This is a genomic window from Corynebacterium sp. HMSC070E08, assembly GCF_001808895.1.
Classification (GTDB): domain Bacteria; phylum Actinomycetota; class Actinomycetes; order Mycobacteriales; family Mycobacteriaceae; genus Corynebacterium; species Corynebacterium hiratae.
Genome location: NZ_KV794760.1, coordinates 1 through 57,487, shown reverse-complemented (window position 1 = coordinate 57,487; position 57,487 = coordinate 1). Strand labels below are relative to the sequence as shown.

Annotated in this window: 48 protein-coding genes and 3 tRNA genes (1 of these 51 cut by a window edge); 31 read left to right on the top strand and 20 right to left on the bottom strand. The window is 62.9% G+C overall.

Annotated elements, in window-relative coordinates:
* From HMPREF2526_RS06860 to HMPREF2526_RS06840, 5 genes are all read right to left on the bottom strand, one after another.
* Positions 1-1,566, bottom strand: partial view of an ABC transporter family substrate-binding protein gene (locus tag HMPREF2526_RS06860; RefSeq protein ID WP_049155772.1) — the 5' portion only. The gene continues 144 nt to the left of window position 1, outside the view; 1,566 of the gene's 1,710 nt are visible here — the first part of the coding sequence; the start codon lies at positions 1,564-1,566; its stop codon lies beyond the left edge, outside the window.
* 57 nt (positions 1,567-1,623) lie between these two features.
* On the bottom strand, positions 1,624-3,594 hold the full coding sequence (locus tag HMPREF2526_RS06855; protein ID WP_070546621.1) for an ABC transporter ATP-binding protein: 1,971 nt from the start codon (positions 3,592-3,594) through the stop codon (positions 1,624-1,626).
* Positions 3,591-4,676: an ABC transporter permease gene (locus HMPREF2526_RS06850; RefSeq protein ID WP_070546619.1), complete on the bottom strand. Its 1,086-nt coding sequence runs from the start codon at positions 4,674-4,676 to the stop codon at positions 3,591-3,593. Before HMPREF2526_RS06850 ends, HMPREF2526_RS06855 begins: the two co-directional genes overlap by 4 nt.
* Entirely contained in the window at positions 4,677-5,660 is a 984-nt protein-coding gene (locus HMPREF2526_RS06845; protein ID WP_049155780.1) for an ABC transporter permease, read from the bottom strand.
* Positions 5,661-6,030: 370 nt separating this feature from the next.
* Entirely contained in the window at positions 6,031-6,813 is a 783-nt protein-coding gene (locus HMPREF2526_RS06840) for an HNH endonuclease family protein (protein WP_070546618.1), read from the bottom strand.
* A gap of 37 nt (positions 6,814-6,850) precedes the next feature.
* Here HMPREF2526_RS06840 and HMPREF2526_RS13385 point away from each other — a divergent pair, with 37 nt between their 5' ends.
* The 6 genes from HMPREF2526_RS13385 to HMPREF2526_RS06815 all read left to right on the top strand — a co-directional run bounded on the left by HMPREF2526_RS13385 (position 6,851) and on the right by HMPREF2526_RS06815 (position 19,289).
* A complete protein-coding gene (locus HMPREF2526_RS13385) occupies positions 6,851-7,021 on the top strand; it encodes a hypothetical protein (protein ID WP_168163154.1) in 171 nt (56 codons plus the stop codon).
* Positions 7,022-7,026: 5 nt separating this feature from the next.
* The gene (locus tag HMPREF2526_RS06835; RefSeq protein WP_070546616.1) at positions 7,027-15,933 is read left to right on the top strand and encodes a type I polyketide synthase; all 8,907 of its coding nucleotides are present in this window, start codon (positions 7,027-7,029) and stop codon (positions 15,931-15,933) included.
* A gap of 97 nt (positions 15,934-16,030) precedes the next feature.
* Positions 16,031-17,026: a substrate-binding domain-containing protein gene (locus HMPREF2526_RS06830; protein ID WP_070546614.1), complete on the top strand. Its 996-nt coding sequence runs from the start codon at positions 16,031-16,033 to the stop codon at positions 17,024-17,026.
* The gene (locus HMPREF2526_RS06825; protein ID WP_070546612.1) at positions 17,023-18,081 is read left to right on the top strand and encodes an ABC transporter permease; all 1,059 of its coding nucleotides are present in this window, start codon (positions 17,023-17,025) and stop codon (positions 18,079-18,081) included. The genes HMPREF2526_RS06830 and HMPREF2526_RS06825 overlap by 4 nt, the downstream gene beginning before the upstream one ends.
* A gap of 2 nt (positions 18,082-18,083) precedes the next feature.
* Complete coding sequence (locus HMPREF2526_RS06820; RefSeq protein ID WP_046647351.1) at positions 18,084-18,836, top strand: ATP-binding cassette domain-containing protein; 753 nt, start codon at positions 18,084-18,086, stop codon at positions 18,834-18,836.
* Positions 18,837-18,872: 36 nt separating this feature from the next.
* Positions 18,873-19,289, top strand: coding sequence for a holo-ACP synthase AcpS (locus tag HMPREF2526_RS06815; protein ID WP_070546610.1), 417 nt, complete (start codon positions 18,873-18,875; stop codon positions 19,287-19,289).
* Between the two features lie 25 nt (positions 19,290-19,314).
* Here HMPREF2526_RS06815 and HMPREF2526_RS06810 read toward each other — a convergent pair whose 3' ends face one another.
* Positions 19,315-19,953, bottom strand: a complete 639-nt coding sequence (locus HMPREF2526_RS06810; RefSeq protein WP_070546609.1) for a TetR family transcriptional regulator — start codon at positions 19,951-19,953, stop codon at positions 19,315-19,317.
* A gap of 3 nt (positions 19,954-19,956) precedes the next feature.
* Positions 19,957-20,427, bottom strand: a complete 471-nt coding sequence (bcp, locus tag HMPREF2526_RS06805) for a thioredoxin-dependent thiol peroxidase (RefSeq protein ID WP_070509732.1) — start codon at positions 20,425-20,427, stop codon at positions 19,957-19,959.
* A gap of 198 nt (positions 20,428-20,625) precedes the next feature.
* On the opposite strand from bcp, the gene HMPREF2526_RS06800 reads away from it, so the two are divergent.
* From HMPREF2526_RS06800 to HMPREF2526_RS06780, 5 genes are all read left to right on the top strand, one after another.
* Positions 20,626-20,904 carry a DUF3618 domain-containing protein gene (locus HMPREF2526_RS06800; protein WP_070546608.1) on the top strand — a complete coding sequence of 93 codons (279 nt, stop codon included), beginning with the start codon at positions 20,626-20,628 and terminating at the stop codon, positions 20,902-20,904.
* A gap of 268 nt (positions 20,905-21,172) precedes the next feature.
* Positions 21,173-22,321, top strand: coding sequence for an ABC transporter substrate-binding protein (locus HMPREF2526_RS06795; RefSeq protein ID WP_070546606.1), 1,149 nt, complete (start codon positions 21,173-21,175; stop codon positions 22,319-22,321).
* 2 nt (positions 22,322-22,323) lie between these two features.
* Complete coding sequence (locus HMPREF2526_RS06790) at positions 22,324-23,439, top strand: FecCD family ABC transporter permease (protein ID WP_246819874.1); 1,116 nt, start codon at positions 22,324-22,326, stop codon at positions 23,437-23,439.
* On the top strand, positions 23,430-24,191 hold the full coding sequence (locus tag HMPREF2526_RS06785; protein ID WP_070546604.1) for an ABC transporter ATP-binding protein: 762 nt from the start codon (positions 23,430-23,432) through the stop codon (positions 24,189-24,191). The genes HMPREF2526_RS06790 and HMPREF2526_RS06785 overlap by 10 nt, the downstream gene beginning before the upstream one ends.
* Positions 24,192-24,202: 11 nt before the next feature.
* Positions 24,203-24,709 (top strand): 2'-5' RNA ligase, encoded by a 507-nt coding sequence (locus tag HMPREF2526_RS06780; RefSeq protein WP_070546601.1) that lies wholly within the window; start codon positions 24,203-24,205, stop codon positions 24,707-24,709.
* An 87-nt stretch (positions 24,710-24,796) separates the two neighbouring features.
* Here HMPREF2526_RS06780 and HMPREF2526_RS06775 read toward each other — a convergent pair.
* Positions 24,797-24,869 (bottom strand) — tRNA-Lys (locus tag HMPREF2526_RS06775).
* A gap of 286 nt (positions 24,870-25,155) precedes the next feature.
* Here HMPREF2526_RS06775 and HMPREF2526_RS06770 point away from each other — a divergent pair.
* The 4 genes from HMPREF2526_RS06770 to sucD all read left to right on the top strand — a co-directional run bounded on the left by HMPREF2526_RS06770 (position 25,156) and on the right by sucD (position 29,348).
* Entirely contained in the window at positions 25,156-26,385 is a 1,230-nt protein-coding gene (locus tag HMPREF2526_RS06770) for a L,D-transpeptidase (protein WP_049155797.1), read from the top strand.
* A gap of 55 nt (positions 26,386-26,440) precedes the next feature.
* The gene (locus HMPREF2526_RS06765) at positions 26,441-27,085 is read left to right on the top strand and encodes a hypothetical protein (protein ID WP_046647341.1); all 645 of its coding nucleotides are present in this window, start codon (positions 26,441-26,443) and stop codon (positions 27,083-27,085) included.
* A gap of 203 nt (positions 27,086-27,288) precedes the next feature.
* Complete coding sequence (sucC, locus tag HMPREF2526_RS06760) at positions 27,289-28,461, top strand: ADP-forming succinate--CoA ligase subunit beta (protein WP_175973599.1); 1,173 nt, start codon at positions 27,289-27,291, stop codon at positions 28,459-28,461.
* 8 nt (positions 28,462-28,469) lie between these two features.
* Positions 28,470-29,348, top strand: a complete 879-nt coding sequence (gene sucD, locus HMPREF2526_RS06755) for a succinate--CoA ligase subunit alpha (protein ID WP_070509719.1) — start codon at positions 28,470-28,472, stop codon at positions 29,346-29,348.
* Between the two features lie 46 nt (positions 29,349-29,394).
* Here the strand turns inward: sucD and HMPREF2526_RS06750 are convergent, their stop codons facing one another.
* The 4 genes from HMPREF2526_RS06750 to orn all read right to left on the bottom strand — a co-directional run bounded on the left by HMPREF2526_RS06750 (position 29,395) and on the right by orn (position 31,738).
* On the bottom strand, positions 29,395-29,940 hold the full coding sequence (locus HMPREF2526_RS06750; RefSeq protein WP_070509717.1) for a DNA-3-methyladenine glycosylase: 546 nt from the start codon (positions 29,938-29,940) through the stop codon (positions 29,395-29,397).
* Positions 29,941-29,967: 27 nt separating this feature from the next.
* Entirely contained in the window at positions 29,968-30,828 is an 861-nt protein-coding gene (locus HMPREF2526_RS06745) for a siderophore-interacting protein (protein ID WP_070546599.1), read from the bottom strand.
* Between the two features lie 155 nt (positions 30,829-30,983).
* Positions 30,984-31,056 (bottom strand) — tRNA-His (locus HMPREF2526_RS06740).
* 49 nt (positions 31,057-31,105) lie between these two features.
* Positions 31,106-31,738 (bottom strand): oligoribonuclease, encoded by a 633-nt coding sequence (gene orn, locus HMPREF2526_RS06735; RefSeq protein ID WP_046647412.1) that lies wholly within the window; start codon positions 31,736-31,738, stop codon positions 31,106-31,108.
* A gap of 261 nt (positions 31,739-31,999) precedes the next feature.
* On the opposite strand from orn, the gene HMPREF2526_RS06730 reads away from it, so the two are divergent.
* Positions 32,000-33,541, top strand: a complete 1,542-nt coding sequence (locus HMPREF2526_RS06730; RefSeq protein ID WP_070546597.1) for an alanine/glycine:cation symporter family protein — start codon at positions 32,000-32,002, stop codon at positions 33,539-33,541.
* Positions 33,542-33,588: 47 nt separating this feature from the next.
* Here the strand turns inward: HMPREF2526_RS06730 and cmrA are convergent, their stop codons facing one another.
* Complete coding sequence (cmrA, locus tag HMPREF2526_RS06725) at positions 33,589-34,401, bottom strand: mycolate reductase (protein WP_049155810.1); 813 nt, start codon at positions 34,399-34,401, stop codon at positions 33,589-33,591.
* Between the two features lie 129 nt (positions 34,402-34,530).
* Between cmrA and HMPREF2526_RS06720 the strand changes: the two genes are divergently transcribed.
* Positions 34,531-34,716 (top strand): PspC domain-containing protein, encoded by a 186-nt coding sequence (locus HMPREF2526_RS06720; RefSeq protein WP_046647333.1) that lies wholly within the window; start codon positions 34,531-34,533, stop codon positions 34,714-34,716.
* Here the strand turns inward: HMPREF2526_RS06720 and HMPREF2526_RS06715 are convergent, their stop codons facing one another.
* The 3 genes from HMPREF2526_RS06715 to HMPREF2526_RS06705 all read right to left on the bottom strand — a co-directional run bounded on the left by HMPREF2526_RS06715 (position 34,717) and on the right by HMPREF2526_RS06705 (position 36,471).
* On the bottom strand, positions 34,717-35,349 hold the full coding sequence (locus HMPREF2526_RS06715) for an alkaline phosphatase family protein (protein WP_049155814.1): 633 nt from the start codon (positions 35,347-35,349) through the stop codon (positions 34,717-34,719).
* Positions 35,350-35,425: 76 nt separating this feature from the next.
* Positions 35,426-35,499, bottom strand: a tRNA-Arg gene (locus tag HMPREF2526_RS06710).
* A gap of 39 nt (positions 35,500-35,538) precedes the next feature.
* Positions 35,539-36,471, bottom strand: coding sequence for a LysR family transcriptional regulator (locus HMPREF2526_RS06705; protein ID WP_070546595.1), 933 nt, complete (start codon positions 36,469-36,471; stop codon positions 35,539-35,541).
* A gap of 76 nt (positions 36,472-36,547) precedes the next feature.
* On the opposite strand from HMPREF2526_RS06705, the gene HMPREF2526_RS06700 reads away from it, so the two are divergent.
* From HMPREF2526_RS06700 to HMPREF2526_RS06680, 5 genes are all read left to right on the top strand, one after another.
* On the top strand, positions 36,548-38,620 hold the full coding sequence (locus HMPREF2526_RS06700) for a bifunctional copper resistance protein CopD/cytochrome c oxidase assembly protein (protein ID WP_070546593.1): 2,073 nt from the start codon (positions 36,548-36,550) through the stop codon (positions 38,618-38,620).
* A gap of 222 nt (positions 38,621-38,842) precedes the next feature.
* On the top strand, positions 38,843-39,433 hold the full coding sequence (locus HMPREF2526_RS06695; RefSeq protein ID WP_070546590.1) for a single-stranded DNA-binding protein: 591 nt from the start codon (positions 38,843-38,845) through the stop codon (positions 39,431-39,433).
* A gap of 80 nt (positions 39,434-39,513) precedes the next feature.
* On the top strand, positions 39,514-41,184 hold the full coding sequence (gene ettA / locus HMPREF2526_RS06690) for an energy-dependent translational throttle protein EttA (RefSeq protein ID WP_070516054.1): 1,671 nt from the start codon (positions 39,514-39,516) through the stop codon (positions 41,182-41,184).
* Positions 41,185-41,233: 49 nt separating this feature from the next.
* Positions 41,234-41,707, top strand: a complete 474-nt coding sequence (locus HMPREF2526_RS06685; protein ID WP_046647327.1) for an acyl-CoA thioesterase — start codon at positions 41,234-41,236, stop codon at positions 41,705-41,707.
* Entirely contained in the window at positions 41,697-42,353 is a 657-nt protein-coding gene (locus tag HMPREF2526_RS06680; RefSeq protein WP_049155827.1) for a DUF8185 domain-containing protein, read from the top strand. Before HMPREF2526_RS06685 ends, HMPREF2526_RS06680 begins: the two co-directional genes overlap by 11 nt.
* Here the strand turns inward: HMPREF2526_RS06680 and chrA are convergent.
* Positions 42,350-43,516 (bottom strand): chromate efflux transporter, encoded by a 1,167-nt coding sequence (chrA, locus tag HMPREF2526_RS06675; protein WP_070512017.1) that lies wholly within the window; start codon positions 43,514-43,516, stop codon positions 42,350-42,352. The two genes, HMPREF2526_RS06680 and chrA, sit on opposite strands and share 4 nt — an antisense overlap.
* Positions 43,517-43,644: 128 nt before the next feature.
* Between chrA and ald the strand changes: the two genes are divergently transcribed.
* Positions 43,645-44,727: an alanine dehydrogenase gene (gene ald, locus HMPREF2526_RS06670; protein WP_049155868.1), complete on the top strand. Its 1,083-nt coding sequence runs from the start codon at positions 43,645-43,647 to the stop codon at positions 44,725-44,727.
* Here the strand turns inward: ald and HMPREF2526_RS06665 are convergent.
* A complete protein-coding gene (locus tag HMPREF2526_RS06665; protein ID WP_049155831.1) occupies positions 44,724-45,113 on the bottom strand; it encodes a globin in 390 nt (129 codons plus the stop codon). The genes ald and HMPREF2526_RS06665 overlap by 4 nt on opposite strands.
* 2 nt (positions 45,114-45,115) lie before the next feature.
* On the bottom strand, positions 45,116-46,117 hold the full coding sequence (locus HMPREF2526_RS06660; protein WP_049155834.1) for a mechanosensitive ion channel family protein: 1,002 nt from the start codon (positions 46,115-46,117) through the stop codon (positions 45,116-45,118).
* Positions 46,118-46,232: 115 nt separating this feature from the next.
* On the opposite strand from HMPREF2526_RS06660, the gene HMPREF2526_RS06655 reads away from it, so the two are divergent.
* The gene (locus HMPREF2526_RS06655; RefSeq protein ID WP_070546588.1) at positions 46,233-47,393 is read left to right on the top strand and encodes a cystathionine gamma-synthase; all 1,161 of its coding nucleotides are present in this window, start codon (positions 46,233-46,235) and stop codon (positions 47,391-47,393) included.
* A 12-nt stretch (positions 47,394-47,405) separates the two neighbouring features.
* Here the strand turns inward: HMPREF2526_RS06655 and HMPREF2526_RS06650 are convergent, their stop codons facing one another.
* On the bottom strand, positions 47,406-49,295 hold the full coding sequence (locus HMPREF2526_RS06650; RefSeq protein WP_070546585.1) for an FAD/NAD(P)-binding protein: 1,890 nt from the start codon (positions 49,293-49,295) through the stop codon (positions 47,406-47,408).
* 56 nt (positions 49,296-49,351) lie between these two features.
* Here HMPREF2526_RS06650 and HMPREF2526_RS06645 point away from each other — a divergent pair, with 56 nt between their 5' ends.
* The 7 genes from HMPREF2526_RS06645 to HMPREF2526_RS06615 are packed head-to-tail and all read left to right on the top strand — an operon-like array spanning position 49,352 to position 57,297.
* A complete protein-coding gene (locus tag HMPREF2526_RS06645) occupies positions 49,352-51,055 on the top strand; it encodes a TIGR04028 family ABC transporter substrate-binding protein (protein ID WP_148139549.1) in 1,704 nt (567 codons plus the stop codon).
* Positions 51,056-52,036 carry an ABC transporter permease gene (locus tag HMPREF2526_RS06640; RefSeq protein ID WP_070511974.1) on the top strand — a complete coding sequence of 327 codons (981 nt, stop codon included), beginning with the start codon at positions 51,056-51,058 and terminating at the stop codon, positions 52,034-52,036.
* Positions 52,033-52,887, top strand: a complete 855-nt coding sequence (locus tag HMPREF2526_RS06635) for an ABC transporter permease (RefSeq protein WP_046647321.1) — start codon at positions 52,033-52,035, stop codon at positions 52,885-52,887. The genes HMPREF2526_RS06640 and HMPREF2526_RS06635 overlap by 4 nt, the downstream gene beginning before the upstream one ends.
* A 1-nt stretch (position 52,888) precedes the next feature.
* Complete coding sequence (locus HMPREF2526_RS06630; protein WP_070546580.1) at positions 52,889-54,586, top strand: dipeptide ABC transporter ATP-binding protein; 1,698 nt, start codon at positions 52,889-52,891, stop codon at positions 54,584-54,586.
* A 27-nt stretch (positions 54,587-54,613) separates the two neighbouring features.
* Positions 54,614-55,801: an alkylhydroperoxidase domain protein gene (locus tag HMPREF2526_RS06625; protein WP_070511980.1), complete on the top strand. Its 1,188-nt coding sequence runs from the start codon at positions 54,614-54,616 to the stop codon at positions 55,799-55,801.
* A gap of 18 nt (positions 55,802-55,819) precedes the next feature.
* Positions 55,820-56,494, top strand: coding sequence for an SDR family oxidoreductase (locus HMPREF2526_RS06620; protein WP_070511984.1), 675 nt, complete (start codon positions 55,820-55,822; stop codon positions 56,492-56,494).
* Positions 56,495-56,550: 56 nt separating this feature from the next.
* Entirely contained in the window at positions 56,551-57,297 is a 747-nt protein-coding gene (locus HMPREF2526_RS06615) for a GntR family transcriptional regulator (RefSeq protein ID WP_070546577.1), read from the top strand.
* The last annotated feature ends 190 nt before the right edge of the window (positions 57,298-57,487 follow it).

Here is a 57,487-nt window from a genome sequence, read left to right as displayed (position 1 = left end):
CTTGTTGGCTTCCTTGATCTGCTCGTTTGGATCGGCGATCTGGGAGAGCTCGTCGATCTTCTTGTCCATCTCCGGGGTACCCGTGCCGGAGCGGTTGAGCTGGGAGCCGGAGCGGTAAATCTGGCCGAAGTAGGCCACACCGAACGGATCGCCGGAGGAGAAGCCCATGGGGAAGACATCAAAGTCATAGGAGGAGGTGATCTTGGAGAAGTCCGCGGACGGGCGCTCCTCCACCTTCAGGTCCACGCCGATGTCCTTCATCATCTTCTGGGTGGCGGTGGCCAGGGCCTTGCTGATGGAAGAATCACCCAACAGCGTGTAGCGCATGGACAGCTTCTTGCCGTCCTTCTCGCGGATGCCGTCGCCGCCTTCCTTCCAGCCGGCCTCGTCGAGCAGGGACTTGGCCTTCTCGGCATCGAACTTCACCACAGACCCGAAGTTGTCCTCGTAGCCCTCCTGGGTCTGGTACAGGTTGAAGGATCCCGGCAACTCCTCGGTGTAGCCGTTGAGGCCGTTGAAGCGGATGCCGGACAGCGTGGAGCGGTCGATACCGGTCATGATGGCCTCGCGGACCTTGGCATCGGAAAGAATCTCGTTCTTGGAGTTGAGAACGATGAGCGAGTTGGACGGGGCCATGGCGGTGCGGATCTCAATGCCCTGCATGTCCTTGACTGCAGCCAGGCGCTCCTTGTTGCCCACGCCGGTGGCGTCAATCTCGCCGGCCTTGAACGCGTTGATGGAGGCCTGATCCTCCATCTGACGGTAGGTCACCTTGTCCAGGAAAGGCTTATCGCCCCACCACTTCTCGTTCGGGACGAAGGTAGCGCTGCCGCTCTGGAAGTCAACGTTTTCAACCTTGAACGGGCCCGCGCCCCACTCTGGGTGGACCTCACCGAGGTAGGCTTCGTTGAACTTCTTGGCGGAGTCAATTTGCGGCGGGAGCAGGATGTTGAACAGACCCTGCCACCAGGGGTATGCCTGCTTGAAGGTGATGACGGCCTGCTTGTCGTTCTCACCTGGCTCGACGGACTCGATGAGCTCGTAGCCATCGGTGGAGGAGACGTTGGCCTCCTCGTCCTCACCGTTGTTGAACTTCCAGGTGTTCTCGAAGGCCTTCCAGTCAATCGGGGTGCCGTCGTTGTACTGGGCCTTCTCGTGGATGGTGTAGGTGACGACGGTCTTGCCGTCCTTCTCCTCGTCCTTGACGTCCGTGATGTAGTCATTGTTGACGTGGAACTCGCCGGATCCGTCGAAAAGACCGATCTGCGGGTTGTAGAACTTCCAGACGTCGCTGGTGTAGCGGGTACCGTCGGCCTGGAAGGGGTTCTGCTGCTGGGAGATCTCGGTGATGGCCAGGCGCAGCTCGCCGCCCTGCTTGAGCTCGGAGCGGTCCTTGGCGTTGTAGGATCCGTCCAGCTTGACGTCCAGCTTCTCGCCGGCTGCGGAGTTGCTGGAGTCCTTGGAGCCATCGGAGCTGCCGGAGCCGCCGTCGGAGGCGCAGCCGGTGAGAATGAGGGCAGAGGCGGTGACCACTGCGAGGGCGGTCCTGCGGAGCTTCATGTTCATTTTTGTGTCCTTTCGAGAGGAAACATGGAGACGGGGAGTATTTAGTTATAAGTCTTGCTAAGCCGGGGTTTCGGCGGGCTGGTAAATCTCGCGCACCCGGTCACGTTCCACGGCTGGGTCCGGCACCGGGATGGCGGAGAGCAGCGCGCGGGTATAAGCGTGTTGGGGGTTGTCGAAGACCTCGTCGGTGGGGCCGTATTCCACGAAATCGCCCTTGTACATCACCGCGACCTTGTCGGAGAGGTGGCGCACAACGGACAGGTCGTGGGCGACGAAGACCAGGGAGATCCCGAGGCGGTTCTTCAGATCGTGCAGCAGGTTGATGATGCCAGCCTGGATGGACACGTCGAGGGCGGAGACGGGCTCATCGAGCACCACGATGGAGGGGTTGGTGGCGAGCGCGCGGGCCAAGCCGATGCGCTGGCGCTGCCCGCCGGAGAAGTGTCCGGGGAAGCGGTCCACCTGGTGGGATTCGAGGCCGACGAGCTTCATCAGCTCAGCTACGCGCTGGCCGACGTCCCCCTCGTACCCCAGCGACTCCAGCGGCTCGGCGATGATCTCGCGGATGGTCATGCGCGGGTTGAGCGAACTCATCGGGTCCTGGAAGACGATCTGGATGTCCTTGCGCAGAGAGCGGCGTGCAGACGCGCTCAAACCAGAAGTATTGGTGCCATTAACCACGATGGTGGAGCCCTCTGGCGGGTTGAGGTCCATGATCTCCAGCAAGGTCGTGGTCTTGCCTGAGCCGGACTCGCCCACGATGGCGAAGCACTCGCCCTGGTGGACATCGAAGCTGACGTTCTTGACCGCGTGCACGGTGCCGACGCGGCGCTTGAGAATCGCTCCCTTGATAAGCGGGAAGTCCTTGACCAGGTTCTTGACCTCCAAGGTGACTGGCCGCTTCTCATAGGGTGTGTCACCCAGCGAGTCCGGAGAGATCGTGGGCAGCGGGTACATGCGTTCACCACCGATCGTGCCGTCCTTAATCTCATCGGAGCGCAGGCAGGAGGCGAAGTGGTTGGGGGCGTCGTCCAGCGCGCGCAGCTCCGGCTCCACGGTGCGGCACTCTGACTGCACTACGGGGCAACGGTCGGCGAAGGGGCATTCGGCTGCGACCTCGATGAGGCGCGGCGGAGTACCGGCGATAGGCGTGAGAGGCTCATCGGTGGCCTTGTCCACGCGCGGCGTGGAACCGAGAAGCCCGACGGTATAGGGCATCTTGGGGTTGTTGAAGATGGTGTCGACATCGCCGAGCTCCACCGGGCGTCCGGCGTACATGACGAGAACGTCGTCGGCGGTGCCGGCGACCACGCCCATGTCGTGGGTAATCATGATGACGGCCGCACCGGTTTCGCGCTGCGCAACCTTGAGCACCTCCAGGATTTGGGCCTGGATGGTGACGTCGAGGGCCGTGGTGGGCTCGTCAGCAATGATGACGCGCGGGTTATTCGCCATGGCGATGGCGATGACCACGCGCTGACGCATACCACCGGAGAACTCGTGCGGGAAGGACTTCACGCGCTTGTCCGCCTCCGGGATACCGACGAGTTCGAGCAGGCGAATGGCTTCCTTCTCGGCGTCCTTCTTGGAGATATCGCGGTGGGTTTGGAGTGCCTCGATGAGCTGGTCGCCGATGGAGAAAACCGGCGTCAGTGAGGAGAGTGGATCCTGGAAGATCATGGCGATGTCCTTGCCGCGGATCTTCGACATCTCCTTGTCGGACTTGCCGATGAGCTCGGTGCCGGCATAGACCACGGAGCCTTCCACCTTGGCGTAGTCGGGTAGCAGACCCATAACCGCGAGGGAGGTCACAGACTTACCGGAGCCGGACTCACCCACAATGGCCAGGGTACGGCCCGGCATGAGATCGAAGTCAACGCCACGTACGGCGTGGACGGAGCCAGCTTCCGAGGGGAAGGTGACGGACAGGTTGCGGACGGACAGGACCGGGTCGGCGGACCCGGCGGGACCGGTGGCGCGGCTGGCCGGGACGGCGTTGGCGGTATGCGCAGTATTCTGCGGGGTCATGCTCGGCCTCCAGAGTTCGAGTTGGGGTCAATGGCGTCGCGCAGACCGTCGGCGATGAACGCCATGGAGACGGTCAGCAGCGTGAGGATGCCTGCAGGGAAGTAGAAGAGCCAGGGTGAGGCCTCGACGGCGTTGGCGCCGCCGGCCAAGAGGGTGCCCAAGGAGACGTCGGGAAGCTTCACGCCCAAGCCCAAGAAGGACAGCGCGGTTTCCGACATGATGGTGGACACCACGCCCAGGGCCGCTTGGATGATGAGCAGCGAGCCGATGTTGGGCACCACGTGGCGGAAGATGGTGCGCAGGCGCGAAACACCCATGTAGTCCGCGGCGCGGACGTAGTCGTTCTCTCGCACACTCAGCGCCATAGCCCAGATAACACGTGCCGGGTACATCCAGCCGAAGGCAATAAGCACGACGATGAGCAGCTTCCAATCGCCGCCGGAATCGGAGACCACCAAGGCGATGAGCAGGAAGGTCGGGATGGCCAGCAGGAAGTGGATGACGGCCAGGATGACCTTTTCCACTGCGCCGCCGTACATGGCCGCGGCTGCGCCGATGAAGGCGGAGATCAGTGTGGAGGCTAGCGACACGATGAGCGCAATGATGAGCGAGCGGCCTAGGCCGTGGACGGTCTGCGCGAAGAGGTCGTTACCGGAGTCAGTCGTGCCGAACCAGTGCTCAGAGGAAGGACCGGTGGAGAGGTTGAAGAAGTCCGGCTCATCGAAAGCCCACGGGGTGAGGAAACTTCCGAAAATGGACAAGAGCGCGAGCAGCACGAAGATGACGAGTCCGATAGCAGCCGCCTTGTTGCGGAAGAAGCGGCGAACGTACAGCTTGAGCTTTGAGGTGCCGCGGAAATCGCTGCTGGAGTATTGCTTGCGCTGTGCGTCATCGACATCAACGCCAGAACCAAGCGCGGACTGTGCGCTGGGTTCGGTCTGCGGTGAAAAGTCAGCGGTGGCGGTATGCGGGCGCACGCCGAGGTTGTCAGCAGCGGAGTCGATGGCGAGATCGTTGCGGCGGTGGCGCTGCGGCTGGCGCGCTTCCGAGCGCGGCGACGTGGATTTCTTTTCTGGAGACATTTAGCTCACCCTTACTCGCGGATCGAGGGCTACGACGACGAGGTCAGCCAGAATTGCGGAGAAGGCAATCATGACGGCACCGAAGGCGGCGACGGCGGTGGTGCCGTTGACGTCGTTGCGGCTGATGGTTTCGATGAAGTACTGGCCCATGCCCTTCCATGCGAAGATGGTTTCCGTCATGATGGCGCCGGTGAAGATGCCGGGAACGGAGAAAGCCACGGAGGTCGCAACCGGGATGATGGAGGTGCGCAGGGCGTGCTTGCGAATAGCCTGCGCACGGGTCAGGCCCTTGGCGCGGGCGGTGCGCACATAATCGGCGTTCAGGTTATCCAGCAGCAAGGTGCGCTGCATCATGTGATACCCGGCGTAACTGATGATGATGAGGGAAATGGACGGCAGGATGAGGTGCTGCGCCATATCCAGAAGTTTGGGGAAGAAGCCCTCGACGCCGAGGCTGGACGCGCCCGTCACATAAACCACGCGGTGGCCGGTGACGCGGTTGATCCACAGGCCACCGGCAACAACCAGAATGGAGGCGACGACCACGTGGGTGTTCATCGTGATGATGGAAACACCCTGCCAGAAGCGGTCAGCCGCTTTGTATTGGCGGGAAGCGGTGTAGACACCGAGGCCAACGCCGATGATGACGGAGAGGATTGTGGCGACGAGCAGCAGCTGCGCCGAGACGAGCGCGCGGTGAGCGATTTGCGCGCTGACCGGGTCGCCGAGAGGGGAGGTACCCCAGTCCCAGTGGAAGAGAATGTTAGAGAGCCAGCCCCACCAGCGCTCAATAAGCGGGGTCTCAGGATTGAGTCCGAGCGGAGTGAGGATGCGGCCGATTTCTTCCGGCTCGAGTGGTGGGTTGCGGCCGACATAATTTGATCGGGGATCAAGGAAGGTTGCGGCCAGGAGATACGCGATATTAGTCGCGAGGAAGATGACTACCAGCCAGCTGGCGGTCTTCTTGATGATGTACTTGAACATCACTATTCCTTCGCAGGGTTTGTCTCGGCAGATTCGGTGAGTATGGCGGCCGATAAGAGTTAACGGCACTCATGTGACCTAGACCTCAGGCTAGGTGCTGTGTCACATATTAAAAGAAATGTGAGACAGGAGAGGAATAATGATTGTTTTTGTTTCATGGGGGTACTCCCCGCGTGTGAAAACTTTGTATTAATTACATATTAATTGGCCTATAGAAATCTGCAAGCAGGGGAGTGTCGGTGCAGGGACTGAGAGCTTCTTTGGGCTCACAAATCGTGCCTGATTGCCTGGGTGGGAGTGAATAATATGCGCATAGTTTGGGGGTAGTGTGCAGGGGGATTGTGCTGAATAGATAAGGGGTAAGGAACGCTCAGCAAGCATGCAGGAGCCGGCTTAGCGCATCTTTTTCTGCCTCCGTGACCCAGATTTCATAGACTGCTTTTACCTCGACGATGCGACGCGCATACTCACAGCGAAAACCTTTGTTGGGCGGCAGCCACGTGGCGGCATCGCCAGCGCCTTTCTGCTGGTTGAGAGGACCATCGACGGCAAGGAGATTGCGGGGATCATTGGCAAAGTTGCGGCGCTTCTCGGGTGACCATTGCTGGGCGCCTTTCTGCCAGGCGTCGGCCAGCGCCACAACGTGATCGATCTGCACTGCACTCGAGGTCTGCACCCCGCGCTGAAACTCAATGTCCTGGCCCGAATAAGGATCATGCAAGGTGCCGGCGAGCGCCACACAGTCGTGGGTGCCTTCCTTGAGCACGAGGCTCTCCGGATCCAAGTCCCTGCGGAGGATATCGTTGCGGGTATCGCAGCCGTTGTGGCCAAACTCCACCGAGACGTCATCGGACCAAGCCTGGCCGAATTCCTCACGCTCATAGTCGGTCATGGGAGCGCGGCCCTTGACCTTCAGAGAATCTAGGGCGGCGAGCGCTTCGGCTATGCCCGGCGCAATGTCTGGCGGGGGCGTGGCTTCGTCGGAGTGTTCTTCTGTGGGGGCTTCTTGTGTGGGCGCCGCTGTTGTTGTGGAAGCACTCGGCCCCGCCGCTGGGGGAGCAGCCGGGGAGGGAAGGAGCAGGCCGATCGCCACGAGCACAGCCACCGCGGCGTTGAGCAGCGCGGCGATGAAGAACGGGGTACGAGAGGCCATGACGCATTGATCCTAGTAGGTAGAATCGGCACACGGTATGAGTATCGATATGTTCTTTGACGACTACCTCGCCGAGCGCGGCCTTACGCGCTCGGCGGAGGTCATCCCGGATCACGCCTGCCAGGTCTTTTGCGGTATGCCGGAGCCGACATCGCATCCTTCCCTCGATGAGGCCGCGCAGCTTGTTGCGCGCACTTTGGGGGAGTAGCGCAGGTGTCTGATTTCCACGTCTCTGTGCCTTTGTCCGCGCGCCTAGACGCCGAGCTTTTCGCACTCTTTTTCTCCGGGCAAGGCTATGCCTGGCTGCCGACGCTGCGCAGTGCCCTCGCTGCCGGCGTGCGACCGCAACTGGCTGAGTACCTCGCCGAGGCAGAAGAACTCCTCGCTCCGCTGGAGGACGAGCTTGTGCCCGCCGCGCCACGCGGTTTTGACCCTCTGGCCTGGGCGGACGAGGAGCCTGCGTGGGCGCACGCGCTTGCCGACGCCTCGCTTTCCACCCCCGGCATTCTCACCGCTCAGCTGGCCGTACTCGAATGCTTGCGCGCGCACGGAGTAGAACTCGACGACGCCGTCACCAGCATTGGTCACTCCCAAGGCGTACTCGCCGCAGCGGTGGTGGAGAAGCGCATGAGACCAGCGGAGGCCCTGGCGCTGGCACGCCTCATCGGTGCAGCCATGACGACTACCGCGCGCAGCGCTGGGCTCATACGCACCCCGCAGGGCGCGCCCATGGCGGCGGTGACGGGCGCGACGAGACAGCAACTGCGCGAAGTCGGAGCACACATCGGGCTCGACAACGGCCGTGGGCGCTTCGTCATCGTCGGAACACCGGCTGAGCTTTCCCGGGTGAAGGCCGTGCTGCAGGAGAGCTCGGCCCTTACAGAAGGAGCGGAAAAAGAGTCAGCCGCCGTCGTTGTCACCGACCTTGAGGTTTCAGCCGCATTCCACCATCCCACCATGCAGTGTGCGGTGGATCAGGTAGAAAGCTGGGCGGGGCGAATTGGCTTGGAGCCAGAGTCCACCGCGCAGCTCGCGCGCGCAGTGCTCACGGACTACGTGGACTGGCCCGAGCGCATTGACTCGGCGCTCGAAGCCGGGGCTCGCTGGATATTAGAAGTGGGGCCTTCCCGCGGGGTGGAGCCGTTGACGCGGGACATTGTTGCTGGACGCAGCGTGGGCACGCTTGCCATAGGGGCAGCGGAGGGACTGGCCCAGCTCGTGGAGCCGGGCCGCGCACCGTCTCTGCCCCGCGCGTGGTCCGAGTGGACACCGCGCGTTGAAAACGGGCGTCTGGCGACTGCCTTTACACGGGCCACCGGCTACTCACCAGTCATGCTCCCCGGGATGACCCCCACCACGGTGGACCCAGGCATCGTAGCCGCAGCCGCCAATGCCGGGCACTGGGCGGAGCTGGCCGGCGGGGGACAGCACACCGATGGCATCCTGAAGGAGAACCTGCATACCCTGGGCCGGATGCTGCAGCCCGGGGTGAATGCCCAGTTCAACGCGCTGTACCTCGCGGCTTCCCAGTGGCGTCGCCAGATCGAGGGGCCGAACTCGATTCTGCGAGCACGCGCAGCAGGAGCACCCATCAACGGAGTGGTGATTTCCGCTGGCATTCCGCCCGTGGAGGAGGCCGTGGAGCTGGTGGAGAAGCTCCACGCCAAGAACATCCCCTGGGTCGCCTTCAAACCGGGAACTTCGGCGCAGGTGGAGGAGGTACTCCGTATTGCCGATGCTCTCCCCGAGACCACCATCATCATGCAACTGGAAGGTAGCGCGGCCGGTGGCCACCACTCCTTAGAAGGTCTCGATGAGGTCCTCGTTGCTACTTACGCGCGGATCCGTGAGCGCGACAATATTCTCCTCGCCGTTGGCGGGGGAATCGGCACCCCGGCGCGTGGCGCGGAGTACCTGCTTGGTACGTGGGCGCAGCGCTTCGGCCTGCCCGCAGCCCCCGTCGATGCCATCATGGTGGGCACCGCTGCCATGGCGGCGAGAGAATCCACCGCATCCGAGCCGGTAAAACAGGCGCTCGTTGCCGCGCACAGTAGGGGTGTTGTGTCGGGCCGCTCGGACCTGGGTGCGGACATCCATGAGCTGGACAATTCCTTTGCCCGCGCCGGGCGCCTCCTCGATGAGGTGGCCGGCGATGCCGCGGCCGTGGAAGCACACCGCGCGGAGATCATTGAAGCCATCGGGCGCACGTGCAAGCCCTACTTCGGCGACCTCGATGAGATGTCCTATTCCGAGTGGCTGCAGCGCTACCTCGAGCTGTCCTACCTGGATGGCTGGGTCGATGAATCCTGGTTAAGCCGATTCACGCGCATGGCGGCTCGCGCCGAATCCCGACTTCACCCGACCGATCACGGCGAGATTGCGCTATGCGTTGAGGTTGACCGCGAGAACCCGGCTGAGGCAATTGCTCAGCTAACCGAAATCTACGGTGACGCCGCGCTGCACCCGACCGATGCCGCGTGGTTCATTCAGCTCGTGGATGGACCGGGCAAACCCGCAAACTTTGTGCCGGTCATTGATTCCGACGTACGCCGCCGCTGGCGCCGCGACACCTTGTGGCAGGCTCACGATGAGCATTACGAGGCCGACGAGGTCTGCATCATCCCCGGCACGGCGGCTGTTGAGGGAATCGAGCAGGCCAACGAACCGGTGGCACAGATACTAGGCCGCTTCGAGCAGGCGGCGCTTGCGCTTCTCGACGACTCCAGCGAGGAGCCTGTCTTAAGTAATGAAGAGCTCATCCGCCGAGCCCCGGGCCTAAATTGGGCGGGGCGCGAGCAGCCCAACCCCCTGCGTCTTGGGCTTGATGGGGCCGAGCTGGACACTGCGGTCGACGACACCATGTGGTTGACCGTTCCTTTTCACTCCGGAGCTGAGCTGCGCGTTCGCATCACTCCGCCGCGCGTTCCGGGTGCCTCACCACTCGTTAAGGTCGAGGATGCTGAATCCGCCATGCGGGATCTGCTGCGCCAGGCCCTCGGCGGTGACCTACCTGAGGTTGATTCGGGGGCCGCAACAATCAGCGCTCACCTCAGCGCCACCGACATTGCCCACTATGGTGCGGTGACGAGCGGGGAAATGAGCGCTGCTGTCTCGCCCGATATCCTCGTTGGCCGCGCCTGGCCGGCGCTCTTCGCCGTCCTGGCCAGTGCCCACACAGAGTCCGGGGAGCCGGTGGTGGAGGGCTTCCTTGACCTCGTCCACCTTGAGCATTCGCTGAGCCTCAAGTCAGACACCTGGGAGCTGCTTCGCAGCAGCGCCGCCCTGGGCTGCGAGCCCTTGGCACTGAACTACACCGCAGCACTGAAAGACGTTCGCGATACGCCCTCGGGGCGCCTCATCGACGTGAGCGTTGCTGTCGCCGCCGCGGTAGGCGGCGGCGAGCGCGAATTTGCGCAGTTGCACGAGCGCTTCCTTATTACCGGGCGGCGCGGTGATGCCCCGCTCGAGACCGCGGGCGCCACAGCTCAAGGCTCGCAAGAAAACAGCGCAGAGCCGTCCTTCCGTGAGACACCGCGCTCCTTCCGCCACCGCACCAGCGCTGTGGCACCGGAATCCTTGCGCCCCTTCGCCGTGGTCACGGGGGATAGGAACCCCATCCACCTGTCATCGAACGCAGCGGCATTGGCGGGGCACCGTGAAGGCCCCATCGTCCACGGCATGTGGACCTCGGCGCTGGCGCAAGCAGCCGCGGCTTTCGACGGCGCTCGCGTTCTCGAGTGGTCCGCTACCTGGCTTGCACCCGTGCTGCCGGGCAGTGAGGTGGAGTTCGAGGTGGAACGGGTGGGCGTCGACAAGCGCGGCGGCTACGGCGAGGTCCGCAGCGTGACCGCCACCAGCCAGGGCGTTCCGGTGCTGCAAGCGCGAGCGACGATGAGCAGTCCCACCACCTTCTACGCCTTCCCCGGCCAAGGCATTCAATCCCCGGGGATGGGGATGAAGGACTATGCGGAGTCCGCAGCGGCGCGCGCCGTGTGGGAGCGTGCGGACCAGCACACGCGGCAAGGCTTGGGCTTTTCCATCCTGGAGATCGTCCGCCACAACCCCGACACCGTGGTGGTGGATGGTGAGACCTTCACCCACCCGGAAGGCGTGCTTTATCTGACGCAGTTCACGCAGGTGGCCATGGCGACGCTCGGCTGCGCACAGATCGCGGCACTCAAGGAATCCGGGGTCCTCGAGCACGGTGCTTTCTTCGCGGGCCACTCGGTGGGCGAGTACAACGCCCTAGCCGCTTATGCCGAGGTCCTGTCCTTGGAGGCGGTCCTGGACATTGTTTATGTCCGCGGCCTGACCATGCACCGTCTGGTCGAGCGCGATTCCGCAGGCCAGTCGCTCTATGGTTTGGCGGCGCTGCGCCCGCACAAGATGGGGATGAGCGCGAGCGAGGCCTTCGCCCATGTCGCCCGTGTGGCCGCAGAGACCGGCGAGTTCCTTGAGGTGGTCAACCACAATATTGCCGGGCGCCAATACGCGGTCGCCGGGACGAAGGCGGGGCTGGATGCGCTGGCGAGCGACGCCGAGCGGCGCGCCCCTGGGCAACGTGCCGTCATCCCCATCCCGGGGATTGACGTGCCCTTCCACTCCTCCCGCTTAGTGGGCGGCGTGGCGGATTTCCGCGCGCACCTCGACGCACTCATCCCTGAAGAGACCAACCTCGACGTGCTGGTGGGGCGCTATATTCCTAACCTCGTAGCGCGGCCCTTCGCGCTGAGCCGCGAGTTCGTGGAGTCCATCGCAGAAGTGGTGGACTCGGAGCCTATCGCAGAGATCCTGGCGGACTTCGATGGTGCCATGGCGAGCCCGGCGCGTCTTGGTCGAACCCTGCTTATCGAGCTTTTGGCCTGGCAGTTTGCCTCCCCGGTGCGCTGGATAGAGACCCAGGACCTGCTCCTTGGTCAGCTCGGCGTGGAGCGTTTCATCGAGGTTGGCGTTGGCACCGCGCCCACGCTGACCAACATGTTGGGCCAAACCCTGCGGCTTCCCCAGTATGCGGGCAGCACAAACATCGAGGTGCTCAACTACGAGCGCGACCGCGGGCGAGTCTTTGCCGAAGACGCCGAGCCGGTACCCGAGTCAGCAGCGCAGGGTTCTGCAAACACCGTCGAAGCACAGATGGAAGAGCCTGAGTCGAGGCAGCCATCCGAGAGCGCACACCAGCAAGAAACAGTGCACGCCCCGCGCGAGGAGGCCCCAGCCGCCGTCGAGGATCTTCCGCTCAGCGTGCACCAGGCTCTTGAGATGCTCATTGCGCTGTGGACGAAGGTCCGCCCCGATCAGATGGCCGCGACCGATTCCATCGAAACCCTCGTGGAAGGAGTGTCCTCCCGCCGCAACCAGCTGCTCGTTGACCTCGGCGTGGAGTTTGGTATCAGCGCCATCGAGAATGCCGCGGACGCACCCATCCCGCAGCTGGCGGAGAGCGTGGCGCAGCGCGCGCCGGGCTACGCAACGTTTGGGGAGGTCCTCGCGGAGCACGTCGCGCAGGCTCTCACCCGGCTGACCGGGCCCGCGGGCAAGAAACCGAGCTACGTGGCCGAGCGCGTGAGCAGTACCTGGGGATTGGGCCCGGGCTGGGCCGATCGCGCTATTACACAGCTGGTCCTGGGCACGCGCGAAGGATCCTCGCTGCGCGGCGGAGAGCTGGCTAGTCTGCCCATGACCGGCGTGGCATCGGCGGCTGAGCTCGATGCGCTCATCGACGCCGCCGTGCGCGCCGCCGGCGAGCGCGAAGGAGTCTCGCTGCACAAGGCCGTAGCAGCAACGCCACACGAGACCGTGGACCCGGAGGCGGTGCGCACTTATACCGAGCGCCTTGAAGCGGCGCTGGAGGACTCCGCCCGCGCGGCACTCGCCGCCTTGGGGCGCGAGGAGGCCCCGACTGAGCAGGTTGAGGACACCGTGCACACGGAGCTGGAGCAGCTCGTTGCAGCGGAGCTCGGCCCGGACTGGCAGCAGCGCGTCGCCCCCGCTTTTGATGCTCGCAAGGCAGTGCTTCTCGATGACCGCTGGGCCAGCGCCCGCGAGGACATCGCCCGCGCGGCGGCTGCCGGGGAAGCAGAACCCGAGCTGGACGTGCTGGGCGCCGGCGAGGAGGTTGCGCTCCTGGCCGAGCACTTCGGCTATGAGGACCTAGCCCGCGATGCCCGCACCCCGGCCGACGGGTTGCTCTTCGACGGGCAGGTGGCTGTGGTGACGGGTGGCTCGCCAGGTTCGATTGCCGCCGAGCTCATCGGCGAGCTGCTCGCGGAAGGAGCGACCGTGATTGCGACGACCTCCCAGCTAAGCCACGAGCGCTTGGAGATTTATAAGGAGCTCTATCGCAGCCGTGCCGTCGGCGCGGCAGCACTGTGGGTGGTTCCAGCGAACCTTAATTCCTTCGCGGACGTGGATGCGCTCGTGGAATGGATTGCGGCGGAGCACACCGCCACCGTAGGTGGCGAGTCCGTGCAACTGAAGCCGGCCTACGTGCCGGACCTGCTCTTGCCCTTCGCCGCGCCGCGCGTTACCGGTACCCTCCAGGATGCCGGTGCGGGGGCGGAGTCCCAGATGCGTCTGCTGCTGTGGTCGGTAGAAAAACTCATTGCGGCGCTCTCCGCCGTGGGCGCGGATACCCACGTGGGCCACCGGTTACACGTGGTGCTGCCGGGCTCACCCAACCGCGGGCGCTTCGGCGGCGATGGCGCATATGGCGAGGCTAAGGCCGCCCTCGATGCCTTGGTCAACCGCTGGTCTTCCGAGCAATCCAGCTGGGGAGCGCGCACCTCGCTGGTACACGCCCACATCGGGTGGGTGCGCGGCACCGGCCTGATGGGCGGCAACGATCCGCTGGTTGCGCAGGTGGAGGCCCGCGGCGTGCGGACCTTCTCGGCGAAGGAGATGGCGGTGCAGCTTCTCGACGCCACCGCCTCCCCCGACATCCGCGCCCAGGCGGCGTCCTCACCGCTGAGCGTTGACCTCACTGGCGGGCTGGCCGAGGCCGAGCTAGACCTAGCCGCGCTTGCCCGGGATTCACAGTCAGAGGATGCAGATGCATCGAGCGCAGCTGCTAGATCGGGCGAAGAGAAGGCTCCGCGAACGGCGAAGGCCCTGCCGAATGTGTTGAAGCCTGCAAAGTGGACCAGCCCCGACTTCAGTGGGGTAACGCAGACTCTCGAGGACATGGTGGTCATCGTCGGCGCGGGCGAGCTGGGCCCGCTGGGCTCATCGCGCACTCGCTATGAGGCGGAGGTCGGCGGAGACCTGTCCGCCGCCGGAGTGCTGGAGCTGGCGTGGAGCCGCGGGCTCATCAGGTGGGATGAGCGCACGGCCGGCTGGCTGACAGTCGAAGGGGAGGAGATAGCGGAGGAAGACGTCTACGCGCGCTTCCACGACGAGGTCCTCGCCGGGATTGGCGTGCGCCGCTTCCACGATGACTTCGGCCCGCACCTGCCTATGGTGGATAACCTCGCGCCCGAGCTGACCACCATCTACTTGGAGAAGCCGCTGAGCTTCACCGTGGGGGATGAGGCGACAGCGCGCAGTTTCGTCGATAGCTGCGAGGGAGCCACGCTGCGCCGCGTCGATGGCGCGACAGGTGAGGTCGAATGGCAGGTCACCCGGCCCGCCGGCTCCGCGGTGCGGGTTCCGCGGCGCGTGGCCATGACCCGCTTTGTCGGCGGCCAGATACCGCAGGGCTTCGACCCACAGGTCTACGGCATCCCCGCGGACATGGTGGATAACCTCGACCGCCTCGCCCTGTGGAACTTGGTGTGCACCGTGGATGCCTTCCTCTCCGCAGGCTTTAGCCCGGCCGAGCTCTTGGCCCACGTCCACCCGGCGCGTGTGAGCTCCACCCAGGGAACCGGCATGGCGGGCCAGGAGGCGTTGCGCTCGCTGTACGTCGATAAGCTGTTGGGCCAGCCGCGCCCCAATGACATCCTGCAGGAAGCGCTGCCCAACGTCATTGCCGCGCACGTGATGCAGTCCTATGTCGGCGGCTATGGCCAGATGGTGCACCCCGTGGCCGCCTGTGCCACGGCGGCGGTGTCGGTGGAGGAGGGCGTCGACAAGCTGCGCCTGCACAAGGCCGATTTCGTGGTGGCCGGAGGCGTTGACGCCCTGTCCATCGAGGGGATTACCGGCTTTGGTGACATGGCGGCCACGGCCGATAGTGCCGAGATGGCGGCGAAGGGGATTGAGCACCGCTTCTTCTCCCGCGCTAACGACCGCCGCCGCGCCGGCTTCGTGGAATCCGAAGGCGGTGGAACCATCCTGCTTGCGCGGGGAACCTTTGCGGCACAGATGGGGCTGCCGGTCCTCGGCGTGGTGGGCTTTGCCGAGTCCTTCGCCGACGGCGCGCACACCTCCATCCCCGCGCCGGGCATGGGTGCACTCTCAGCAGCGCGGGGCGGCACAAACTCCCGCCTGGCCCGCTCGCTGAAGGCCCTCGGCGTGGGCGCGGACGATATTGCGGTGGTGTCGAAGCACGATACGTCCACCAACGCCAACGACCCCAACGAATCTGACCTGCACGAGCGCATCGCCGCAGCCCTCGGCCGCAGCCCCGGCAACCCGCTGTATGTGGTTTCGCAGAAGAGCCTGACCGGGCACGCCAAGGGCGGTGCCGCAGCCTTCCAGCTCGTCGGTCTGACTCAGGCGCTGCGTAGTGGAGTCCTCCCACCGAACCGTTCGCTCGACTGCGTCGACCCCGCGCTGCGCCGCCACCCGCACCTGGTGTGGCTGCGCCAACCGTTGGACCTGCGCCGCACCCCGCCGAAGGCCGGCTTGGTGACCTCGCTGGGCTTCGGTCACGTATCCGCCCTCATTGCGCTCGTGCACCCCGGTGCGTTTTATGCCGCGCTGGTGCGTGAGCGGGGTGAGGTCGAGGCCGAAGCCTGGCGCTCAGCCGCTACCGATCGCGAGCGGCGTGGTCTGCGGCGCCTGGAAAAAGCCATGCGCGATGGAACAGCGCTGTACGAGCGGCCGGTGAACCGAAACCTGGGGGAGGGCACAGCCGCCGAGGTAGCAGAACGCGAAGCCGCAGTGCTGCTGAGCGAGTCCGCGCGCTTGCGCGGAGGCACCCTGGATCCGGAGGGAGGAAACACAACACAACGGGGGTAGCGGGCGCTAGAGTATCCCCAGCGTGCACCCTCTGGAACGATAAAGAAGCAGGTCAGACGGGTTGGAGAAGTCCCCCAATCTGGGGCACCATGCAAGGGTGAATAAAGCTAAGAAGCCACTACTAGGCCTTATTTCGGTAGCCGCTGCCACCCTTCTTGCCGCCTGCTCCGCCACCGGTGGTGCTCCCCGTCCCGAAGCTGACGGTGAGCTAGCCGGTGGCGTCGACACCGAGCGTCTTGTCGTCGCCATGATTTCCCACGGCGCGCCGGGAGATACGTACTGGGACCTCGTGCGCAAAGGTGCGGAGGATGCCGCCCGCAAGGACAACATCGAGCTGCGCTACTCCTCCGACCCGGAAGCGCCCAACCAGGCTAACTTGGTGCAGTCCGCCATCGATTCCGGCGTGGACGGCATCGCCGTGACCATGCCTAACTCTGGGGCGATTGGCCCTGTGGCCAAGAAAGCTGCGGATTCCGGCATCCCCACCGTGGGGCTTAACGCCGGCATGGATGATTACCAGAAGTACGGCATGAGCGCCTTCTTCGGCCAAGAGGAAAAGGTCGCCGGCACCAAGGCCGGTGAGCGCCTCAAGGACGATGGCGCCAAGCACGTTCTGTGCGTCATCCACGAGCAAGGCAACTCTTCTCAGGAGTCGCGCTGCGCCGGCGTGAAGGACGGCCTGGACAACGGCAAGGTGGAGATCCTCTACGTCAACGGCAAGGATCTGACCTCCGCGCAGTCCACCATTAACGCGAAGCTGAGCCAGGATCCTTCCATCGATTGGATCATGGCGCTGCAGGCCTCCGTGGCTATGCGCTCCGCCGACGCGGTTGCCGACGCCTCCTCCAAGGCCAAGGTCTCCACGTTCGACACCAACGCCGAGCTTGTCGGAGCCATCGCGGACAACCGCATCGAGTGGGCCGTCGATCAGCAGCCCTATATGCAGGGCTACCTCGCCGTGGACTCGCTGTGGTTGGCACACCGCAACGGTTCCACGATGGGCGGCGGCCGCCCCGTGTACACCGGTCCCTCCTTCGTGGATTCCACCAACGTGGACATCATCTCCGAATCCGCTAAGGCAGGTCTGCGATGAGCGACAGCGCTACTGCATCAGACGAGGCGCTATCTAGCCCCTCCGATACCCGCCTGACCCGCCGCAGCGGCTTCGCGCGGCTCATCCGCCGCCCAGAGCTAGCCAGCTTGCTCGGCGCGGTGGTCATCTTCGTCCTCTTCATGATCGTGGCGCCCGCCTTCCGCTCAGTGGAGGCCTTCTCCACGGTGCTCTACGCCAGCTCCACGCTGGGCATTGTGGCCCTAGCGGTGGGCCTGCTCATGATTGGTAATGAGTTTGATCTATCCTCCGGCGTAGCGGTGACCTCCGCGGCGCTCGTGGCCACCATGCTCAACTACAACTTCCACCTAAACTCGTGGGTGGGCGTGGGGCTGTCCCTCATCACCGCACTGGCCATCGGTGCGCTCAACGGCTTCCTCGTGGTGCGCACCAAGATCGATTCCTTCCTTATTACGCTGGCGGCATTCCTCATGCTGCAGGGCCTCAACCTGGCGATTACCAAGCTGGTCACCGGCCAGGTTGCCACCCCGACTATCTCGGACATGGAAGGCTTCGGCTCTGCTCGCGTCATTTTTTCCGGCACCATCCACATCGGCAGCTTGAGTATCCGCGCCACCGTTATCTGGTGGATCCTCTTCGTCGCCATCGCCTCGTGGGTGCTCTACAAGACGCGCTGGGGTAACTGGATCTTCGCCGTTGGTGGCGACGATGAAGCCGCCCGCGCCGTCGGCGTTCCCGTGCGCCGCGTCAAGGTGGCGCTGTTCATGCTCGTCGGCTTCGCGGCGTGGTTCGTGGGCATGCACACCCTCTTTGCCTTCGACTCCATCCAGGCCGGCCAGGGCATTGGTAACGAGTTCCTCTACATCATCGCCGCGGTCATCGGCGGTTGTTCCATGACCGGCGGGCGCGGTACTGCGGTGGGCACCGCCATCGGCGCGCTTATCTTCGGCATGACCAACCAGGGCATCGTGTACGCCGGCTGGAACCCCGACTGGTTCAAGTTCTTCCTCGGCGCCATGCTGCTCTTCGCCGTGCTCACGAACACCTCGGTGGCTAACTTTACGAGGAAGCGATAACCATGATTGAGCTGCACGATATTTCCCAAACCTTCGGCAACTTCCACGCCCTGCGCGGTATCAACCTCAGCGTCAAGGAAGGCGCAGTGACCTGCGTGCTGGGTGATAACGGCGCGGGCAAGTCCACGCTGATCAAGATCCTCGCCGGCCTCAACCAGCCCACGGGCGGCACCATCACCGTCGATGGGGAAGAGGTGAACTTCGCCAGCCCCCGCGATTCCCTTGATGCCGGAATTGCCACCGTGTACCAGGATTTGGCGCTGGTGCCCTCGCTATCGGTGTGGCGCAACTTTTTCTTGGGCCAGGAACTCACCGGGGCGCTGGGGAGCTTGCGCGAGGAAGAGATGAAGCGCATTACGCATGACCAGCTGGCCGAAATGGGCATTGAGCTTGGCGACGTCTCCGTGGAACTCTCTGCCCTCTCCGGTGGCCAGCGCCAAGTAGTCGCCATTGCTCGCGCCATCTACTTCGGCGCGCGCTACATCATCTTGGACGAGCCGACCGCCGCTCTTGGTGTGAAGCAGTCGGGCATGGTGCTGCGCTTTATCGACGCCGCCCGCGAACGCGGCATGGGCGTGGTGTTCATTACGCACAACCCGCAGCACGCCTACCTTGTGGGCGATCATTTCATCGTGCTCACGGTGGGGCAGATGTCGCTGGATGCCTCCAAGGAAGAGGTCACGCTGCCGGAGCTGACCCAGTGGATGGCCGGCGGCGACGAGCTGGAGGAGCTCAAACAGGAGCTGGCGCGCTAGGCCACAGTAGGCGCAACTAAGCTGGCCTGCATGACTATGAGTGGCGTGAGCCTGGGCACGGATCTGGTGCACATCCCCTCCTTTGCCCAGCAGCTGGAGCTCCCCGGAACGCGCTTTGCGCGGGTCTTCAGCTCCTCCGAGTTGCGTGTGGCACAGGCCCGTGGACTGAGAGGTGCTGCCCGCGCGCAGCACCTCGCAGGGCGCTGGGCGGCGAAGGAGGCCTTCATCAAGGCGTGGTCGCAAGCGCTTTACGGGCATCCGCCGGTCCTAGCGGAGGAGGCCGTGGACTGGGCCGAGATTGAGGTCCGCCCCGATGCGTGGGGCCGCGTAACACTCGAGCTGCGGGGCGAGATTGCCCGCCTCACGCGAGAATCCCTGGGGGATTTTTCTACGGCGCTGTCCATCAGCCACGATGGTGATTACGCCACCGCTGTCGTGCACCTTTCGCGCTAAACGCGCCTGGCTTCGCTGGGTTTGGCTAGGCGCTCGTGGCGATGGCGAAGAGATAAGCGATGAGCATGCGCTTAACTTCTTCCACCACGCCATCGAAGCTCTCCTCCGAGCGCATGGTGCTGTAGTTAAGCAGCGAGACCACGGTGTGGACGAGGAAGGCCGCAATCTCCACCCGGGCGGACTCGTCCATGCCTTGGGCAAGTGGTTCGATGATCTCGGCGATGGGTTTGAGCAGAGAAAGCTCCGTATCAGCGGCCGTGGCGCGGGTGGCCGGCGTGGACTGCACGGCATGCCACACCGCGCGGCGCGAGCGGTCCTCGCGCCAGACCCGCGCCATGCGATCAATGAACTCCTCGAGAAAGTCCGGCCACTGCAGGGCCGGCACGCGCTGGGAAAAACGCTCAACCTCCGCCAGCATTTCGGCGGTGTCTTGGCGGTCGAGCTCGCAGATCAGCACGTACTTGTTGGCGAAGTATTGATACAGCGTGCCAATCGGCACTTCCGCACGGCGCGAGACCTCGTCGAAAGTGAAAGACTCGAAGCCATGGTCCACGAGCGTCTGACGCGCGCAGGACAAAATCCGGTCATACTTGGCCCGGCTGCGTGCCTGCGCTGGGCGACGCCTCGGGACTAGAATCTCCGGTGACTTCGAGCTGGATTCCACGGTTTAGTTGAGCCCCTTGAGCACGCGGGCGACGTGGCCGGTGGCTTTGACGTTGTACATGGCTTGGCCAATGGTGCCGTCTTCCTCGACGAGGAACGTGGAGCGGATAACACCCTGGACTACCTTGCCGTAGTTCTTCTTCTCACCGAAAGCGCCGTACGCAGTCATGACCTCCTTGTCGGGGTCAGAGAGCAGCGGGAAGTTCAGCTCGTGGTCCTCCCGGAACTTAGCTAGGGCCTCGGGCTTGTCGGGAGAGATGCCCACCACGGCGATGTTCATGCCATTGAGCTGCTCCAAGCTATCGCGGAAGTCGCAAGCTTCCTTCGTGCAGCCAGGGGTGTTGGCGCGCGGATAGAAGTAGACCACCACGCGCTGGCCGGCATAGTCACTCAGACTTACGGTGTTGCCGGCATCATCGCTCAAGGAAAAAGCGGGAGCCTTGTCTCCTACGGATAGTCGTTGTGCTTCAGTCATGCTGTCTACCTTACCGTGCTCGACCATGGGGCTCTTTCGCGAATCTAAGTCTGCTCGGTGCAGCATGGGTGAGACAAAGCATGGCCAACTCTGCAGGGGAGCTGGTGGTCAATGTAGAATGTCGACGTTAGAACCACAACGGTTAGAAAGACACTAACCACAACAACACCGAACGAAGTCAAAATTCAGGAGATTCACGTGGCACGCAACATTGATGATATCCGGCGCGACATCGAGCGCACCCGCCGTCAGCTGGCTAGCACCTTGGATGAGCTCGCTGATCGCAGCAAGCCGCAGAACTTCGTTGAGGACGCGAAGGGGGCGGCCACCCAGAAGCTGCAGGAGCGCAATGTGCAGATGGCGCTCGCCGGCGTTGGTGCGGCCGTCGTAGGCCTCATCGCTTTTTCCGTCTTCCGCTCTAAGCGCCGTAAGTCCGACATCAAGGAGCTGCAGCGCCTGCTCGCTGAGCGTCGCTAGAGCCGGTTAGCGCCGTTGGGCGCGACTGCATACCTAGAGGCCCTGCCTTGGGAAATACCCCGGGGTGGGGCATTTTTGTGCTCCGTATGCGTTACTGGAAGCATTGCTTACCCTGCGCGAACTTTGGGTAGCCTTACCTCTCTGTGTAGTATGAACCTCCGAACAGACCATAAGACCAAAGTTTGAAGGAGAAATCGTGCTTCACGTATCGACGCCTGCAGGCCAGGCATCCCGTCCGCGCGTCGGGCGAGTAGTAGGGGCGTGCGCCATGGTGGCGGCGCTGGCCAGCGTGCTGGCGGGCTGTGCCTCCGACAATGCCGATGCCGGCAGCGAGCAGGCCACGGGAGCGCAGGGGACTGCCGCTGTGAGTTTCACAGACCTTGCCGGCCGCCGGGTGGAGCTGGACCACGCGCCGGAACGCGTCATCCTGGGAGAAGGCCGCAGCGTCTTTGCCACCGGCATCCTCAACAAGGAAGACCCGCTGGACAAGGTCGTGGCCATCGGATCGGACCTTAAGCAGAATGTGCCCGACTACTACCGCGAGCTGGAAAAGACCGCGCCCAAGGTCAACGAGCTGCCGGAAATCGGCGGCTTCACCAAGGGTGACGTGACCGTGGAGGAACTTATCAGCCTCGACCCGGACCTCATCGTGCTCTCCAAGGATCAGTACGAGGCCTCCCAGACCGCTGGGCTCACTGACAAGCTGGACCAGGCCGGCCTGACCTATGCCGTCACAGACTTCCGCGCCAAGCCCTTGGAGAACACCGTCCCCACCATGGAAATATTCGCCGATATCTTTGGCCACGAGGACCGCGCGGAGGAGTTCATCGCGGACTGGCAAAAGAACGTGGACCTGGTGACCGAGCGCGCCACCAAGGCGCAGGGCAAGCCCTCTACCTTCGTGTGGCGCGCAGCAGGTATTTCCGACTGCTGTGGCTCGTGGAACGACTCCAACATTTCTGAGCTGGTCAACGTCGCCGGCGGGAAGAACGTGGCAGACGGCATCATCGAAGGTGAGTCCGGCGCGCTGACCCCGGAGAAGGTCATCGATGCTGATCCCGACATGATCATTGCTACCGGCGGCGACTGGTCCGCCAAGGCTGATAACGCAAAAGGGCACACCGGATTCGCTGCCGTCGGCTATGGCATCAGCGATAAGGATGCCCACGACAGCGCTGCCACGTTGGCCGGCGTCCAACCTGGTTTTGAGGACCTCTCCGCCGTCAAGGGGCACAACCTCCACGGCCTGTGGCACCAGTTCTACAACTCGCCCTTCAACTACCTAGCACTCCTCCAGATCGCCGCGTGGCTCCACCCGGAGGATTACGCAGACGTCAACGTGCAGCAAGAATGGGCAGAAGCCCAAGAGAAATACTCGCCCGTCCCAGGCGACGGAACCTTCTTCAGCACCAATTAGTCATGAGCATTCTCACATCAACCGGGCGCTCGGCAAGCCCTGAACGGACCACGCGCGCAGAAACCGCAGTTCTTCCCGTGGAGGCCCTGGCATGCGAGCACTCCCGTGTAACACGCCGCCGCATCGCCATCGTCGCCGGGCTAATCGTCGTGGCTCTCGCCGCCTTCGTCGTCAGCGTTATCGTCGGCGCCATCGACCTCACCCCGGGTCAGGTGCTGCGGGGGATGGTGGATCCGGGAGGTGTTGACAAGCAAACGCGTACAGTCCTGTGGAGCCTGCGCCTGCCTATGGCTGTCATGGCGCTGCTTATCGGCGCCAGCCTGTCACTGGCTGGCGCACAGATGCAAACCATCCTGGATAATCCGCTGGCGGAACCCTTTACTCTCGGTATTTCCGCGGCGGCTGCCTTCGGCGGAGCCAGTGCCATCGTGTTGCGTTGGCAGCTTTTGGCCCAGCCGCAGTTCAACCTCGCGCTCATCGCGTGGCTGTCGGCGGCGCTGGCCACGGCCATCATCGTCGTCGCCGCCGTTATTCGCGGTGCGAAGTCCGAGACGATGGTGCTGCTCGGCATCGGCCTCGTCTTCTTCTTCCAGGCCATGCTGGCGCTCATTCAATACCGCTCTTCCAGCGAGGCTCTCCAGCAGATCGTCTTTTGGTCCATGGGTTCGCTCACCCGCGCTAGCTGGCAGGCCAACGCCGTGCTGGCCGGCGTGCTTGCGGTGGCGTTGCCCATCCTGGGAGCGCTGTCGTGGCGGCTAACGGCGCTGCGGCTTGGTGACGCCCGCGCCACCGCCCTCGGTATCAACACCTCCCGCCTACGCGTGATTGTTCTCGTCGTGGTCTCGCTCGTCGCGGCCACCACCGTGGCTTTCGCCGGCATCATCGGATTTATCGGGCTGGTGGGACCACACATTGCGCGCATGTTGGTGGGTGAGGACCAGCGTTACTTCGTGCCGGCCTCCATGGCCGCGGGCGCGGCGGTGATGTGCGCCGCCCACGCGCTAAGCCTCCTGATTAAGCCCGGGCTGGCCATCCCCATTGGCATCGTCACCTCGCTTCTGGGCGTGCCGTTCTTCATCGCCATCGTCATGACCCGAAGGAGGGCATTGTGGACGTAGAACTCACCATCACCGATCTATCTGCCGGCTATGGCTCGCGCACGGTGGTGGACGGGCTGAGCCTTCCCACCCTGTGCGGCGGGCAGGTCGTGGGGCTGCTGGGGCCGAACGCGTCCGGCAAGACCACCACCATCAAGACGCTCGCCGGCGTGCACCGCGCGCGGGGCGGCACGGTGGACTTTCGCGTCGACGGCCAGAGCCCGCGCGGACAGCGGCGCCGCCAGCTTATCGGCTATGTGCCGCAGGGCCTGCCGCACACCGCGGCGCTGCGCGCGTTTGAAGCGGTGCTGATTGCGGCGCGGCGCGAAGCGTGCGAGGACCCAATCACCCGCACCGCCGAGGTCCTGCACTCCATGGGGCTCGACGACATTGCGCAGCGCTACCTCAACGAGCTCTCCGGCGGCCAACGCCAGCTCGTCGCCGTGGCGCAGATGCTGGTGGGGACCCCTGGGCTCATGCTTCTCGACGAACCCACCTCCGCCCTCGACCTCAACCGGCAGCTCTTCGTCTTGGGCCGCGTGCGGGCAAAAGCTCGGGAGGAAGGAAGCCTCGCGTTGGTGGCGATTCATGACATCAACCTGGCCGCCCGGATGTGCGACCAGCTCGTCGTGCTCCATGGTGGCAAGGCCTGCGCCCATGGCGCGCCGGGGGAGGTGCTCACGGAGGAGCTCTTGCGCGAGGTCTACGGCGTAGAGACGGATGTGCTGGACCACCGCGGGCAACCCGTCGTGGCGCTGCGGGAGGTTAGTTAGACTCGGGCCGTGTGAGCCGAAATTCGCCCGAAAACCTCCTGTTGTACCTCACCCCAGAGGATGAAAATACCCTCCGGGACGTCTATGCTGCCCTGGCTCAGCGTGGCTTTCCGGTGCAGCACCAGCGCCCGCACATTACGGTAACGTTTGCGCCGGCGCTCGAGACCGCAGTCGTCGACAAGGCCCGCACTCTGTTGCCGCCGCTACTGCCGGCGCTGTTTCATCGCGTCGGGACGGTGGTATTCGGGAGGAAAAGCAAGCAGACCGTGGCCTGGCTTCTGGAGACCACCGATGAGCTAGAGATTGCGGCGCGCCAGATAAGTGCCGCGAACCCCGAGGGGCGCGGCCCAAGGTGGACCCCGCATCTGACGGTGGGGCTGCGCCTGCCTCGGACGCTGGTGCCTGACTATATGCGTGCCCTCGATGAGATTGCCGGGCCGGAGCATAAAGAATTCACTGCCGAATATGCCGCCTGGTGGCGGCCCAAGACGCAGCGCTTGGAGGTCTTCGGGTCTTAAAGGCCTAACCCCCTTAACCCCTTAACGCGGTCGTCGGCTTAAGGGACGAAGAAACCCCCTTCATCTAGGATGAAGGGGGTTAAACTGTGCGCCATCAGGGAATCGAACCCCGAACCCACTGATTAAGAGTCAGTTGCTCTGCCAATTGAGCTAATGGCGCTGGTGTTTACCTAGCTGGCTCTGATTTCCTCAGTGCCTGCCGTGCAACGAGATGTAACTTTAACACCCTCTTCCTGAAAAGGTAAAATCGCCAGGTGAATAAAGGTTTTTGAGCTCCTTAGGTAGCGGCTACTTTTCTCTTCTTTGAAAGCGTGGAATGTGGGAGTGGGGAAGACCGGTAACGAAACGGTTAAGGGCGGTGGCGCTAACTAGTGAGAAGGCCGTGCAGGCAGTTAGGCTTAGTGCACTCTTGTCCTTGTTCGTCCTTTTATGAGCTAGGGGTTTGTGTGCACTCTCTATTCCCTTCTGCACGTCCCGCAGTGCTTCTCTCGAGTCTCATTGCGACTGCCTCCCTTCTGACCGCCTGCACCATTGGCGGGGTCGAGAACTCCAGCCCGGCCGATAGCCACTCTGAGGCAGACGCCCAAGTGAGTGCGGCGGCGGATGCGTCGGCGTCGGCAGCCGCTAAGGCGAAGCAACTACAGTTCTCTGTCAAAGACGGTGCTAGTGATGTCGATCCTTCCGAACCGGTCGAGGTCACTTCTCCTGCGGGCCTGAAGTCGGTGACGATGACCAACGAGGCTGGCAAAGTGGTGGAGGACGAGCTGTCGAGTGATTCGACCACGTGGAAGAGTGCCGAAGTTTTGGGCTACAACCGCACCTACACCATCGATGCCACAGACAAGGATGGCACCCACAAGACCATCACCTTCACTACCCCGCAGGCCGCGGCGGTGTCTGAGGTGGCGTTGAGCCCGCTGCCGGACTCCGAAGTAGGAGTGGGCCAGGTTATCGGCGTGCGTTTCGGCAACTACGTCACCGACCGCAAGGCGGCCGAGAAGGCCATCACGGTCAAGACCGAGCCTGCCGTTGAGGGGGCGTTCTACTGGGTAAATAACCAGGAGGTGCGCTGGCGCCCGCAGAACTACTGGGAGCCGGGCACGAAAGTGACTGTCGACGTCGACCTGTACGGTCGCAACCTCGGCGGCGGTGTTTACGGCGGCGAGGATGCCTCCACCAACTTCACTATCGGTGACCGCGTCATCACGCTGGTCGATAACAACACGAAGATGATGTCGGTGTTCAAGAATGGCGAGGTGCTGCGCCGCATTCCGGTGTCGATGGGCAGGGATGGCCAGTGGGACACCCCGAATGGCGCCTACATCATCGGTGACCAGTACCCGTCCCTCACTATGGACTCGACTACCTTTGGCCTGGCTCTCGACGCCGGCGGTTATAAGACCGACGTTCAGTGGGCGACCCAGATGTCTTACTCCGGAATCTATGTCCACGCGGCGCCCTGGGCTGTGGGTGCGATGGGCAGTTACAACCAGTCCCACGGCTGCATCAACGTGACTACTGAGGCTGCTCAGTGGTTCCAAAACACGGTCAAGCGCGGCGATATCGTGAGGGTTTCCAACACCGGCGGTGGCGTGTTGAGCCCGCTCGACGGCCTGGGGGATTGGAACATGGACTGGGAGACGTGGTCTGCGGGGAACGCTACCGCTAACCAGTAGCCCGGTTGATTGCCGGGGTAGTCTTGCGGAAAAACTGCCAAGGAAAGGGCCCCGGATGAACTGGTATAAGCGAGCTGCGATAGTGCTACTAGCGCCGTTGGCGTTGGTGGCGTGCTCCTCGGAAGGCGGTAGCACGCATGAGGAAAGCGAAAGTGCAAGCCCGTTTGTATCAAGCGTTAGCGCTGCCGCTCCAGCTGAGGAAGGTACGTGCGCGACTGAATTCGATGTCCCGGCGCTGTTGGAGGCGATGCCGGAGGAATTCGCTGGCCTGGCGCACGACCCCACATATGACGCGGGTGAGCCTGATGGCTGGGGGCGCTTCTATCAGGCGGATGGGCTGCAGTTTATGGTCGGTTCCAGCTATCTAGATGAGAAAGAAACTGACCCCTGTCCACAGGACAATGAGCAGGCCGCGCGAGACGTGCGCTCGTTCATTGCCGAGGACTATCAGCGTCAGGAGCGAGAGAACGGCGAAGAGGTCAAACCTTTTGAGGACCTCGACTTCACTGAGGGTGGCCGCTACTTTGCCTGCGCGAAGCACCCGGAGGCGGACCTGCGGCAGTTCTTTTGCGTGACCACCGTGGGTAATGCGGAAGTGGTTAACTACATGTTCCGGCACTCGATGGGTGATGCGAAGGACGTGGAAGACATGAAGAGCGCATCGAAGGAATTGGCCGCGATTATTGACAGCGTTGCCTAGGGTTACCGTCTAGGGTGCCCCCGAAAGTGAAGTCAGTTAATTCGCTATTGGCATACTGTGGCCTTGCAACGGGCGGCGTTGCGTCATGCCCGCGCACTTTGTGAAGCACTGCGCAGGCGCGAATGTTAAGTGGTTTGCATCACGTCTCTGTTTTGGTGAATCTTGTGGAGAACTAGTTATTCACTGCAAAGATGGAGGCAGAAGTGGATCTCTACGAGTACCAAGCTCGAGACCTCTTTGAAGCTCATGGGGTTCCCACCCTGAAGGGCATTGTTGCGACCTCGGCCGTGCAGGCTGAGGAAGCAGCCACGAAGCTGGGCACGCCGGTGGTTGTGGTCAAGGCACAAATCAAAACCGGTGGGCGCGGCAAAGCCGGGGGAGTCAAGCTAGCGCACAGCCCCGCGGAAGCCGCGGAGAAGGCCAACGAGATCCTGGGCCTGAAAATCAAGGGCCACACCGTGCGCAAGGTGATGGTGGCAGAAGGCGCAGACATCGCTGAGGAATACTACTTCTCGATCCTCCTCGATCGCACCAAGCGCCGTTACCTGGCCATGCTCTCCAAGGAAGGTGGCGTGGAGATTGAAAAGCTGGCCGAGGAGCGCCCAGACGCTCTGATTAAGCGCAGCTTCTCCCCGCTCGACGGCATGACGGACACCCTCGCTAGGGACATGGCATATGAGGCGGGGTTTGATGAGGGGGACGTCGCCAAGCTCGTGCCCGTGTTCAAGAAGCTTTACACGGTCTATACCGAGGAAGACGCCACGCTGGTGGAAGTTAATCCGCTGGTCAAGACGTCAAGCGGCGAAATTATTGCGCTCGATGGCAAGGTCACGCTGGATGATAACGCGCAGTTCCGCCACCCCGAGCACCGCGACCTGCAAGACCACGGTGCGACCGACCCGCTGGAGCTCAAGGCGCAGAAGATGGGGTTGAACTATGTCAAGCTCGATGGTTCGGTGGGTGTCATCGGCAACGGCGCTGGCTTGGTGATGTCAACGCTCGACGTCGTGGCCTACGCCGGCGAGGATCTTGCATCGCAGCCGAAGCCCGCGAACTTCCTCGATATCGGCGGTGGGGCCAATGCGGAAGTGATGGCTAACGGGCTTGAGGTGATTCTCAGCGACCCGCAAGTGAAATCTGTCTTCGTTAACGTCTTCGGTGGCATTACCGCGTGCGACGAGGTTGCCAAGGGCATCGTGCAGGCGTACAAGATTTTGGATTCTGAGGGGATCGAACCCAAGCCGCTCGTGGTGCGCCTCGACGGCAATAATGCCGAGCTGGGACGCTCGATTCTTAATGACGCACACCTGCCCAAACTGGAGCAGGTTGAAACCATGGATGCTGCTGCCCGCAGGGCTGCTGAGCTGGCGAACTAGGAGTAGATATGTCGATTTTTCTCAACAAAGACTCGCGGATCATTGTGCAGGGCATGACGGGTTCGGAAGGCATGAAGCACACGCGCCGCATGCTGGCGTCCGGGTCCAACATCGTAGGTGGCGTCAACCCGCGCAAGGCAGGCGAACGCGTGGACATTGATGGGCGCGAGATCCCTGTGTTTGGCAGCGTGCGCGAGGCTATGCAGGCGACAGGCGCTAACGTCACCGTCATCTTCGTGCCGGCAAAGTTCACCAAGGATGCGGCGGAGGAGGCGATCCGCGCTGGCATTGAGCTCGTCGTGATCATCACCGAGGGAATCCCCGTGAAGGACACTGCGGAGCTCTATGCGTTGGGGCGAGAGTCCAAGACGCGCATCATCGGCCCCAATTGCCCAGGGCTGTACACGCCGGGTGAATCCAATGCGGGCATTATCCCGGCGGAGACCGCTCCGAACCCGGGAAAGATTGGCTTGGTGTCGAAGTCGGGCACGTTGACGTACCAGATGATGTACGAGCTCTCTGACATCGGCTTTAGCACGTGCGTGGGAATCGGTGGTGACCCGATCATCGGTACGACGCATATTTCTGCGATCGAGGCATTCCAGAATGACCCGGACACCGAGGCAATCATCATGATCGGTGAGATTGGCGGCGACGCAGAAGAGCACGCTGCGGCTTATATCAAGGACCATGTGACGAAGCCGGTCATTGCCTACATTGCTGGATTTACCGCACCAGAGGGTAAGACGATGGGCCACGCCGGTGCCATCGTCTCGGGCGGTTCCGGTACGGCAGAAGGAAAGAAGGCAGCACTGGAGGCCGCCGGTGTAAAGGTAGGAAAGACCCCGTCCCAAGCAGCAGAGTTGGTGCGAGCAGCCTTGGCGTAGTTGGGTGAGGCATGGGGCGGTTCGCCCCATGCCCCTCACATAAGAATTAGCGGGGGAGACCGCGGCGTCGCGACACCGTCTTGTCAAAGGGGATCCAAAAGCGCAAGGCTGCGTCTTGGTTCTTGGAGATTCCAATGCGTGGGCCGCGGACCCACTCTGGCTCCTCTTCGCGCTCGCTGAGGAGTACGGGCGTGCCGTTGTCCTCGATGCTGAAGCCAAGGGCCTTGCCCACATTGCCAGGGCCGCGGGCGAGGTTATAAAAATCGGTGTCGCCCCGGCGTTGGTAGGCGAGGTCTAAGCCGTCGATTACTTCGCCGGCCCGCAGCAGGCAGCCCTCGCCGGTACCTTCGGGTGCACAAACGATATTGCCGTTTCGGTGGATGCCATAGGACACATAGACGTAGAGGCGGCCGGGTGGACCGAACATGGCGGCGTTGCGTGGAGTACGTCCGTTAAAGGTGTGCGAAGCCTCATCGCCTGAGCCGAGGTAGGCCTCCACCTCTGTGATGCGAATGGAGACGCCGTTGTGCGTCAGCACCATTCCCAGCAGTTGGGGAGCGACAATGTCTGCGGAGGCGGTGAAATCGATCATTGCCGCAGTCTAACGTGCGAGCGAGGTTTAGGCTTTGGCCTTGTCTTCTTCGGCTTCAATCTCTGCGTTGAATTCGCGCTTGGAGGCCTGCCACTGGTCCTCAGTCATGCCGATGCGCCAGTAGCCAGAGATAGAAACGTCTTCCTTGGGAATTCCAGATTCCACGAAAAGGAAGCGACGCAGCTCTTTGATCATTTCGGCGACACCGTGGATGAACCAGCTGGTTTTCTTCCCCGTGGGGATACCAGCTTCGCGCACCACGCGGGATAGCTTAGTACCAGGGGTAGCTCCATTGCGGACCACCCAGATGACCTCCATGCCCTCGCGGGTGGGGAGTTCAAACGTGCGGTCTTCGGCCGCGATCTCGATGTATGCAGTTGCAGTCGCGCCTTCGGGGAGACGCTTCAAGCCGGCACTGATGGCCGGTGCCGCGGATTCATCGCCGGCGAACACAAAGTGCGCATACTCTTCGGTGGGTCCCCACGCGCCACCTGGGCCGAGGAAACCGATCTTCTCTCCGACCTCAGCTACTCGTGCCCATGGACCGGCCAAGCCGGAATCACCGTGGGTGACAAAGTCAACGTCGAAGTCCCCGGTTTCCGGGTTCAGGTTGATCAGGGTATAGGTGCGGAGAATCGGGTGTTTATCACGCGGCTGCTCTTCACGAATCTGTTGGACATCAAACGGCCAAGAGTAGTCAGCGCTTTGTGGCACGAACAACAGCTTGATGTAGTGATCCGTAAACTCCAGCTCTTTGCCCACAAATGCTGGAGAGTTCATGCTCAACCGAACCAAATCCGGAGAAACCTGGTGACGACCAAGCACGGTCGCTTCATGCGCCTTGCGGGGCTTGCGCTTCGGCGCCGCTTCTTTAGTTTGGGCAGCCATTGCTATCACTGTCCTTCGGGATACTTGAGTTGCTGTGAGGGCGGGAGCCTACACAATACTAGATTAGGTAAGGCTAACATATCCAAGGCTAGGGTGGTTCGGCGCAAAAAATTAACCCCGCATCCTGCTCAAGCAGGATGCGGGGGTCTATTCGGGGTGGCTGACGGGGCTCGAACCCGCGACACCCAGGATCACAACCTGGTGCTCTACCAGCTGAACTACAGCCACCATCGTTGCCCGAAAGCAACGAGATACAGGTTAACCCACGTCGTCGGTTTTACAAAAACGCCTGGTAATCGGCGGTTGTAGCAGCCTTTAATTCCTCGGCTTCCGTGGAGGAGGGGCCGTCGTCGGTGCGGAAAACACTGCGACGGTAAAAATCGAGCTCGCGGATGGACTCGATAATGTCTTGCAGTGCCCGGTGTGCCATTCCCTTTTCCGGTTGGTTGTAATAAGCCCGCGGGTGCCAGCGGCGGGCGAGCTCTTTAATAGTGGAAACATCAATCATTCGGTAGTGCAGCGCGGCATCCAGACGTGGCATGTAAGCGCGGATGAAGGCGCGGTCTGTGGCGATTGAATTGCCCGCCAGGGGAGCAGGGTGGCTCGGATCGCAGTGCTTTTCGACGAGCTTCAGCACTGCGTCCTCTGCTTCTTCGATGGTGAGCGTGGATTCCCGAATTTCCTTGTCCAGTCCCGAGTTTGCGTGCATTGTGGTGACGAAGTCGTCCATCTCCGCGAGCTGTTCCTCCGTGGCGTGCACGACGAGGTCGATGCCTTCGTCAAGGATGTTCAGCTCGGCGTCGGTTATCACGGCGGCAACTTCCACGATGACGTGGCGCTGTGGTTCCAGTCCGGTCATTTCCAGATCGATCCAGACAAGGCGATCATTCTTAGCGGGGATATCACTCATGGGTTCCACCATAGTTTCTCCTTGGGTGAGGTTCGGGAGGTGCCAGCGCGGGGGTAGATGGGGGTAGGCCAGATCTGTTGGTAAGGGAGGCGCTCCTTAAACGATGTGAACTGGTGATTTGGGGTGATTGCGGAGGTTGAGGTATGCCCTTTTCGCAACTTTTTCATGATTTCGCTCACGAAAACCTTAGTCGATGGGACATTATTAGGGCAGCCTTTAACGTGATGGCACTCACATATTGCGAAGGATGGTACCCCACCGATGTCAGCCTTTCTCGACACCCTCAATGCCCTTATCTGGTCACCAGCGCTGGTCTTTCTATGTCTCGGCGCGGGCATTTACTTCACGCTAGCGACTAAGTTTCTGCAGATACGCTGCATTCCGGACATGATTAAACAGCTCAAGGACGGCGAGAGCTCCGAGGCGGGTGTCTCGTCCTTCCAGTCGCTCATGATTTCCTTGGCCGGCCGCGTCGGCGTAGGCAACATCGCCGGCGTTGCTACGGCTATTGCGTTCGGTGGCCCGGGCGCTGTGTTTTGGATGTGGGCGGTGGCGCTGCTGGGGTCTGCTACCTCCTTCGTGGAATGTACCTTGGCCCAGGTCTATAAAGAGAAGGACCAGGACACTGGTGAGTACCGCGGTGGCCCGGCTTACTACATCGAAAAGGCCTATAAGCACACCAAGGCCGGCCCGTTCATGGTGGTCTATGGCATCGTCTTCGCCGTCGCAATGATTCTTGCTACCAGCTACTTCCTGCCTGGTATCCAGGCTAATGGTGTGGCTGCCGCCGTTAAGAATGCTTGGGGCATCGAAGTTGGTTGGTCTGCGCTGGTTCTGGGCGGAATTCTGGCCATCATCATTATCGGTGGCGTCAAGCGTATCGCTAACTTCGCGTCCCTCGTGGTTCCGTTCATGGCGGCTGCGTACATTCTCTTCGCCATCATCATTCTGATCATGAACTTCAACCAGATCCCTGAGGTCTTCGGCATGATCTTCAAGTCCGCCTTCGGCGCCGAGCAGGCCTTCTCTGGCCTGTTGGGCTCGGCCATCATGTGGGGCGTGAAGCGCGGTATTTACTCCAACGAGGCAGGCCAGGGTACCGGCCCGCAGTCGGCCGCGGCGGCAGAGGTTTCTCACCCAGCGAAGCAGGGCTTCGTGCAGGCTTTCGCGGTGTACATTGACACCCTCTTCGTGTGCTCCGCTACCGCGTTCATCATCATCTCCACTGACATGTACAAGGTCTTCGAGGGCGAGTCGGAGGAAGGCCCTGTGCGTTACGCAGGCTCCCTCCCGGATGGCGTTGAAGTTGGACCGGGCTTTGTCCAGCACGGCCTCGACACCTTGCTGGCAGGTTTCGGCCCGAGCTTCGTCGCCATCGCCATTGCCTTCTTCGCCTTCACCACCGTCCTGGCGTACTACTACATGGCGGAGGTCAACCTGACCTACTTCAACCGCTGGATCAGCAACAAGACCACCCGCCGCGCGCTCGTCTGGATTCTGCGTATTCTCCTCGTGGTGTCCGTGGTCGTTGGCGCGACGACGACTCCGGGTTCCGCCTGGGCGCTGGGTGACATCGGTGTTGGTGCAACGGCATGGCTCAACATCATCGCCATTCTTTTCCTGCAGGTCCCGGCTCTCAAGTGCCTCAAGGACTACAGCGCACAGAAGGCTGCCGGCAAGGACCCGCAGTTTGACCCAGAGGCGCTGGGAATCAAGAACGCTGAGTTCTGGGTAGAGCGCAAGCTCGCCCGGCAGGAGGCCGCGCAGAAAGCCATTGCGCAGGACTCGCCGCTCCAGGGTTAAGTAACGCAAAAGCCCGCTCTCCCAAAGAGAGCGGGCTTTGTCGTGTCCTAGGCCATCTTGGAATAGAAACTGCCGATGATCGGCGCAACAATTGGGGTCGGCACAATCTTGCCCAGTGCATTCATCACCTTGGAGAGCGGGCCGGGGACAACGCGCCGCTGGTTGCGGGCCATGGCCTCGAGGGTTTCTTCGGAGCAGGACTCGTAGGTGGTCCACAAGAAGTCCGGGACGACCTTATCCACGATGGACTGCTCCTCCTCGGGGATAACAGCATCGCGCACCGGGCCAGGAGCCAGCAGAGTGCAGGTCACCCCCGAGCCCTTGAGCTCATAGTGCAGGGCCTCAGTAAAGGCATTGACACCTGCCTTGGTGAAAACATAGGTGGCGTTGTTCGGAATGGAGACGTTGCCCGCAGCCGAGCCCACGTTACAAATAGCGCCGCTGCGCCGCGGCAGCATCTGCTCCAGCGCGGCACGGGTCAGACGGTGAACGGCCTTGCCGTTGAGATCGAACTGCCGGGTTTCATAATCCCAGTCCTGATCCATGAACTTGCCAAAGCTGGCGATGCCCGCCGAGTTAACGATGATGGAGATTTCCTTGCCCGCCATGAATTCGATAACGCGGTCAACGTCCGCCGCCTCGGAGAGATCCGCAGCCAGCGCAATGGCATCAACCTCGTGACGGGAGCGTAGGTCCGCAGCGATGGATTCGAGGACCTCTTCACGGCGAGCAACGAGAATGACGTTGTAGCCACGGGCGGCCAGATCTTTGGCCATCGCAGCGCCAATGCCCTGGCTGGCACCAGTCAGCAGTGCATACGAGGAGCGGGTAGGGGCGGGCAGCCCGGGGGAGTGAGCCATGAAACGGCGTCCTTTCTCTCAGGGGTGGGAAGTCTCCACCCAGCGTAGAGCACTCAGGGTCTAAATCAGGGTAAACACTGATGTCTCCTCGGCCCCAACTCTGGATAATAGAAAGCGAAAGGAGACATCATGACCAACCAACGTTTAACTCGTTCCACTACTGACACGATGCTCGGCGGCGTCTGCGGCGGCATTGCGCAGACCTACAACCTCGATCCGACCCTGGTGCGCATTCTCTTCGTTGTTGCGACTCTGCTGGGCTTCTCAGGAATCCTGCTCTATCTCATCCTCTGGGTTGTTATCCCGGTGGAGTAGCTACTGCAGCGGGCCGAAAGCCATAAACCTCTTCCACGTTTCCCACTCCTCCTGCAGACGCAGCAAGGTGCTGGGCGGGGTAGCGGAGCCGTCGACAAGCACGGCGTCCTGCATACGTACGCCGTTGTCGAAGAAGAGTGCTGCGTGCCCGGAGGCACCGTAGCGGAGCACCGGAACCAGGTTGAGACCGTCGAAGGACAGCGGGGCGTTGGGGCGCACATCCAGCCCCGCGATTGCCGCGAGCGTGGGCGCTAGGTCGAGAGGGGAGACGAGCTCTGCGCACTCCCCGGAGTCTGCTACGCCGGGCCATAGGAGGGACATCGCGGACTTCTCGCCCTGTAGGGAACAGACCGCCACGACGCCCTCCAGGTCACCCAGCAGCTGGGGATGCGGCTGCTCGAGGAGGCGAAAGACCGGTGAGGACGCGGGGAGGGCATCTTCTCGGACCTCGAAGCCGGCGGCCGCGAAAATCTCCGTGATACGGGTGGTGGCGCCGCGCTGCGGGTACTGTCCCGTGAGCACCCCGCGGCGCGATTCCGCATAGCTTGGCGACGGCACCCAGGCGTTACTGAAACGCAGTCCGCGCAGCGCGGATTCCGGGGCGTAGTCAAAAGTGGCGAGAGTAATGTCCATAGGAGTGTGCCCAAAAGGTGCCTAAAGGCCACTTTTTGACGTTATGGCAAATCTCAAAAAGTGGCTCTGAACTGCGTGCCCCCAGCAGGATTCGAACCCGCGACACATGGGGTAGAAACCCACTGCTCTAATCCACTGAGCTATGGAGGCGTACCGAGCCATCATAACGCACCGGAGAGCGAAGTCAGACTATCGGGCTACTGCTGGCGTTGATTCGGTGCTGGTGCTGAGGAGGGTGGAGACCAACGTGCGCGCTGCCGGGCTCAATGCACGGTCCGTACGGTGGATGAGAAGCGCCTGCATAGTAGGCAGCGTTTCCGCAACGCGGCGGAAATGAACGCCGCTTTGGCCCAAAGCCTGCGCGGTGTGCGGCATGAGGCTGATGCCATAGTCGCCGGCAACGAGCGGCAAGCCTGTTTGCAGCGTGGAAATTTCCTGGACGCCCATAGGTTTGCTGAGCGGGGCCGCGGCCCATACCTGGTCCAACACTTCGGGCAGGCTGCTGAGCTCCGGACAGCGCGGCGGCAGGAGCCACGTTTCGGCGGCAAGATCGGAGAGCTGGACGGGGTCGGGTAGGTCCGCCAGGCGTTGGGGGAGTGCGACGCGCAGGTCCATCTCGGCGGCGCAGTCAATGGTGAGCTGTGTGCCGTAGTCTTGGCGGAACCGCTGTGGGTTGGTGGTGAGGATGATACCGATCTCCACGGAGCCATCCAGGACCTGCTTGAGCGTGGCGGTAGGTTCTAAGTCCTTTAAGGAAACGCTTACCTCTGGCGCCCGTTGCCGCATGCGGCGCAGAACCGCCGGCATATACAGCCAATTGAACTCGGGCGCGGAGCACAGTGTGACTGACCCGGCACTGCCCGACGCAATCTCGGCTAGGCGCACGGCAGCGGTGTTGAGGAGGGAATCGATCGAGGTCGCGACACCATAGAGGTAATCCCCAGCCTCCGTTGTTTGGACTCCGCCGCGCCCGCGGGAGAGCAGCTTCACGTTGAGATCTTTTTCGAGTTTGCGCACGGTAAGGCTCAGGGAAGGTTGCGTGAGCTGCAGCGATTCCGCGGCCTGCGTAAACGAACCGTGGTCCACGACGGTTCGAAAGTGATGAAGCTGGCGTGAGTCCATAAGTGAAGACTACCCGAAAGCTAAGAGTTGTCTACCTTTTAGGTAAGAGAACATGTGTGGCGGTAGACTGCCCACCATGCACACTGAGAAGGAAAACACCAGCTCACAGTACTCGCCGGGGCTGGCGCACTCGGCGTCGGGAGCGCGGCCCTCCCGTTTGTTGAATCTTTCTTTCGTCGTCTTCGCTGGTCTCGTGGGCGGGATCATTTCCCTGTTCTTCCTTGCAGATTCGCTCGCTGCCCTCGGTATCCCGGACCCGGGGCGCGTCACGACCTTTGGTTTGCCCTTCTTCCGTGCCGTCGCCTGGATGCTGATGGCCCTGTCCATCGGCTCATTCATGTCCAGCGCATTCTTGATTTACCCGGCCGTGCCAGATAAGGACAACGAGCGTTTGATCAAGGCGCGCCTCACCGTCGACGGGCACATCGCTGCGCGGACCGGTGCCTGGGCCGCTGTGGGGGCCGCGGTGGTGTCCTTGCTCGAGGTTCCCCTCGTCATGTCGGATCTCACTGGTACTCCGTTGCGCCAGGTTCTTAACCCGGAGCTGATGGGCATGGCGGTGGGCCAGATTGCGGCGTCGCAGGTCTGGCTCCTTACCGCGGGGATCGCAGCGCTCGTCGCCGTAGCGGGGTTTGTTGCGCGCACGTGGGCGGGACAGGTCGCTACGTTCTTCCTGTCCCTGTTGCTCACGGTGCCCCTCGGGATGGAGGGGCACTCGGCCTCCGGCGGCGACCATGACTACGGCACGAACTCACTGCTTTTGCACCTGTTCTTCATCATGCTGTGGGTCGGTGGGCTCATGGGCCTCATTGCGCATGGCCGCCGCCTAGGGCCTGACATGGGCGTGGCGGTTCGCCGCTATTCTACGGTTGCGCTGCTGTCCATCTTGGGGTTGGCGGCGACCGGTGTGGTCAACGCGCTCATCCGCGTTGAGTTAGGGGATTTATTCACCACTCGCTATGGCTTGCTGGTGTTGAGCAAAGCGGTGCTCACGGTGGTGCTCGCGGCCATAGGCTTTGTGCATCGCCGAGTCACCATTCCCCAGCTGAAACGCGCACCGCGCCTGTTTGTTCGAGTGTCTGTGGTGGAGGTTCTCATCATGGCGGCCACAGTCGGCGTGGCCATCTCGATGGGCCGTACACCGCCCCCGCCGCCGCGGGATCCGAACCTCAACGCCATGCAGATTCTGGTGGGCTACGAGCTTTTCGACGCCCCGACAGCCACCAACGTGTGGACCATGTTCCGCTTCGACCTCATGTTTGGCTCGCTCGGACTCGTGCTAGCCGGCTTCTACCTGTACGCGCTCTGGCGTTTGAAGCAGCGTGGGCTGACGTGGTCGGCGGGGCGTACGACCTGGTTCCTGGTGGGCTCGTTGGGCATGACCATCATCATGAGCAACGGTATTGGCCTGTACATGCCGGCGCTGTACTCCATGCACATGCTCGTGCACATGATTTTGTCCATGGCGATTCCGCTCTGCCTCGTGTTGGGTGCCCCAGTGACCTTGGTTATGGAGGCGTTTGAACCGGGTGAGCCGGGCAAGCCCACGCTTCACGACGCCGCCGTTGCCCTCACCAAATCCACCACGCTGCGCGTCCTGACGCATCCGGCGGTCAACGTCCTGCAGTTTCTGGCCATTCTCTACGTGCTCTACCTCTTTCCGAGCTTCTACGAGGTTGCCATTTCGGAACATGCCGGGCACGTCATCATGAACTGGGTCTTCCTGATTTCCGGTTACATCTACTACTGGGAGGTCATTGGCCCAGATCCGTTGCCGTGGCGCGCACCCACTGGCGTTCGCCTACTGATCCTGTTCGTGTCGATGCCTCTGCACCTGTTCGCCGGTGTCTACCTCATGCAGATGCAGGTTATTCTGGGCTTGGATTTCTATGAATCCTTGAACCTGCCGTGGAACCCGGACTTTGTCACGGATCAGCGGACCGGCGGTGGCATTTCGTGGGGCTTTGGCCAGTTCCCGCTGGTGATCGTGTTTGGTTCACTATTCCTGGATTGGCTGCGAGAGGATCGCGCCACTGCTCGCCGCCACGATGCTAAGGCGGACGTTGACGGCGATGCCGACTTGGCAAGCTATAACGCCATGCTCAAGCAGATGAATGAAGGTGACGATTCCAGCTTCCGCCAGCACTAGGGGGCGCCAGCACTAGAGAGCTGGCGCGTCCAGGGTGATGGAAAAGGGTCTTTGAACTGTGTGAATGGATATTTTGTTGAGTCTTTCAACAAGTTATCCACAGGTTGGCGGTGACGCCATTGCGGGTGCGGTGATCGGTGGCGATGATGCGAGGTAAGGGAGGCGTATTGCTTCCTCGCACTCAAGAAGATCACCAACCACACATGGCAAAGGAATCACGCAATGTCTCAATACCCAATCTCACTCACTGGGCGTCTGACCCATGACCCGCACCTGACCAAGATTAGCGACACCATGTACAAAGCCCGCCTGCGCTTTGCCTCCTCCCGCAGCGTTCCGGAAAAGGATGAAGAAGGCAAGACGGTGTGGCGAGAGCTGGACCTCAACTATATCGACGGCGAGGTGTGGGGCCAGTGTGCCATCAACGTCAAGAAGTCCCTGTTTAAGGGCATGCCGGTCTTTGTTATGGGCTCCATCGTCACGGATCGATGGGAGGATCAGCACGGAGCGAAGCGCTCCAGGACCTATATCAAGATTGCGCACGTGGGGCTCGACCTCAACCGCTTCTGCATTACCTCCACCAAAATTGGCACCTCCTACGGTGAGGAGGGCAGTGAAGCCCTCTGGCTGGGGGAGAATCCACCGGTGCCGGACGTAGATTACACGGCGCCACCCAGCGCCACGGAGAATGAAGCAATGCCGGCTGCCCTGCAGTCGGGAGATACTCCGCAGGACACCCCGGCGGACCGTCAGCAAGCGCAGTCCGCGGCCGAGTCACACGTCGAACCGGAACCTGAGGACGCGATGGTCTAAGGACAGAGGACCACCGCCGCCCATGTGATGTAGTCTTTGTACTGTTATTTACCAATCCTGACAGAAGCAAAGGGTGAAACATGGGCGAATTCATCTACACGATGAAAAACGTGCGTAAGGCCATCGGTGACAAGGTTATTTTGGACAACGTCACCATGGCTTTCTACCCGGGCGCCAAGATTGGCGTCGTGGGCCCCAACGGTGCAGGTAAGTCCTCGATCCTGAAGATCATGGCCGGCCTTGATCAGCCTTCCAACGGTGAGGCTTTCCTGGATCCGGGCAAGACGGTCGGCATACTCCTCCAGGAGCCGCCGCTCAATGAGGAGAAGACGGTCCGCGAAAACGTCGAAGAAGGCCTCGGTGAAATCTTCCAGAAGAAGCAGCGCTTCGAGGAGATCGCGGAGGAGATGGCCACCAATTACTCCGACGAGCTCATGGAGGAAATGGGCAAGCTGCAGGAGGAGCTCGACGCCGCCGATGCCTGGGAGGTCGATTCCAAGATCGAGCAGGCTATGGAAGCACTGCGCTGCCCGCCGTCCGATGCCCCGGTAACCAACCTCTCCGGTGGTGAGCGCCGCCGCGTCGCGCTGGCCAAGCTGTTGCTGAGTGAGCCCGACCTGCTGCTGCTCGACGAGCCCACGAACCACCTGGACGCCGAGTCTGTCCAGTGGCTGGAGAAGCACCTCGAGTCTTACCCGGGTGCGGTCCTGGCCGTGACCCACGACCGTTACTTCCTCGACCACGTCGCGGGCTGGATCTGTGAGGTTGACCGCGGCAAGCTCTACCCCTACGAGGGCAACTACTCCACCTACCTGGAGAAGAAGGCTGAGCGTCTGGAAATTGCCGGTGCCAAGGACAAGAAGCTGCAGAAGCGCCTCAAGGACGAGCTCGCATGGGTTCGCTCCGGTGCGAAGGCCCGCCAGGCCAAGAACAAGGCCCGTCTCCAGCGCTACGAGGAGATGGCTGCGGAAGCCGAGAAGTACAAGAAGCTGGACTTTGAGGAGATCCAGATTCCGACCCCGCCGCGCCTGGGCAACAAGGTGGTAGAGGTCAAGAACCTGACCAAGGGCTTCGATGATCGTGTGCTCATCAAGGACTTGTCCTTCACCCTGCCGCGTAACGGCATTGTCGGCGTGATCGGCCCGAACGGTGTGGGTAAGTCCACGCTGTTCAAGACCATCGTGGGTCTGGAGCAGCCGGATTCCGGCAGCGTGGACGTCGGCGAGACCGTCAAGCTGTCCTATGTTGACCAGGGCCGCGAGAACATCGACCCCGAGGCCACCGTGTGGGAGGTAGTCTCCGACGGGCTGGATTACATTCACGTCGGCCAGAACGAAATGCCGTCCCGCGCCTACCTCTCCGCTTTCGGTTTCAAGGGTGCCGATCAGCAGAAGCCTTCCAAGGTTCTCTCCGGCGGTGAGCGCAACCGCTTGAACCTGGCCCTGACCCTTAAAGAGGGCGGCAACCTGATCCTCCTCGATGAGCCGACGAACGACTTGGACGTGGAAACCCTGGGCTCGCTGGAAAACGCCCTGGAGAAGTTCCCCGGCTGTGCCGTGGTTATTTCTCACGACCGCTGGTTCCTCGACCGCACCTGTACCCACATCCTGGCCTGGGAGGGCAACGTGGCAGAAGGTCAGTGGTTCTGGTTCGAGGGCAACTTCGGTGACTACGAGAAGAACAAGGTTGAGCGCCTCGGTGAGGAAGCTGCCCGCCCGTCTCGCGTTACCCACCGCAAGCTCAGCCGTTAGGGCGAACTGGCCCTAACACTCAGAGGAAGAACTCCGAAAGGAACCTGGAATGTCCGCTCAAAAGGTTGTGTCGGAAAAGACCACGGACAATGTCCATGCGCTCACCGTAGGTGTGCGCTGGTCGGACTTCGACATGTACGGCCACATGATGAACTCCAATTTCATCGAGCTGGCGCAGGAGGCGCGCTTGGCTTTTGCCATGCACAACTTCTACGCCCGCGGTGTCAACATGGTGGCATTCGTCCGCCATATCGACGCGGACTATGTCCGCCCCATCAAGTGGGATGGACGCCACGGCACGGTGACGGTGGAAACCACGGTGGTGCGTCTTGGCACCACCTCCTTCACCACCCGCCAAAAGATTAAGGACGCCCAGGGCCAGGTGGCTTGCGTCATCGACTGCGTGCAGGTCGCCATCGACCCGGGTACACAGATGCCGCGCGAGGTTACTGAGGAGGAGCGCAACATCATCCTGGAACACGCCGTCGTCGAGCTGGATGAGCAGCGCGATCATGGAGAGTGAAACTCTCCGAGTGCGCAGCGGTGGGGGAGGGCTGCGTGCCCTCCTCGCCCGCGCGACGGGGCTCGATGCCTCAGCCTCGGTGCGTCTGCGCCAGCATGACGCCAACCAGGTCGAGGTCTTTGTCACGACGCCCTTCGAGGTCGTTGTGGCACGGCGGTGCGGAGGCACCGTGGGCCGCGACGGGGCAGTGGTGTCCGCGCAAGCGCTTGCCGACGCCCTCCACACCGCCCCCGACCCTGTCCTTGCGGAGGACGGAGTGGAGCTTTCGCTGGGGCCGGCGCGCGATCCATCGTGGCCAGGCGCGTTGCCGCCGGCGCAGGGATTCCGCGAGATCGATTCCTTGCCGGTCGACGTCGTGCGCGAGCTCGCAGACAAAGGCCGGCAGCTGGCCCGCCAGTTCTCAGGGCCGATGGGCCCGCCAAAAAGCCTGTTGAATCAGACAGTGCTCACCGTGGAGAGCTCGGAGGCGCAGGTGGAGATTCCCATGCGGATGATCTTCGCCTGCACCAGCCTCGGCCTCATTCCGGGGTTTGCCGCATCACTCAAGATCCCCCGTCACTTGCGCGTGTCCGGCAAGGGGCGCTGGGTGCGCCTCGACGCGCCCTATGGCAGCGTCTACCACTCGACGCGCCTGTCACTGTTCTAGAGCAGCACGAATCCCGCCAGTGCGGCGCCGACGGCGACCGTCCACGGCGGGGCCTTGCAGAAGAGGGCTATGCCCGCGCCCACCGCAATGAGCGCCGAGGCCCACCCGCTAACCCCGTGGGTGATGATGGGATCCCAGAGCGCCGCGATGAGCAGGCCGACCACGGCTGCGTTGATGGCTGAGAACGCGCCGCGCAGCCAACCAAGATGATTCCAGCGCGTCCACAAATGCAAAGCCGCGAGCGTGAGTAAGGCGCCCGGCACGAAAATGAGAACGGTCCCTAGGAGCGCTCCGCCGATTCCGCCGTCGACCGCCCCAAGGTAAGACGCGAAGGTAAACAGCGGCCCCGGCACGCCCTGTGCTACCGAGTATCCCGCGAGAAACTCCTGCTGGCTGAGCCAGCCCGCGCCGACGAATTGTTCCTCCAGCAGTGGCAGGACCACGTGCCCGCCGCCAAAGACCAGGGCGCCGGACTGGTAGAAGGCGTTGGCGCGGGTGATGAGGTAGGCGTCGCTAAGCTGTGCCCCCACCGCCAGCCCGCCTAGCAGGAGGAAGAACGCTGCTACACAGCCCCACGCCAGGCGGGCGGGTACCGCGCGCAGGCCACTATCGGCGGCGGGCGCCGAGGTCGTCGGCAGCCATGTTCTCAACACGGTGGCCCCCAGCAGCCCAGCCACGGCGAGGACAGCCAGCTGCCACGCGGACCCGGCGACGAGCAGCACGGCGGCGCTGATGAGCGCAAGCGCCCACGCGGTGGGGGTAAGCAGGAGCTTCTTTGCCATCCCCACGATGGCGTGGACCACCACACCGGCGGCGGCAGCGAGGAGTCCCCCTAAGATGCCCTGGATCCACCCACTGTTGGGCGCAACGAGGAGCCCAAACAAGGCGAGGATGAGCGCGGAGGGGAAGGTGAACAGGAACCATGAATAGATGAGGCCCAGGAGGCCCGCGCGCCCGTAGCCCAGCGCCATCCCGACCTTCGAGCTAGCCGGGCCGGGGAGAAACTGGGACATGGCCACGAGATCTGCATAGGCGGAATCGCTGAGCCACTTCCGGCGGCTGACAAACTCAGCGCGGAAATAACCCAGGTGGGCAGCCGGCCCGCCAAACGCAGTCCACCCGAGGGGGAGGAAGGAGCGCCGTACATCGCCTAGTGTGCTCATGCTCCGCATACTAATTCTTTAAGAATCACCCCGCTCGGTGAACAAGAGCGACGCACGCAGGAGGTGATCTGCGTTACTCTGAAGGGGTCGAATTCAGTTTTCTTCAACAAAAGGAGATGGCTCTCACCATGCGTATTGCTGTACCCAAAGAAATCATGAACAACGAAAACCGCGTCGCCCTTACTCCTAGTGCCGCGGACATCTTGATCAAGGACGGTCACGAGGTCCTGGTGGAAACAGCGGCCGGGGAAGGCGCCTCATTCCCGGACTCCGACTATGAAGCCGTCGGCGCGACCATTGTCCCTTCCGCTGCGGAGGCCTGGGCGGCGGATATGGTGGTCAAGGTCAAGGAGCCTCTCGAATCCGAGTACGGCTACCTGCGCGAAGACCTCCTGCTGTTTACTTACCTGCACCTGGCTGCGGATCGCCCGCTGACGGAAGCGCTCATGAAGGCCGGTACGACGGCCGTGGCCTATGAAACTGTGACCGATTCCCGTGGCACGCTGCCGCTGCTGACACCGATGTCCCAGGTGGCTGGCCGCCTGGCGGTTACTGAGGGCGCGCACCACCTGCTGTCTACTGAGGGCGGGCGCGGATTGCTGGTAGCCGGTGTGCCGGGCACGCGCCCGGCCCGCGTTGTCGTCATCGGTGGTGGCCAGGTGGGAGCTTCGGCGGTGGCGATGGCGCAAGGATTGCGCGCGGAGGTAACCGTGCTGGACCTTGACCCGCACGTGCTGCAGCGCTTCGACGAGCAGTACCATGGAAACGTGCGCACGATTGTCTCGGACCCCGCGGCGCTGGAGTCCGAGCTGCTGGAGGCAGATCTGGTCATCGGTGCAGTCCTGGTTCCGGGCGCGGCGGCCCCGAAGCTGGTGCGCGAAGACGTGGTCCAGCGGATGAAGAAGGGGGCAGTGCTTGTCGACGTCGCCATTGACCAAGGCGGTTGCTTCGAAAACTCCCGCAAGACGTCCCACGACGATCCCACCTTCAAGGTGCACGACACCATCTTCTATTGCGTGGCCAATATGCCCGGCGCGGTGGCGAACACCTCTGCCCGTGCGCTGGGTTCTGCCACTCTGCCCTACATTCGCGCAGTGGCTGCCGACGGCTTCGACGGTGCTGTGGAGCGCTTCTCGGGATTGGCCGATGGGCTTATGACCCGCGGGGGAGAACTGGTCTCCCAGCCGGTGAAGGAGGCCTTCGGGCTTTAAGGGGCGCGGTTGATGAGCATCGCCGCGACTCGCTCCATGTGGTCCCAGATCATGGCGCGGTAAGCGGGCGGGATGGTGTCTTCGTCGATCTGCGCCAGGGAGTTGCCCATGAGTTCGAGCCAGCGATCATGGGCAGCTATGTCGATGGGGTAGGGCGCATGCCGCATGCGCAGGCGCGGGTGGCCGCGCTGTTCGGAGAAGAGCTGCGGACCTCCCCAATACTGCACGAGGAACCAGGTCAAGCGTTGCTGTGCGCCTTCCCAGTCTTGCTGGGGGTACATCGGCCCGATGAGATCGTCTTCGCGCACCTGGGCGTAGAAACCACCGACGAGTTTCTCAAAGGTCTCCATTCCGCCAATGGCCTCGTACACGCTCGTTGGCTGCACGTCTAGTCTTCCTTTCGCGTCAGGCCGGGTTCTTCCAGATCAAAGATAGCCATCCCGCGCGGGTAGGGGGTGGTGATCCCCTCTTCGTGCATGGCTGTGAGGATCTTCGCCTGCATCGCGCGCTGCACATCCCATTGCTTGCCTGGCAGCGTCTTGACCGACACACGGTAGGACATGTGGTCGACCTCAAGGCCGGACATGCCGTTGACCGTCGGCGTGGCCAGGATGTAGTCCTTGATTTCGGGATCGCGGGCGGCGTCCTCTGCTGCGGACGTGATGACGTCGACTGCTCGCGTGGGATCGTTGCTCAGCGCAATCGGGACCTGGACGCGGGCCACGGAGTAGCGGTCGGAATGGTTGGCCACCTGCAAGATTTCGCCGTTGCGGACGTACCATAGCGCGCCATCGATATCGCGGACCGTGGTAATACGTAGGGAAATGGACTCCACGTCGCCGAAGACCCCGTTTCCGAGGTCGATGGTGTCACCGATGCCGTACTGGTCCTCCATGAGCATGAAGATGCCGGAGAGGAAGTCCTTGACCAACGCCTGCGCGCCGAAACCAAGGGCGACACCAACCACACCGGCAGAGGCCACGAGCGGGGCGACGTTGACGCCGAGCTTGTCCAGGATGGCGAGCACGGCCCAGACCCAGACGAAGATGGAGACCGCGGAGCGGCCCACCCCGGCGAGCGTCTGGATGCGGGAGGTGCGCCGAGCCTCCTGTGTTTGCTCGAGGACCTTGTCGGTTGTTCTGTGCGCTTTGCGCGGGGAGAGCGGCGAGCTGAGCTTGCCCTTCTTGATGCTGTTATCAGCCAGCTTGGTGATGAGTCGGCGCAGCAGCCAGCTGCCGATGATGGCGACGATGAGGATGAGCGCGATGCCGATGGGTTTGTCGATGAGCCAGGACTGCATGTTTTCTGTTTGCCACCAGCGGGTGACCGCGTCGACAGCCCCGTCGGTTGGCTCGGAGGAAGCGCTGAGGTATGCGGTTGGTCTGGTCACGTGTGTCCTTTCTGCTATCGCTCACGACTGACGCTTACCGATGGTAGGGAAGAGAACTGAATATAAAAAGCTCGTCTTTCTCCCAACTGAACAGCTTGGTCTAGACTTGTGCCTCATGACTGACAACCGCACCCTTGGCTTTTCCTCCCGTTCCATCCATGCCGGTTACCAGCCGGATCCCTACATGGGATCCATCAACGTACCGATCTACGCTTCCACCACGTTCCAACAGGACGGCCTCGCGCAGCTGCGCGGCGGCTACGAGTATGGCCGCGTGGCCAACCCCACCGTTCACTCCCTCGAGAAGACCCTCGCGGCGCTAGAGAACGCTGAATACGCCCGCTGTTTCGCCACGGGCATGGCGGCAGTCGATACCCTCATCCGCATCCTCGTGCGCCCGGGGGACCACGTGATTCTGGGCAACGATGCCTACGGCGGCATGTACCGCTTGCTGCACCACGACTATGGCCAGTGGGGCATCGAGCTGTCCATCGTCAACACCGCCGATACCGCGGCGGTAGAGGCGGCGCTGCAGGAGAACACCAAGCTGATTTGGCTGGAGACCCCGACCAACCCGGCGACAACAATCACGGATATCGCTGCGGTCGCTAAGGCAGTCAAGGAGGCTGGCGACGCCCAGATCGTCGTCGACAACACCTTCGCCACGCCCTACTTGCAAAATCCTTTGGAGCTGGGCGCGGATCACGTGCTGCATTCCACTACGAAGTACCTGGGCGGCCACTCGGATGTGCTGGGCGGCGCGGTCGTGACCAACTCCGCGGAGATGGACGAGCGCCTGCTGTACTTCCAAGGCAATGTCGGTGCGGTGTCCTCGCCTTTCGACGCCTACCTCACCGCCCGCGGTATCAAGACCTTGGAAGTCCGCATGGATCGCCACTGTTCCAATGCGCAGGCCGTGGCTGAGTTCTTGGAATCCCGTCCGGAGGTCAAGCAGGTTCTCTACCCAGGCCTGCCCTCGCACCCGGGCCATGAGCTGGCTAAGAAGCAGATGCGTGGCTTCGGCGGCATGATGTCCGTGCGCTTCCACAGCGAGGAGCATGCCCGCCAGATTTGTCTCAACACTAAGCTCATCTCGCTGGCGGAGTCCCTCGGCGGCGTGGAGTCCCTCATCGAGCACCCACAGAACATGACGCATATCTCCGCGGAGGGCTCCGAGCTCGTCCCGCCGGCAGACCTCGTGCGCATCTCCATGGGCATCGAGTCCATCGATGACCTGCTCGCGGACTTGGAGCAGGCCCTCGACGCCCTGGATTAAACCGCCGCGTGATTAGAGGGAAGTGAGCAGCGAGCCGGCCGTGCGGTCGGTTTCCTGCAGCATGAGCGGATCCGTGCCGGGCATGGGGGAGATGGTGGTATCCGGCCACTGCGAATAGGTGGGGATGCCCACGATGTGCAGGCGCGGGTCCTCGGTGCCACCGGGGTTGACCGCGCGGCGGCTCCACGTCGTCTCCGGCGAGCCGGTGGCCTGGCCATGATCGACGAAGGCGCGCACGCGCCCATTGAGGGACACTGCGAGTGGATCGCCGGCGCGGCGGACATCGGGGGAGTGCATCCAGGCGTCGATAAGCCAGGTGGAGGAAGCCTCACCGTGCGCGGTGCGCAGCGTGAACTTCTCGCCGATCTCCAGCTGGGGGCGCTGGCCTAGGAAGGTGACGAGGCCGGCGTCGACAAGCGCGAGCAGCTGACGGGTGCGGAAGAGCGGCGGGCCGGAGCCCACCATCTGCCCGAAGGCCATGAACTCCTTGTAGGTGCTGGTGCGGGACTCCCACGTCATCCGGCCTTCCGAGCCGGCGATGGAGGAGGGCTTGCGCGCGGCCGAGATGGCCCACAGCGCGGACTTGAGCGGGGAGTCGGCGGCGGCGACGGCCTCCCGGATATCGCGGGCGAGGCCCTCGGCGATGTACTCGGTGAGCTCGGCGTTCTCAGTGCCATCGAAATCCGCCAGCGGGTGCGCCCAGTGCGCCAGGTCGAGCGGCTCAGTCGATGCGCCGTCGAGCGCGACGCGCAGCTGATCCGCCATGCCCCGAAGATCCGGGGCAGTGAGCTCCGTGGAATCGATCGTGGCGAGGATATCCTCGAGCGGGCGCTGCAGAGCATCCGGTGCCACCCGCGCCTGGTTTTCGTAGTACTCGGCGTAGGCATCGCGCAGGATGTGCGGCAGCAGCTGCGTGCCGAAGTCCAGCTCCACCTTCGGATCGAGCGCGGCGGCTGCGGCACGGAAGCGGGTCAGCTCAGCCTTCGGCGGCAGCGCGTGGTACTCCGACTTCGGGATATAAGGGTAGCCGCGGCCGGAGGAGACGATGAAGTGCGGCTCCTCGCCGTTCGGCTCGTAGCGCAGCCCGGAGCGGGTGGAGGGGTCCTCGACGAACTCGCCGCCGCGGTCGATGGTGAGCAGCGCCATGACGTCAAAGAAGCCCATGCCCAAACCGCGGACCAGGACCTTCTCGCCCGCAGGGACCTCAGACACCGGCTGCTCCACGGGGTTATCCGGGCGCACCCAGTGCAAGCCGGAATCTGCGGCCTCGGCCAGCGCGCGTTCGGATTCGCTCAGCGCGGGTACCTGCCAGCCGTAGGCCAGGACGGTGGCGTCGGCGGTGACGGTAGTGCCGTCGGAAAGCGCAATGACATCGTGGCCCTCGGCCGCGTCGATGGACAGCGCGCGGGCACGGTGCTGGACGACGTCCACGCTCTCCGGCAGCTGCGCCAGTGCCACCTCGAAAACCCACTCCAGGTAGGCGCCGTAAAGCGCGCGGGAAGGGTTGGACTCGGGGCGGGTCTGCGCGAGCTCTTCGGCAAAAGAGGAGGCGAGCCCCTCGCGCGGCGGGTGGGAATCATAAAGCTCCAGCTTGGCGGGGGAGATGGAGGGGCGCTCGCCGCGCAGAAGCTGAATCCACTCGTAGAGGATGGGGCCTTCAAGTACCGGCGCAGTGGTCGTGGAGCCGGGCTCGGTGAATAGCGTGACCGCGCCAGCCAATGTGTTCATGCACAGCGTGCGGGTCTGTTCGGTGTCCCAAATGCGACCAGCGCCCAGCGGGGCATCATCGATGATGTGGAGCCGCAGGGGTGACTGAAGGGGGGTCGCGCGCAGGTGGGCTGCAAGGCGCTCGACCAGCGAGATACCACGCGGGCCGGCCCCGACGATGGCGATGGCGGGCATATAAATCAACCTCAAACTTTTAGACTGTGCTGTCTAGTGGAATAATACCGCTCAGTATGCGTTGTGTTAAATCCAGAGACGCACTGCACACCGACTATCTACTTTCTGAAAGCATTACCGTGAAAACTCTACGCGCACTCGCCGCCACCTTGGCAGCAGCCCTTGCCCTAGCGGGCTGCTCTGCTGCGGACCGGCCGGAAGGGGAGGACAACGTCCTTACCTACCTCGAGCCGCAGTTCTTCCGCACGCTCTACCCGCCGGCCGCGGGCTTCTACCCCAACGGTGGCGTGGTCAACCAGCTGACCGACCGCCTCCTCTACCAAGACCCCGAGACCCTCGAGCTCTCGCCGTGGATCGCCACGGAGATGCCCAAGGTTAACGAGGATGCCACGGAGTACACGTTTACTATCCGCACCGACGTGACCTACTCCGATGGCTCTCCTTTGACTGCCGAGAACGTCGTGGCCAACTTCGATCTCTTCGGGCGCGGTGACAAATCCCGCACGCTGACCAGCTCCGAGCAGATCGCCAACTATGACCGCGGCGAAGTCGTGGACGAGGACACCGTGAAGTTCTACTTCACCCAGCCTTCCCCGGGTTTCCTTCAGGCCACCTCCGCCTATAACGCCGGCCTGCTCTCCGATTCCACGCTGGCCTTGGACAACGAAGGCTTTGGCCCTGGCAACGCGGTCAACGTCATCGGCTCCGGCCCCTTCGTAGTGGAGTCGGAAGAAATCGGCACCGACCTTAAGCTTAAGACCCGCGAGGACTATGACTGGGCCCCGCCGGCAGTCAAGCACCAAGGCCGTGCGGAGATCGACGGCGTCCACTACATCCTCGCTGCCGAGGAATCCGTGCGCACCGGAGCAATCCTTTCCGGCCAGGCCGATATCGCTCGCCAGATCTCCGCTCCGCAGGAGCCGCTGCTTGAGGAACAGGGCATCAACATCATTGCCCGCGGCACGAACTCCATGAACAACCAATTCGCCTTCCGCTTCGATCACCCGTTGCTGCACGATAAGCGCGTGCGCGAGGCCATCATCCACGGCGTGGACCGCGAGGAGATCCTCCGCGTGCTCTTCTCCGAGTCTTACCCGCTCGCCACCCCGACGGTGGCCGAGACTGGCCTGGCCTACAAGGACCAGTCTTCCGCTTATACCTTCGACCCCGAGGAATCCAAGCGCCTCCTCGACGAGGCCGGCTGGGAGCCCGGCCCCGACGGCATCCGCGTCAAGGACGGCCAGCGTCTCGTCCTGCGCACCAACACCGCCTTGCCACAGCCGCGCTCCAAGGAAGTCATGACCATGGTCCAGGACCAGCTGCGCGCCCTGGGCATTGGCATCCAGGTCAACGCCGGCGACCAGGCCACCCAGAACGCCGATGCCAAGGACATCAACAAGGTGCAGATCTACCACTCGATGGTGGGCCGCGCCGACTACGACGTCATCACCTCGCTCTACGGGATCAACAACCGCGATGCCTTCCTCAACCAGGACGCGGAGGGCAATCCCATCGACGAGCACCTGCAGGAGCTTCTCGACGCCGTCCTCGACACCCCCGACAAAGAAGGCCGCATCAAGGCCACGGAAGAGGTCCAGGACTACCTCACCGAGCAGGCCTACGTGCTCCCGCTCTTCGAGGAACCTGTGGTCTACGCCGTGCGACCGGGCATCACTGGCTTTAGCCCGGAATCGGTAGCGCGCCCGTGGTTCTACGAGGTCAGCATCGACGCCGCGCCATCGGATGAGGAGGAAAAATAGATGACAACCCGCCAGATCTTCAGCCGCATTGGGCAGGCTCTCCTCGTGCTGCTCATTACTTACACCGTGGCCTTCCTGCTTCTTTCGGCGCTGCCGTCGGATGCCGTGCAGTCCCGCTTCGGCGATCCCGCCCTGGGCCTATCCCAGGCGGAGATTGAGGCTATTCGGGAGGAGATGGGCGTCGACAAGCCGCTTGTAGTGCAGTACTTCACCTCCCTGGGCGGCTTCCTCACCGGGCACTTTGGTAACTCCACGCAGTCCGGCGCCCCGGTGGCTACGCTGCTTGCCGACGCCCTTCCCCACACCCTCATCCTGGCCATCAGCGCCATCGGCTTGGCACTCATCGTGGCCGTATTCGTCGCCTTCCTTGCCACGCTGCCCGGTCTCGGCGCCATCGGCTCCTTCTTCCGGGGTCTGCCTTCCTTCATGGTCTCGCTGCCCGGCTTCTGGATCGCGATCCTGCTCATCCAGTTCTTTTCCTTCCAGCTGGGCTGGGTGCGCGTTATCGAACCTGGGTCTGTCGAAGGCCTCATCCTGCCGACCTTGACGCTGTCCGTGCCCATGGCCGCACCGCTCATCCAGGTTCTGATTCGCTCCATTGATGAGACGCAGTCGCGGCCCTTCGTCCAGGCGGTGCGCTCTCGTGGTGCCTCGGAGTCCTGGATCTTCTGGCGCACCGTCCTGCGTAATTCGCTGCTGCCTACCTTGACCATGGCGGGCCTGCTCTTTGGTGAGCTCGTCGGCGGTGCCGTGGTGACCGAAACCGTCTTCGGCCGTACCGGCTTGGGCTACATGGTGGCCCAAGCGGTGGCTAACCGCGATACCCCGGTGCTGCTGGCGGTGGTTCTCATCGCCGCAACTTCCTACATCATCATCAACCTCGTCGTGGATCTGCTCTACCCGGTACTGGATCCCCGCCTGCGCGCCGGTTCCCCGAAACGCCGCGCTGCCGCCACTGAAGAAAGGACGGTGCGCTCATGAGTGTGACGTTCACCAAACCCCTGCGAACCTCGCGCCGCGCTCCCGCGGGGCAGGCCAACCCATGGCTCGCGCCGGGTTCCGTCATCGCCATTATCGTCCTCGCGGTGGCGTTCTTGGCCGCCCTGTTCCCGAGCCTGTTTACCTCGGCTGACCCGTACGCGGGCACCGACGTAGCCCTGTTGGCGCCGGGGGAGTCCGGCCACCTCATGGGCACGGACGCGGTGGGCCGCGACCTGTATGCGCGCATCGTCTACGGTGCCCGCCAGTCGCTGCTTGGCGCGCTGATCGCCGTGGCTGTCGGCTTGGTCGTCGGTACGCTGATCGGTCTTCTCGCCGGCTCCCTGCGAGGAGCGGTGGATAGCGTGCTCATGCGCGTCGTCGACGTGCTGCTGTCCATCCCCGGCATCCTGTTGTCGCTTTCCATCATTATCGTGCTGGGTTTCGGCTCCGTGCAGGCGGCGGTGGCCGTCGGTGCGACCTCGGTGGCGACCTTCGCGCGCCTGGCCCGCTCCCAGGTGATCACCGTGGCCAGCTCGGACTACATCGAGGCCGCGTACGGCGCTGGCGCCACCCACGCCACGGTGCTCTTCCGCCACATCCTTCCCAATTCACTCACCCCTGTTATCGCCCTGGCCACCCTGCAATTCGGCACCGCGATCCTGCAGCTGTCCATCCTCGGCTTCCTGGGCTACGGCGCCCCGCCGCCGACCCCGGAATGGGGCCTCATTATCGCCGAGGGCCGCGACTTCATGGCCACCGCCTGGTGGCTCATCATCCTGCCTGGCATCGCGCTGGTCGCCGTGGTGATGTCCGCTAACCGTCTGTCCCAGAACTTCCCCGTGGAGGCCTAACATGACTGTTATAAAAGATGCAGCTCAGCCCCTGCTCAGCGTGCGGGATCTAAACGTGTCCTATTCCACTGCAGGTGGTGACGTTTCCGCCGTGCAAGGCGTCAACCTCGAGGTTCACCCGGGGCAGATGACCGCCATCGTGGGCGAGTCCGGCTCCGGCAAGACCACCTCCGCCATGGCAGCCATCGGCTTGCTGCCCTCGAATGCCACCATCGATGCCGGAACCATCACCTTCGATGGCCGCGATATCACTTCGCTGCGTCGCCGCGAGTGGCGTGAGCTGCGTGGGCGGCGCATCGGCCTCATCCCGCAGGACCCGAACAACTCCCTCAACCCGGTGCAGACCATCGGCGCCTCGGTGGAGGAGGGGCTGCGCATCCACAAGGTTGGTACTGCGGCCGAGCGCAAGGCTAAGGCGTTGGAGTTGCTGGAGCGCGTCGGCATCGATGACCCTGCGCGCCGCTATCACCAGTACCCGCACGAGCTGTCCGGCGGCATGAAGCAGCGCGTGCTCATCGCCGCCGCCGTGGCGCTGGAGCCCGACCTCATCATCGCCGATGAGCCCACCTCCGCGCTGGATGTCACCGTGCAGAAGATCATCCTCGACCTCCTCGACGACATGCGCGCAGAGCTCGGCATGGGCATCCTCTTCATTACCCACGACCTCGCCGTGGCCGGTGACCGCGCCGACCGCGTCGTGGTCATGGAGTCCGGCCAGCTGCGCGAGGAGGGCCTGGCCGCCACGGTGCTGACGAACCCGCGCCACGACTACACCAAACGCCTGCTTGCCGACGCCCCCTCCCTCACCGTCGCCGACGCCCGCACAGCAACCACCGGCGCTGTTGCGAAGGCTGGCGCAACCGCTGAACGCGCTTCTTCTGTTCCCCACGTCGCGGCGACTGCTCGGGATGCCGGCGAACCACTGGTGCGCGTGGAAGGCCTGACCCAGCGCTTCGGCGACTTCACCGCGGTCGATGACATCTCCTTCACCGTGGCCAAGGGATCCACCCACGCCATCGTGGGCGAGTCCGGCTCCGGCAAGACCACGACTGGGCGCAGCATCGCCATGTTCAACACCCCGACATCGGGCAGCATCACCGTGGGCGGGCGCGACATCGTGGGTCTGCGCGGTAAGGCCTTGCGCGAAGAGCGCAACAACATCCAGCTGGTCTACCAGAACCCCTATGGCTCCCTGGACCCCAAGCAGACGATTGGCCAGACGGTGGCGGAGCCGCTGCGGAATTTGAAGGGGGAGCGTGCAAGCGCGGCCAAGGAAAAGGCCAAGGAGTTCTTGGACCTGGTGGCGCTGAACCCGGACTACTACGACCGCCGTCCGCGCGAGCTCTCCGGCGGTCAGCGCCAGCGCGTGGCGATTGCCCGCGCCATGATTGTAGAGCCGGAGCTGGTCATCCTCGACGAGGCAGTCTCCGCCCTCGACGTCACCGTGCAGGCCCAGATTCTGCGGCTGCTGGCCCGGCTGCAGGAGGAGCTCGGTCTGACCTACATTTTCATCTCGCACGACCTCGCGGTGGTCAACCAAATCTCCGATACCGTATCGGTGCTCTCGAAGGGCCAGCAGGTGGAGTGCGGGCCTACGGCAGAGGTCTTCAGCAACCCGCAGTCACCGTTTACCCGGAAGCTCATCGAGGCCATCCCCGGCTCGCGCTACCGCGCCGGCGACCTCAACCTGGGCCTGTAGCCTGGGCGAAAACGAAAGGATTAATTCATGGCAGACATCATAAACCTGTTGGCGGGTGTTGAGGGAGACGTGGCTCAGCTGCGCGAGCGCCGGCCCGAAGCAAAGGAGAACGCACAAGCCTCCTTCGCCGCGCTCCTCGAGCCTTCAGCGCCCGGCACGTTTAGCTATGCGGAGCGCTACGCTATCGCGACGTTTGTTGCGGGCGTGTATCAGGCGGCTCCTGCCGTCGCCTTTTATTCTGACCTGCTGGCGGAGGAATCGGAGGAGCTCGCCGCCGAGATAGCCCGCGCTGTAGAGCGCGGCATCACCAGCGGCCCGTACATCGATGGCGGCTTCACGCTTTTCGAGGGCTCACCGCGCCTCGCCGCCGCCCTTGACTTCGCCCACCTTCTGGTCTTCCACCCCAAGGACGCCTCCCCGGCTGCGATTGGTCACCTGCAGGCGGCCGGGTGGTCCAACGATGACATCGTGACGCTGGCGCAGCTGGTCAGCTTCCTATCCTTCCAGCTGCGCGTGGTGTACGGCCTCTCCGTGCTTGCCGGTGCCGCGCAGCCCGCGCCCGTGACTGAGGCGCCGCGCCCCACCCAGACCCCGGAGTGGGTGCCGGGGGAGGGGACGTTGGTGCCGGACGTCGCCAAGCCGCAGGGCTTCGTGGCGCACTCGCTGGGCTGGAAGCCCTGGGTGCCGCCGCAGCCGAAGGAGGAGTTCACGGACGCGCAGCGTGATGCGCTGATTAAGCCCGAGCGCATCGACATGGAGTACTTCCGCCTGCTAGCCCGCGACCCAGCAGCGCTCAAGGCGCGCACGCTCACGGACCTGGACATCTTCTACAACACCGACGGCGGCCTCGGCCGCGCCGAGCGTGAGCTGGCCGCCACGGTAGTCTCGCGCCTCAACGGTTGCGAGTACTGCGCGTCGGTGCACCAGCAGCGCGCGAAGGAGGAGGGCGGTGACGCCGCGGCGATTGACCGCCTGCTCGAGGAAGGCGTAGATGCTGACCTGGGCTCGGCGCAGTGGTCTGCCATCCGCGATGCCGCTCTGGCCCTGACCGAGTCTCCCTTTGCGTTCGACGCCTCCCACGTTGAGCGCCTCGAGGCCGTGGGATTCGATACCCTAGCCATCATCGATGTCATCAACTCCACCGCGTTCTTCAACTGGGCCAACCGCCTGATGCTGACGCTGGGGGAGCCGGATGTACCGAAGCGTTTCCGCTAACGAGAAGGAGGAACAACCATGGTGAAAACTGCCGTTGTAACTGGTGCGACGGGTGGAATGGGCGCGGAGATCATCAAGGATCTTGCCCGGGACCACCGCGTGTATGCCCTGGGCCGGCGCGCCGGGGAGCTGCCGGAGGCGGAGAACATCGTGCCGGTGGAAATCGACTTGCTGTCGCTTCTCGACGGCGCAGCGCTCCCCACCGAACTGGCTTCGCTTGAACGCGTCGACGTGCTCGTGCATGCGGCGGCGCGGGCGGATAAGCGCTCTGTGGAAAGCGCTAGGCCAGAGGATTGGCGCGCGCAGATGGACCTCAACGTGCACGTGCCAGCCGAGCTGACCCGCCAGCTTCTGCCCGCGCTGCGTGCGGCGGAAGGGCTTGTGGTGTTCATTAACTCCGGTGCCGGCATTCACTCCTATGGTGACAACGTCATTTACGCCGCCACGAAGCATGCTTTGTACGCGCTTGCCGACGGCTTGCGCCTCGGCGAGCTCGGCATCCGCGTGTCCACCGTCGCGCCGGGCCCGACGGATACCCCGATGCTGCAGGGCCTGCAGGACTACAACCCGGAGCATGTCATCGCCCCAGTCGAGGTGGCGAAGGCTATCCGCGCCACCGTTGATGCCGGCCCTACCACGCAGCTCACTGAGATCCGCGTGCGCCCACGCATTGAGCTAAACCAGCGCAAGTAGGTGGCGCGTTTTCTCTCAAGATGCGAAAAACCCAGCACACGGTACAGTTATGAGGCGTGTCCACCTCTCAACGCCGCCGCCCCGCCTATTTGGTGATCGCGGATTCGCTGCGGAGCAAGATTGAATCCGGCGAACTGAAGCCGGGTGATCGCTTCCCCACGGAGCGGGAATTGGTTCAGGAATACAAGGTGGCGCGCATGACAGTGCGCCACGCCCTGGACATCGTCCAGATCGAGGGACTTATCGACCGCAAGCGTGGGCGCACCGGCGGCACCTTCGTGCGTGCCACCCCGCCGACGCTGAGCCTGACGAGCGGGCGCAGCGCCCTCGACCAGCTGCGTGAGCATGGCCTTGAGGTTGAGGTGCGGGTGCTGTCGTTGGCGTTGATTGAAACTCCGGGCCATCTTGCCTCCGCCTTCGGGATTGAGGAGGGTGATGCCGTGTGGGAGTGCCGTACGGTGCAGATGACTGAAGGATCGCCCATCATGGTCTCCACGCTTCTTATCCCGCAGGCCTTGGCACCGCACCTCACGGAAGAGGAAATGCAGAAGCCGCTGACTGAACTATTGACGGAGCTTGACCTGGCACCCGTATTTAAGCGGGATTCTCTCGTGGCCGCCACCGCGCGCACGGAGGAGCAGAAAGCCCTGGGCGTTGGACGCAACCAACCGGTCTTGCGCATTACGCGAACCGTCAAAGCAGAGGGCGGCCTCGTAGCCGCTCAGCTGGAGGAGACCCTGCGCCCTGATGCGGTCACGGTGGAAGTTGTCGTCGGCGAGGACCCCACGCCGACCCTCGACTAAACACTATGAGTCTGCGACCCTGCGGGGGCAGCCGTCATTAGGTGTGTCCCTTTGGGGAGGCGTTAAAGCACGCCAACTCGTCAGCCATCTTTCGGTTGGCGGGTTTCGTTCTTTAAGGGCTTAACCCTCAGCGGGAAGCGCGTGAATCGTGCTCAAGGATCGCCGATATGCCCGCGTGCCTTGATGTGGT

Bases quoted from the DNA above. Each gene is read 5' to 3' on its own strand.
- HMPREF2526_RS06695 (WP_070546590.1), top strand. From the start codon at position 38,843: ATGTCTCAATACCCAATCTCACTCACTGGGCGTCTGACCCATGACCCG.
- HMPREF2526_RS06700 (WP_070546593.1), top strand. From the start codon at position 36,548: ATGCACACTGAGAAGGAAAACACCAGCTCACAGTACTCGCCGGGGCTG.
- HMPREF2526_RS06645 (WP_148139549.1), top strand. From the start codon at position 49,352: ATGCGTTGTGTTAAATCCAGAGACGCACTGCACACCGACTATCTACTT.
- HMPREF2526_RS13385 (WP_168163154.1), top strand. From the start codon at position 6,851: ATGAGTATCGATATGTTCTTTGACGACTACCTCGCCGAGCGCGGCCTT.
- ettA (WP_070516054.1), top strand. From the start codon at position 39,514: ATGGGCGAATTCATCTACACGATGAAAAACGTGCGTAAGGCCATCGGT.
- HMPREF2526_RS06715 (WP_049155814.1), bottom strand. From the start codon at position 35,349: ATGGACATTACTCTCGCCACTTTTGACTACGCCCCGGAATCCGCGCTG.
- HMPREF2526_RS06730 (WP_070546597.1), top strand. From the start codon at position 32,000: ATGTCAGCCTTTCTCGACACCCTCAATGCCCTTATCTGGTCACCAGCG.
- HMPREF2526_RS06630 (WP_070546580.1), top strand. From the start codon at position 52,889: ATGACTGTTATAAAAGATGCAGCTCAGCCCCTGCTCAGCGTGCGGGAT.
- HMPREF2526_RS06680 (WP_049155827.1), top strand. From the start codon at position 41,697: ATGGAGAGTGAAACTCTCCGAGTGCGCAGCGGTGGGGGAGGGCTGCGT.
- HMPREF2526_RS06650 (WP_070546585.1), bottom strand. From the start codon at position 49,295: ATGCCCGCCATCGCCATCGTCGGGGCCGGCCCGCGTGGTATCTCGCTG.
- HMPREF2526_RS06625 (WP_070511980.1), top strand. From the start codon at position 54,614: ATGGCAGACATCATAAACCTGTTGGCGGGTGTTGAGGGAGACGTGGCT.
- HMPREF2526_RS06750 (WP_070509717.1), bottom strand. From the start codon at position 29,940: ATGATCGATTTCACCGCCTCCGCAGACATTGTCGCTCCCCAACTGCTG.
- HMPREF2526_RS06720 (WP_046647333.1), top strand. From the start codon at position 34,531: ATGACCAACCAACGTTTAACTCGTTCCACTACTGACACGATGCTCGGC.
- HMPREF2526_RS06825 (WP_070546612.1), top strand. From the start codon at position 17,023: ATGAGCGACAGCGCTACTGCATCAGACGAGGCGCTATCTAGCCCCTCC.
- HMPREF2526_RS06850 (WP_070546619.1), bottom strand. From the start codon at position 4,676: ATGTCTCCAGAAAAGAAATCCACGTCGCCGCGCTCGGAAGCGCGCCAG.
- chrA (WP_070512017.1), bottom strand. From the start codon at position 43,516: ATGAGCACACTAGGCGATGTACGGCGCTCCTTCCTCCCCCTCGGGTGG.
- HMPREF2526_RS06640 (WP_070511974.1), top strand. From the start codon at position 51,056: ATGACAACCCGCCAGATCTTCAGCCGCATTGGGCAGGCTCTCCTCGTG.
- HMPREF2526_RS06705 (WP_070546595.1), bottom strand. From the start codon at position 36,471: ATGGACTCACGCCAGCTTCATCACTTTCGAACCGTCGTGGACCACGGT.
- HMPREF2526_RS06635 (WP_046647321.1), top strand. From the start codon at position 52,033: ATGAGTGTGACGTTCACCAAACCCCTGCGAACCTCGCGCCGCGCTCCC.
- ald (WP_049155868.1), top strand. From the start codon at position 43,645: ATGCGTATTGCTGTACCCAAAGAAATCATGAACAACGAAAACCGCGTC.
- HMPREF2526_RS06685 (WP_046647327.1), top strand. From the start codon at position 41,234: ATGTCCGCTCAAAAGGTTGTGTCGGAAAAGACCACGGACAATGTCCAT.
- HMPREF2526_RS06795 (WP_070546606.1), top strand. From the start codon at position 21,173: ATGGTGGCGGCGCTGGCCAGCGTGCTGGCGGGCTGTGCCTCCGACAAT.
- sucD (WP_070509719.1), top strand. From the start codon at position 28,470: ATGTCGATTTTTCTCAACAAAGACTCGCGGATCATTGTGCAGGGCATG.
- HMPREF2526_RS06845 (WP_049155780.1), bottom strand. From the start codon at position 5,660: ATGTTCAAGTACATCATCAAGAAGACCGCCAGCTGGCTGGTAGTCATC.
- bcp (WP_070509732.1), bottom strand. From the start codon at position 20,427: ATGACTGAAGCACAACGACTATCCGTAGGAGACAAGGCTCCCGCTTTT.
- HMPREF2526_RS06790 (WP_246819874.1), top strand. From the start codon at position 22,324: ATGAGCATTCTCACATCAACCGGGCGCTCGGCAAGCCCTGAACGGACC.
- HMPREF2526_RS06840 (WP_070546618.1), bottom strand. From the start codon at position 6,813: ATGGCCTCTCGTACCCCGTTCTTCATCGCCGCGCTGCTCAACGCCGCG.
- HMPREF2526_RS06815 (WP_070546610.1), top strand. From the start codon at position 18,873: ATGAGTGGCGTGAGCCTGGGCACGGATCTGGTGCACATCCCCTCCTTT.
- HMPREF2526_RS06620 (WP_070511984.1), top strand. From the start codon at position 55,820: ATGGTGAAAACTGCCGTTGTAACTGGTGCGACGGGTGGAATGGGCGCG.
- HMPREF2526_RS06745 (WP_070546599.1), bottom strand. From the start codon at position 30,828: ATGGCTGCCCAAACTAAAGAAGCGGCGCCGAAGCGCAAGCCCCGCAAG.
- HMPREF2526_RS06820 (WP_046647351.1), top strand. From the start codon at position 18,084: ATGATTGAGCTGCACGATATTTCCCAAACCTTCGGCAACTTCCACGCC.
- cmrA (WP_049155810.1), bottom strand. From the start codon at position 34,401: ATGGCTCACTCCCCCGGGCTGCCCGCCCCTACCCGCTCCTCGTATGCA.
- HMPREF2526_RS06765 (WP_046647341.1), top strand. From the start codon at position 26,441: ATGAACTGGTATAAGCGAGCTGCGATAGTGCTACTAGCGCCGTTGGCG.
- HMPREF2526_RS06855 (WP_070546621.1), bottom strand. From the start codon at position 3,594: ATGACCCCGCAGAATACTGCGCATACCGCCAACGCCGTCCCGGCCAGC.
- HMPREF2526_RS06655 (WP_070546588.1), top strand. From the start codon at position 46,233: ATGACTGACAACCGCACCCTTGGCTTTTCCTCCCGTTCCATCCATGCC.
- orn (WP_046647412.1), bottom strand. From the start codon at position 31,738: ATGAGTGATATCCCCGCTAAGAATGATCGCCTTGTCTGGATCGATCTG.